The following is a 40,538-nucleotide window of genomic DNA, read 5'->3' on the forward strand; positions in this document are numbered from 1 at the left end:
CGAAATCATGGCTGTCAGTATATGTGGCAATTGCTTGAGAAAGTGAAAACGTTTTTAAATTCATGTCCCTACAGGAATAGCAGAGAATAAAAAGAGTGAGTGTATTATAATTATGAAAAGTTATTTAGCATTTGGACAAAAATATCTAAGCGGCAATGTTCAGGAATATCATAGGATTCCCCATATTTGTAGAAGACTCGCTTATTGTTATTGTCGATACACTTAAGTTGCCAGTTCTCTGAAAACGTATCGCTAAATGAAAGTGATGACAAGGGAAGATTTCAATAATATGATGGATCTGCCGGGTTAACGCGGTTATCGACAAAGTAGAGCCAGAGTGAACAATGAATATTAAACCCATTAGAACAAAACAAGATTATCAAGAAGCATTAAAAACTGTCGCCTCTCTATTTGATAATCAACCTGAAATCGGCACACCTGAATTCAATTATATGGAAGTTATGGTTCTATTGATTGAAGCCTACGAAGCAGAACATTATCCCATCGACCCACCAGACCCAATCGAAGCTATCAAATTCAGAATGGAACAATCTGGATTGACGGCCAAAGATTTAAAACCTGCAATTGGTAAAGCCCCCAGAACATGAGACAGGCATAGAGTGTTTGTGATCCACCGATTGCAAACCAATTCAATGAGATCTCCTCTATGCCTGTTTGTAACGTATGTCAGAACTTTTCCCAGGGAGGACTCAGATTAAAAGAAAGAATTACTCTTCGATCCAACCTCCACTTCAATTTCCGCGTTTAAATAACTGGCGAGATTAGTGGCTGTAACTTTATAGTAGTAAATAAGGTTAGGAGGTGGCACAAGTATTTCACTTCTGCCGGGGTAGATCTCTATAGAACTATACAGAGTATAATCTCCGACTAAGGATGCCCAGAAGCCACTCACTTTAACTAGCGCCAAACTAACGTTTTTTATAGTTATATGAGGTTGATGAGCAGGAACTAATATACTGCCATTCTTATAAATATCAAGAGTCTGATTGGGGTTTATATATACTCGTGCCATTTTATTGTTTCCTTATTATTACGGTTATTTGACTGCTTATATAGCATGTGACCTTAGCGGCGAAATTTAAATTAGCATTTACTCCGAGTAGTTAAATATTGAACTTTATCAGTGACGTAAAAATAATAAGATAACCTCATGGTCATATCAGTATTAAATGATTAGTAAGCAGAATGTTTTCTGGAGCATATTAAATATCAGTATTAAAATCAGCCAGGTTAATTATGAGCTATACATTGGTATACTTCTAGAAATGAAATAATGATGAATGTCGTTTAGACGTTTAATTTTAAAGTAATAGATATGTTTTTAATTTCAAAATTTTGGGTTATTTATTACTATTAATTACATGTAATGGTTAATCATTTGAGATGTAAGAATATTTCATTGTTATTTATCAAAATTAGACTATGTTTTTAATGAATTGTCAGAGGTTTTCTACAGTAATAAATATATTACTTATAGAATAATATGATAGTTTCGAATAGTAAGTGCAACATAATTACCCTGCAAGTAAATAAGTTCGTATTCTTTTAAGGAATTTATTGAAGACTTTACGATTACTCGCTGTTGTCTCGCTTCGCTCGGCTCGAGCCTGCGACCCATTGATTAAAAGTCAACTGCTCTACCGACCGAGCTAACGACTCATCTAGGGAATTTGTTTTGAATGAAGCTTTAAGATGGTGGGTCGTGCAGGATGACTCGGCCTGTGGCCTCGCCCTTCGGGTCAGCGCTCTCGCGCTGTTGTCTCGCTTCGCTCGGCTCGAGCCTGCGACCCATTGATTAAAAGTCAACTGCTCTACCGACCGAGCTAACGACTCATCTAGGGAATTTGTTTTGAATGAAGCTTTAAGGTGGTGGGTCGTGCAGGATGACTCGGCCTGGGGCCTCGCCCTTCGGGTCAGCGCTCTCGCGCTGTTGTCTCGCTTCGCTCGGCTCGAGCCTGCGACCCATTGGTTAAAAGTCAACTGCTCTACCGACCGAGCTAACGACCCATCTAGGGAATTTGTTTTGAATGAAGCTTTAAGATGGTGGGTCGTGCAGGATGACTCGGCCTGTGGCCTCGCCCTTCGGGTCAGCGCTCTCGCGCTGTTGTCTCGCTTCGCTCGGCTCGAGCCTGCGATCAATTGATTAAAAGTCAACTGCTCTACCGATTGCACTAACGATCTATCCAGGGGAATTAATTTTGAATGAAACTTCAAGATGGTGGGTCGTACAGGATGACTCGGCCTGTGGCCTCGCCCTTCGGGCCAGCGCTTACGCGCTGTTGTCTCGCTTCGCTCGGCTCGAACCTGCGACCCATTGATTAAAAGCCAACTGTTCTACCGACTGAGCTAACGACTTATCTGAAGGATTTGTTTTTGAATAAAGTTTCAAGATGGTGGGTCGTGCAGGATGACTCGGCCTGTGGCCTCGCCCTTCGGGTCAGCGCTCTCGCGCTGTTGTCTCGCTTCGCTCGGCTCGAGCCTGCGATCAATTGATTAAAAGTCAACTGCTCTACCGATTGCACTAACGATCTATCCAGGGGAATTAATTTTGAATGAAACTTCAAGATGGTGGGTCGTACAGGATGACTCGGCCTGTGGCCTCGCCCTTCGGGTCAGCGCTTACGCGCTGTTGTCTCGCTTCGCTCGGCTCGAGCCTGCGACCCATTGATTAAAAGCCAACTGTTCTACCGACTGAGCTAACGACTTATCTGAAGGATTTGTTTTTGAATAAAGTTTCAAGATGGTGGGTCGTGCAGGATGACTCGGCCTGTGGCCTCGCCCTTCGGGTCAGCGCTCTCGCGCTGTTGTCTCGCTTCGCTCGGCTCGAGCCTGCGATCAATTGATTAAAAGTCAACTGCTCTACCGACCGAGCTAACGACTCATCTAGGGAATTTGTTTTGAATGAAGCTTTAAGATGGTGGGTCGTGCAGGATGACTCGGCCTGGGGCCTCGCCCTTCGGGTCAGCGCTTACGCGCTGTTGTCTCGCTTCGCTCGGCTCGAGCCTGCGACCCATTGGTTAAAAGTCAATTGCTCTACCGACCGAGCTAACGACTCATCTAGGGAATTTGTTTTGAATGAAGCTTTAAGATGGTGGGTCGTGCAGGATGACTCGGCCTGGGGCCTCGCCCTTCGGGTCAGCGCTCTCGCGCTGTTGTCTCGCTTCGCTCGGCTCGAGCCTGCGACCCATTGATTAAAAGCCAACTGTTCTACCGACTGAGCTAACGACTTATCTAGGGAATTTGTTTTGAATGAAGCTTTAAGATGGTGGGTCGTGCAGGATGACTCGGCCTGGGGCCTCGCCCTTCGGGTCAGCGCTCTCGCGCTGTTGTCTCGCTTCGCTCGGCTCGAGCCTGCGACCCATTGATTAAAAGCCAACTGTTCTACCGACTGAGCTAACGACTTATCTAGGGAATTTGTTTTGAATGAAGCTTTAAGATGGTGGGTCGTGCAGGATGACTCGGCCTGGGGCCTCGCCCTTCGGGTCAGCGCTCTCGCGCTGTTGTCTCGCTTCGCTCGGCTCGAGCCTGCGACCCATTGATTAAAAGTCAACTGCTCTACCGACCGAGCTAACGACTCATCTAGGGAATTTGTTTTTGAATGAAGTTTCAAGATGGTGGGTCGTGCAGGATTCGAACCTGCGACCAATTGATTAAAAGTCAACTGCTCTACCGACTGAGCTAACGACCCATCTAGGGAAATTTGTTTTCGAATGAAGCTTTAATATGGTGGGTCGTGCAGGATTCGAACCTGCGACCAATTGATTAAAAGTCAACTGCTCTACCGACTGAGCTAACGACCCATCTTGTGACTTCTCTCGGCAACGGCGGCATATATTACTGATTTCTCCGCGCTACGCAATGATTATTTTTTCAAACTACGTTTAAATGCTTATTAAATACTCAATTAACCCCGAAAATGTATTACTACACCCTTCCGGGGTCAATAATTACAGAGTAGAAAGCTTTTTCTCCGCCAGTTTAGCTGCATTCGAACCAGGGTATTGTTTCATGACCTGCTGGTAAACCGATCTCGCTTTGTCCTTCTGACCCTTGTCCTGCATGATTAAACCAACTTTATAAAGCGATTCGCCACTCTTCTGCGATTTCGGATACTCTTTGACTACCGTAGCAAAGTAATACGCAGCTTCGTCTTTTTTACCCTTGTTGTAATTAAGCTGCCCCAACCAGTAATTGGCATTAGGCATATAACTCGACTTTGGATAACTCTTCACAAAACTCTGAAAGGCCACAATCGCTTTATCATATTCTTTGGTATTCACCGCCAAATGAACAGCTGCGTCATAATCACCTTTCTCACTGCCCGTGCCGACAGATGATGATGCCTGATTGCCACTATGACTTGTCGTTGAAGAAGCTGTGTTTGCAGCAGGTTTGCTCCCCTCAGAACTGGTAGCCCCTTCCAGTTGCTGATAAATGTCCTTCTGCCGCTCTATAATCTGATTGAGCTGATACTGATTCTCCTGAATCTGCCCTCGAAGCATGTCAATATCACGTTGAGAATCAGCAAGTTGTTGCTGGAGTTGCGTTAATAGCTGACTGTGAGCGTTGGAAATCCGCTCTAATTGGGTAAGGCGCTCATCGGTAGAACCCGAGCCGACATTACTGATTGGCGCTTGGGCAATAGCGGCCCAAGGAACCGCTACGCCAACCAGTAACGACAGACCCAAAACATGATGTCTGAAGTTACTGTTCATGAACTACTCTTAGTATGCCAGTACTGCGCGACGGTTCTTAGCATAAGCTGATTCGTCGTGACCCAGTACAGCAGGTTTCTCTTTACCGTAAGAGACGATAGAGATTTGCTCACCGGAAACACCTTTGCCTTGCAGGTACATTTTCACTGCATTAGCACGGCGTTCACCTAATGCGATGTTGTACTCAGGAGTACCACGTTCGTCAGCATGACCTTCTACAACAACTTTATAAGATGGGTTGCTGCGCAGGAATGCCGCGTGAGCGTCTAACAGCTGAGTAAAATCTGAGCCAACGTCGTATTTGTCAAAACCAAAATATACGATGTTGTTGTTTTGTAGCTCTTGCATTTGCTGACGAGCTAATTCCTCTGCTGACAGACCCGCATTAGTTTCGTTAACAGTGCCGACACCAGTCTGATCGTTATCAGCATTCTTGTTAGAACTACACGCTGCTACGGCCATAACTGGTAAAGCTAACATCAGCCCTTTTAGCACTTTGTTCAGTTGCATCTCTTTGATCCTTTTAAAATTTGCCATACATATTATTATGCATCACAGATACGGCGACCAGGCAGGGAATTTTACCTGTCCATCGGTTGCCGGAAGACGCGCTTTGAAACGCCCGTCAGTCGAAACTAGCTGCAATACAGTCCCCAACCCTTGGGTGGAGCTATAAATCACCATAGTGCCGTTAGGTGCGATACTCGGCGTTTCATCCAGGAACGTATCCGTCAAAATTTGAACGGCTCCCGTTGCCAGATCTTGTTTAGCTATGTGCTGCTTACCACTCTCTGAGCTGACCATCACCACAAAACTACCATCTGCGCTTACATCAGCATCCTGGTTTTGTGTGCCTTCCCAAGTGAGGCGTTGCGGAGCACCGCCATTAATATCGGTTTTATATAACTGTGGACGACCACCCTGATCAGAGGTGTAAACCAAAGTCTGGTTATCCGGCATCCAACTTGGCTCAGTGTTGTTACTGCGGCCATCTGTAACCTGACGAATCTGAGCTGAACCCAAATCCATCACGTAAAGATTCAAACTACCCGATTTAGATAGAGCAAATGCCAATTTACTGCCATCAGGGGAAAATGCAGGCGCACCGTTATGACGCGGGAAAGAGGCAACCTGACGCACCTCACCACTCGCCAAGGTCTGGATAACCAAGGCAGAACGGCCGCTTTCAAATGTCACATAAGCCAGTTTAGCGCCATCAGGAGACCATGCCGGCGACATCAATGGTTCCGGCGAACGGTGAACAGTGAACTGGTTGTAACCATCGTAATCAGATACACGCAGTTCATACGGATATTTACCGCCATTAGTCTTTACAATGTAAGCCAGACGAGTACGGAATGCGCCTTTGATGCCCGTCAGTTTTTCAAATACTTGATCACTGGCTGTATGCGCAGCATAACGCAACCACTGTTTGGTCACTTTGAATTGATCCTGAGCAAGCACCGTGCCCGGAGCGCTCGCAGTATCAACCAATTGATAAGAGATTAAAAAACCACCATCCGCACTTGGTTGGATCTGCCCAACAACAACAGCATCAATCCCCAACGCCGACCACGCGGCAGGCGTCACCTCAGATGCCGTCGTTGGCTGCTGCGGCATACGGCTGACATCAATAGGGTTAAATTTACCGCTGTTACGAAGATCGGCCCCAACGATCGCCCCAATCTCTTCCGGCGCATTGCCCGCTCCAGTCCATTTAAATGGCACGACACCAATAGGACGCGCAGAATCGACACCTTGGGTGATCTCGATACGAACTTCTGCGTAAGCAACCGTGGCCCACAATATTAAAATGCCTAGTACTACTTTAAAAGCCTGCCTCATTAATCTCTCCCTTATCACGATGGAATAGTCGCAATAATTCGCAGAATATTAACAAACGTCAACAAACAAAACCAGATATACCCGTTATCTTTCAAGTTGCCTCTTTGTTGGCCGCACTCACTCACCCCGGTCACATAGTTATCTATGCTCCCGGGGATTCGCTCCCTTGCCGTCGCGATCCATCTTGAAATCCATTGGGTATAGCTTAATAACATTGAATGGTTCTGTTTGTTATTAATAACTTTTAAATAACAACTTTATTGAGGGTTGAAATCAAGCGGCGCGTTTTTAAACACTTCGTAAACCTCCTTACTTGGCGGTTTAGGAATTTTCGCTTGTTTAGCCGCCGCTACCGCTGCCTGGCACAACGCCGGGTCTCCCCCCTCTGACCTTACATCAATTAACAATCCATCAGGAGCAAGTTTAATCCGTAATGTACAGGTACGCCCACGATACATACTTGGATCGTAAAACTTATTCTGTATCGCTATCTGGATCTGCCCCAGATAGTTATTAATGTCGGCATTTGAAGCTCCACTTTTCTTGCCGCCACCTTTACCGGCGGCAGAAGCCCCTCCCTGCTGTTTCGGCGCATTGGAAGTTAAGCCACCCAGTAAGTCATCAACTTCACTTTCCTGTTTAGCGGCTTGCGCCGCAGCTTTCTTCTTGGCGTCAGCTTCGGCCTTAGCTTTAGCCTTTGCATCCGCCTCAGCTTTGGCTTTAGCATCCGCTTCAGCCTTGGCTTTTGCTTTAGCCTCAGCGTCTGCTTTGGCTTTCGCTTCTTCCGCGGCTTTTTGTTTAGCAGCAGCGGCTTCCGCCTCTTTCTTAGCTTCAGCTTCGGCTTTCTTCTGCGCCTCAGCCTGCTCTTTAATCAGTTTTTCTTTTTCAGCCTTAGCTTTCGCCGCCGCTTCTTCTGCCTGTTTTTGCTCTTCACGGGCTTTGTTTGCAGCTTCTACAGCCTGCTTCTTCTGTTCTTCCGCTGCTTGTTGCGCCTTAATTCGTTCTTCTTCCACCGCTTTTAAACGCTCCTGCTCTTCAGCCTGCTTTTCCCTTAATTCAGCGGCCTGCTGTTCGGCTTTCTTCTTTCGTAACTGCTCTGCACGTTTAGCATCAGCCTGTTGTTGTTGCTGTTGGTTGTACTGTTGTACTACCGCATTCGGATCGACCATCACAGCATCAATAACAGAACCATCCTGACCACCGCCGCCCATTTCAGTTTTTCGTGTCAGGGAACCCCAAATAAGTAACCCAATCAAAATAATATGCAACACAACCGAAACGATAACAGCGCGATTTAATTTATTGTTTTGCCCGTTTGTCTTTCCCACGCTCGATATCCAAGATCTTCAAATAACAGCAACTGCCGGCTAAACTCAGATAGGCTGAGTCATTAAACCAACGGATTTCACACCTGCCCGATGCAGCATGTTGAGCGCCTTAATAATCTCATCGTAAGGCACTTCCTTCGAACCACCGATTAAGAAAACGGTTTTTGGATTCTCTTTTATTCTCGCCTGCGCTTCCGCAATAATCTGCGGCTCAGGCAATAATTCCAATCGTTCATGGTTAACTATCATGGTGTACTGACCAACACCAGAAACCTCCACGATTACCGGTGGGTTATCGGAGTTGGAAACCGTTTTAGAATCTACCGCATCCGGCAGATCAACTTCTACGCTTTGAGTGATAATCGGCGCTGTCGCCATAAAGATAAGCAACAGAACCAGCAACACGTCCAGTAAGGGAACGATATTGATTTCGGATTTCAGCTCACGCTTGCGACTACGGGTGCGTGCCATAGCTTCTCCCCTTACTATTTGTTCTCTGCTTTATTTTCAGCAGCGAAAGCCTGACGATGCAAAATAGCCAGAAACTCTTCCATAAAGTTATCGTAATTTTGCTCCAGCTTATTAACACGCTGATTCAGGCGGTTGTATGCCATAACAGCCGGAATCGCCGCAAACAGACCAATCGCCGTTGCAATCAACGCTTCCGCAATACCCGGCGCCACCATCTGGAGAGTGGCCTGTTTTACCGCACCTAACGCGATAAATGCATGCATAATCCCCCAAACCGTACCAAACAAACCGATATACGGGCTAATTGAGCCAACGGTACCCAAGAATGGAATATGGCTTTCTAACGATTCCAATTCACGATTCATTGAGATACGCATTGCACGCGAAGCCCCTGTTACTACCGCTTCTGGAGCATGATTATTTGCATGACACAGACGGGCAAATTCTTTGAACCCAGAATAAAAAATTTGTTCTGTTCCACCTAAAGAGTCTCGACGCGACTGACTTTCCTTATATAAGCGTGATAATTCAATACCCGACCAGAATTTATCTTCAAATGCTTCCGCTTCACGGGTTGCTGCATTGAGAATTTTGGTCCTTTGAATAATGATCGCCCATGAAGCAACGGAAAAGCAGATCAAAATAAGCATGATCAGTTGCACCAAAAGGCCCGCTTTCAGGAATAAATCTAGAATGTTCATGTCAGTCACTGCTTAAACTCCGCGACAATAGACTTTGGAAGCGCAATCGGCTTCATTTGAGATGTATTCACGCAGGCGATTAAAACTTCTGCGCTGTTAAGAATTGTCCCATTACCATCAACAATGCGTTGAATAAATGTCAAAGACGCTCTACGAATATCCGTAATTTCGCTCTGCACCTCTAACATATCATCAAGCCGGGCCGGGGCACGATAATCAACCACTATACGCCGAACAACAAATGCAATTTGTTCATCAAGTAAACGCTGTTGATGAATTCCATGCTGACGTAACATCTCAGTACGTGCTCTTTCATAAAAGACCACATAACGGCCATTATAAACTATCCCACTCACATCTGTATCTTCGTAATAAATACGAATGGGCCACCGGAACAACGTATTACTCACTTTCAATCCTACATAAGGCGAATTAACGCTGCCACTATACTCAAGACAATGCGGCTTTGGAATAATGTGCAAATAAAAAATTTATGGGTCAGAAGCCCCATAACATACAGAATTAACTCATAAAGAAACGATACAAACCCCAAATTAAAATCAAGAATGCCGGCAAAGGAGAGAAAAAGATACGCCAGACGATATTTCTTGGCTGAAAACCCACCCCGAAAATCACACCTGTACATACAGACCATATTAGCAAAATACCTTGCCATATCCGCAATGAACTGGTGTTAGCCGCAAAACGAGCCGGGTCCCAGAATACACAAGCGGCAAACATTAATGCCGCAATAAGGATAAGGCCCCGAACGGGGGCTTTATCCATTAGCCGATAGTATTTATCTATCAACACGATTTCTCGCTATTTTTAGCGGCTTTTTCTTCTTCATTATGCTCAAAAGCTAAGGCAGCGATTATAGCGAAACTACAAGCCAAGAGCGTTCCGAGAATCCAAGCAAAATACCACATGCTTTATGTTCCTTAGTATAGTGAATGTTTGTTATCTTCAATAAAGCTTTTATCCAAACGCCCAAACATTTTGTAATAACACCAAATGGTATATCCCAGAACAATTGGGACAAAAATCAATGCAACCACAAACATGACGCGCAGCGTCATCAAGCTTGAAGTCGCATCCCACATCGTCAAGCTGACATTAGGATTAGTGATTGAAGGCATCACAAATGGGAACATCGTTACACCGCAGGCCAGAATGATGCCAGCAATTGTCAGTGAAGAGAACAGGAATGCCCATCCAGCTTTATTCATATGCGTCATCAGCATCGTCAGCAAAGGCGAAACCACGCCCAGTGCCGGTAGCGCCCACAACCACGGATAGTTGTTAAAGTTAGTCAGCCAAGCGCCCGCCTGATGAACGACTTCTTTATGTAATGGGTTAGACTGAGCCATCGTATCCAAGCCGCCGGTCACAACATAACCATCAATACCATAAATCAGCCATACGCCTGCCAGCAGGAAAGCCGCCATTGTCACCAGAGCACAGAGGTAAGTCGCAGTACGAGAACGCAGACGCAGCTCACCCGTAGTACGCATTTGCAGATAAGTCGCTCCCTGAGTCACAATCATCATCAAGCTGATCACTCCCGCCAGTAAACCGTATGGGTTGAGCAATCCAAAGAAGGAGCCGGTGTAGAACAGGCGGAGTTGAGAGTCAACGTTAAACGGCACTCCCTGTAATAGATTACCGAATGCCACGCCGATAACTAATGGCGGAACGAAACTACCGATAACTATTCCCCAATCCCACATGTTACGCCACTTACGGTCTTCCAGTTTGGAGCGGTAATCAAAACCAACCGGACGGAAGAACAATGCAGATAACACCAAGATCATAGCAACATAGAAGCCAGAGAACGCCGCGGCATAGACCATCGGCCATGCGGCGAACAGCGCTCCACCGGCGGTAATCAGCCAAACCTGATTACCATCCCAATGCGGCGCCACTGAGTTAATCATGATGCGACGCTCAGTATCGTTTTTGCCGATGATACGTAATAGGATACCGACTCCCATATCAAAACCATCAGTTACCGCGAAACCGATTAGCAGCACACCAATCAGTAGCCACCAGATAAATCGTAGTACTTCATAATCAAACATAAGTGGACTCCTGTTTACTGAGCATCGGGTGCTGAAGTTGTTTTCTGTTCAAAATGGTAACGCCCGGTTTTTAGGCTACTTGGGCCAAGGCGGGCAAATTTGAACATCAAAAACATTTCCGCAATCAGGAATAAGGTATAAAGGCCGCAAATTAGCGCCATAGAAAACAAGATATCGCCGGCTGTTAAATTGGAACTCGCCACCGCAGTTGGCAGAACTTCACCGATTGCCCACGGTTGACGACCATATTCCGCCACAAACCAGCCTGATTCTATGGCAATCCACGGCAATGGAATGCTGTACAGTGCGGCGCGAAGTAACCATTTTTGTTTACCAATACGGCCACGGATAACACTCCAAAACGCCAAACCAATCAACAATAACATCAGGAAGCCGGCTGCAACCATGATACGGAATGCAAAATAGAGCGGCGCAACACGAGGAATGGAATCTTTCGCGGCTGCTTTGATCTGTTCTTCACTGGCATCAGTCACTTTGCTGGTATAACGTTTCAGCAACATGCCATAACCCAGATCTTGTTTATTCTCATTGAATGCGGTACGAACAGTCGGGTCTGTGTTACCGGCACGCAATTCTTCCAACAGGTGATAAGCCTTTATACCATTACGAATACGCTGCTCATGCTGGTCCATCAGATCACGCAGACCAATGACCGGAGTATCAACAGAACGGGTAGCAATCAGCCCCATAAGATAAGGAATCTGAATTGCATATTTGTTCTCCATTTTATCCTGATCCGGGATACCTATCAGTGTAAAAGCGGCCGGCGGTGGCTGGGTTTCCCATTCAGCTTCGATGGCGGCCAGCTTAGTCTTCTGTACGTCGCCCATTTCGTAGCCAGATTCATCACCCAACACAATAACAGACAACACAGCCGCGATACCAAAGCTTGAAGCAATCGCAAATGAACGCTTAGCAAATGGAATATCACGGCCTTTAAGCAGGTAGTAAGAGCTGATACCGAGAACAAAGATCGCTCCTGTCACATAACCCGCTGCAACGGTATGAACAAATTTCACCTGAGCAACCGGGTTTAGTACCAGTTCAGCAAAACTGACCATCTCCATACGCATGGTTTCAAAGTTGAAATCAGAAGCAATCGGGTTTTGCATCCAACCGTTAGCAATCAGAATCCAAAGCGCAGAGAAGTTAGAGCCTAGTGCGACCAACCAAGTTACCGCCAGATGTTGCGTCTTACTGAGACGATCCCAACCGAAGAAGAACAAGCCTACGAATGTAGACTCCAGGAAGAACGCCATCAGACCTTCAATCGCCAGAGGCGCACCGAAAATGTCACCGACATAGTGAGAAAAGTATGACCAGTTAGTCCCAAACTGGAACTCCATAGTCAACCCTGTTGCAACCCCCAGAGCGAAGTTAATACCAAATAACTTGCCCCAGAACTTTGTCATATCTTTATAAATTTGTTTACCGGAAAGCACATATACCGTTTCCATGATCGCCAGCAAAAACGCCATACCAAGCGTTAGCGGAACGAATAAGAAGTGATACATCGCAGTTAAGGCAAACTGTAATCGTGACAGTTCGACAATATCAAACATCTTGACTCCTTGCTCCTAGCAGGAAGACACCGACTTGCGGCAACCTGACTTCATATAAGCCCTTTTCTCAAAGTACTCATGCGGAAGCCTCGTAACTACCAGCAATAAATGCCTTTAAAATAACAACTCATTACTAAGTAAATTAAAAACTAATTAGACTAATAGTATAGTACGCTTATATTCCCATACAATAAATAGGTTTTACGTGATTCAGATTAGAATTCTGAATATAGGTCAAGAATTGCAGCCATGTTTAATAGGAATTAATTTGATCAGAGTCAATTTAAGCAAATTAAAGTAATAATGCTATAGTAATAACTTGATTTTATGGATTTTTTTCAGACCAGTGTTAATTAATTTGTTTATTATTTCATTTTGGTTGACATATTGTTAATTATTTGTTTGTTTAGATAAATATTGATTTCTATATTTCTGTTAAATGATTTTTAAAATTAACTTCTTATTTTCATTCTTAAGAAAATATTATTATTAACTTCATCTTTATTAAATTTCATTTTAATAAATAGCATTAATGAAATTCAGTTTAATTTAATTGGAGAATAACAAAGTGAAAATAAAGATTGAATGAACTTAGTGGCAGTGAATACTGCCCATACAAATAAAAAGGCCACTTTGCAGCGGCCTAATAGATAAGAGTTTTTTATCAGAATTTACTTACTAGCGAGTAAATCTTTCACAGCATCACCAATGTCAGCCAAGCTACGAACAGTCTTCACGCCAGCCGTTTCCAGAGCAGCAAATTTTTCGTCCGCCGTTCCTTTGCCACCCGCGATAATGGCGCCGGCATGGCCCATACGCTTACCTTTTGGCGCAGTCACACCCGCGATGTAGGCGACAACCGGCTTAGTGACGTGCTCTTTAATATAAGCCGCCGCTTCTTCTTCCGCTGTTCCACCAATTTCACCAATCATTACGATGGCTTCTGTTTGCGGATCTTGCTGGAATAATTTCAGAATATCGATGAAGTTAGAACCTGGAATTGGGTCCCCGCCGATACCAACGCAGGTAGATTGCCCTAAACCTGCATCAGTGGTCTGTTTTACTGCTTCATAAGTCAGCGTACCTGAACGGGAAACGATACCGACTTTACCCGCCTGATGAATGTGGCCCGGCATAATACCGATCTTACATTCATCTGGTGTAATGACTCCCGGACAGTTAGGGCCGATCATACGCACACCCGCTTCATCCAGTTTCATTTTAACCACCAGCATATCCAGCGTCGGAATACCTTCGGTAATGGTGATGATCAGTTTAATACCTGCGTCGATCGCTTCCAGAATAGAATCTTTACAGAATGGAGCGGGAACATAGATAACAGAAGCCGTTGCCCCTGTTGCTTCCACCGCTTCACGAACGGTATTGAAAACCGGTAATCCCAGATGCTCAGTACCACCCTTACCCGGCGTTACCCCGCCAACCATTTGGGTGCCGTAAGCAATCGCTTGTTCTGAATGGAAAGTTCCTTGGCTGCCAGTAAAACCTTGACAGATAACTTTGGTGTTTTTATCAATTAAAATAGACATTGTTTATTTTGCCCCCACTGCTGCTACTGCTTGCTTAGCCGCATCTGTCAAGCTGGTTGCGGCAATGATATTTAAACCGCTGTCAGCCAGTTTTTTCGCGCCCAGATCAGCATTGTTCCCTTCCAAACGAACAACAACCGGTACGTGAACTCCTACTTCTTCCACCGCGCCAATAATACCGTCAGCAATCAGGTCACAACGAACAATACCACCAAAAATATTAACCAATACCGCTTTTACATTTTCATCTGACAGGATGATCTTAAACGCTTCTGTAACACGTTCTTTGGTTGCGCCGCCACCGACATCAAGGAAGTTAGCTGGCGCACCGCCATGCAATTTAACGATATCCATCGTTCCCATCGCCAAGCCCGCACCGTTTACCATGCAACCAATATTGCCATCCAGCGCGACATAGTTCAGTTCCCACTGTGCCGCCTGAGCTTCACGGGGATCTTCCTGAGATGGGTCATGCATTTCACGCAATTCAGCCTGACGAAACAGTGCGTTGCCGTCAGCGCCCAGTTTGCCATCCAGACAAATCAAATCACCTTGAGTGGTAATAACCAATGGGTTAATTTCAACCAGAGCCAGATCGCGCTCCAGGAACAGGTTTGCCAACCCTAAGAAAATTTTAGTGAACTGGCTGACTTGTTTACCGGTTAAACCCAATTTAAATGCCAGTTCACGCCCCTGATAAGGCATAGGACCAATCAGCGGGTCGATAATCGCTTTATGAATCAGTTCCGGGGTCTCTTCCGCAACTTTTTCAATTTCAACGCCACCTTCAGTAGAAGCCATGAACACTACACGACGTGTACCACGATCAACCACAGCACCGAGATACAGCTCCTTCGCAATATCAGTCGCCCCTTCCACCAAAATCTGGCGAACAGGCTGACCTTGCGCATCTGTCTGGTAAGTAACCAAACGTTTGCCTAGCCACTGCTCAGCGAAAGCGCGAATTTCTTCTTTACTGTTAACCACTTTCACGCCGCCCGCTTTACCGCGGCCGCCAGCGTGAACCTGACACTTCACCACCCAAGGGCCAGAGCCGATTTTAGATGCAGCCTCTTCTGCTTCACGCGGTGTCGTGCAGGCGTAACCAGCCGGAGCGGGTAAACCATACCGTGCAAAAAGCTGTTTTGCCTGATACTCGTGTAAATTCATGATGTTCTATCCATAATTAAGTCTGAGGAGAGCAAAAATAAGTAGGTTGCTCTCTGATTTTTTTGTTGCCCTGGATATAGCCAGTCCAAAGAAAAGACTGGCTGTACATATACATTTGTTTACTTCAGACTGGGCAGATATTAGCGCGTATCCGCCCTGATTATGTTGCTATACGTCCAGCAGCAAACGTGCAGGATCTTCCAGCATTTCTTTGATGGTCACCAGGAAGCCTACAGACTCACGTCCATCGATCAGACGGTGGTCATAAGACAATGCCAAGTACATCATTGGAAGGATCTCCACCTGACCATTAACCGCCATTGGGCGATCTTTGATGGCATGCATGCCAAGAATCGCACTCTGTGGCGGGTTAATGATTGGCGTAGACATTAAGGAGCCGAATACACCGCCATTAGTAATGGTAAAGTTACCACCCGTCAGCTCTTCAACGGTCAATTTGCCGTCGCGGCCTTTGATAGCCAGCTCTTTAATGCGTTTTTCGAGATCAGCCATGCTCAGTGCATCGGCATCACGCAGTACTGGCGTTACCAGACCACGCGGTGTCGACACCGCAATACTGATATCGAAATAGTTGTGGTAAACCACATCAGCGCCATCAATAGAAGCATTCACTTCTGGATAGCGTTTCAGTGCTTCAACCACGGCTTTCACATAGAAAGACATAAAACCCAGACGCACGCCGTGACGTTTTTCAAACGCCTCGCCGTACTGTTTACGCATGTCTTGAATGGGCTTCATGTTAACTTCGTTAAATGTTGTCAACATCGCGGTGTTGTTTTTCGCTTCCAGCAGGCGTTCAGCCACGCGCTTACGCAGGCGAGTCATTGGAACACGTTTTTCACTACGGTGCGGCAACAGAGAATCCTGGGCAGAAACAGGGGCTTCTGCGGACTTGCTAGCCACTTTTTCGTTATCAGCCATGTATTTTTCCACGTCTTCACGGACAATGCGTCCACCAACACCACTGCCTTTAATCGCTTTAGCATCAAGATCATGCTCTGCAATCAAACGGCGAACCGCCGGGCTGAGCGCATCATTGCTCTCTTCTTCTAAACCCGCCGTCTGGCGTTTCGCCAAAGTCGCTTCTGTTTTCTCTTTTATTTCCGCCGGCTTGCCGGTGCTATCGCCCAAACGGATACGACCAAGAAGCTGACGGGACAGAACAGTGGCGTCTTTCTGTTCTAAAATGGCTTCTAAAATACCCGCCTCGCTGGCGGGCACTTCCAGCACAACTTTATCTGTTTCGATTTCAACCAGCACTTCATCACGTTCAACACGGTCACCCTCTTTTTTGTGCCAAACTGCCACAGTGGCATCAGCAACAGACTCAGGCAGATCCGGAACCAGAATATCTACGCTACTCATTTTATATCCTTTATTTATTCAACGTTCAGTGCGTCATTAACCAGCTCTTGTTGTTGTTGCTGGTGAACTGACGTATATCCAACTGCCGGGGAAGCAGACGCAGGACGACCTGCATAACGTAAAGAAGCCCCGAACGGGATCACTTCACGGAAGTTGTGCTGACTGCAATACCAGGCCCCCTGATTTAATGGCTCTTCCTGGCACCAGACAAAATCATGTACATGAGCATACTGTTCCAGTGTCGACTGAACATCCTGATGAGGGAATGGATATAGTTGCTCAATACGCACGATAGCGACATCAGTTTGTTCATTTTTACGACGTTGTTCCAACAGGTCGTAGTAGACTTTACCTGAACAAAGTACAACTCGTTTAACGCCTTTCGAATCGAGAGCGTCAGTTTCACCAATAACTGTCTGGAATTTACCGTTAGCCAGTTCATCCAAGCTAGAAACAGCCAATGGATGGCGCAACAGTGATTTTGGCGACATCACGACCAATGGACGGCGCATACCGCGCAAAGCCTGACGGCGAAGCATATGATAGACCTGAGCTGGCGTTGATGGTACGCAAACCTGCATGTTCTGTTCTGCGCACAGTTGCAGATAACGCTCCAAACGGGCGGAGGAGTGTTCAGGCCCCTGCCCTTCATAACCATGAGGCAGCAGCATAACCAAGCCGCACATACGGCCCCATTTCTGCTCGCCAGAGCTGATGAATTGGTCAATAACAACCTGTGCGCCGTTGGCAAAATCACCGAACTGAGCTTCCCAGATTGTCAGAGCACGAGGTTCTGTTGTTGCATAACCATACTCAAATGCCAACACCGCTTCTTCGGACAGGACTGAATCCCAAACATTGAATGCTCCCTGACCGTTATGAACGTTCGCCAAAGGAACATAAACAGAGCCGTTAGACTGATTGTGGATAACAGCATGACGATGGAAGAAGGTACCACGACCAGCATCTTCACCAGACAAACGCACCGAAATCCCTTCATCCACTAAAGTCGCGTAGGCTAAATTTTCCGCCCCACCCCAATCGAACAATTTATCGCCGCTCGCCATCTCTGCGCGGTCATTATAAATTTTCGCTACGCGGGAGTGCATTGTCACTTCTTCCGGGACAGAACTGATGCGCCTACCCAGATCTTGCAAACGCTTAATATCAACTTTATGTGGGTACTCTTCATCCCATTCGTGATTCAGATAAGGCTCCCAAGTAAATGAGTGCAGCCCCATTGAGCGCCACTCATCAACGACACAATCACCGCGGTCAAGGGCATCACGATACAGGTTAACCATCTCGGTCACATCATCGACTGATATCAAGTTCTCAGCCGCCAGCTTGTCACCATAGATTTTACGTGGCGTTGGATGTTTCTTAATTTTCTGATACATCATTGGCTGAGTCGCACTTGGCTCATCAGCTTCGTTGTGACCATGACGGCGGTAACAGACCAGATCGATCATCACATCACGTTTGAAGGTATTACGGAAATCCAGTGCTAAACGGGTGACAAATGCCACCGCTTCTGGATCGTCTGCATTAACGTGGAAAATCGGCGCCTGTACCATTTTGATAATATCGGTACAGTATTGTGTTGAACGGGCATCTTTCGGGTTAGAGGTTGTGAAACCGATCTGGTTATTGATGACAATACGAATTGTACCGCCTACCTCATAACCACGAGCCTGAGACATGTTCAGAGTCTCTTGCACCACTCCCTGACCGGTAACAGCGGCGTCACCGTGGATAGTGATTGGCAACACCATATTACTGAGACCTTCATCCAGACGATCACGGCGGGCACGTACTGAACCAATAACGACAGGACTGACAATCTCAAGGTGAGATGGGTTAAAGGCTAATGCCAAATGAACCTGAGCGCCCTCGGTGGCAAAATCAGACGAGAAACCTTGATGATATTTCACGTCACCGGTACCAAGGTGCTCTTTATGCTTACCGGCAAATTCATCAAACAGATCAGCCGGTTTTTTACCTAAAATATTAACCAAGACGTTGAGGCGACCACGGTGAGCCATTCCCAGCACAACTTCTCGTGTGTCATGTTTACCCGCATGACGGATAAGATCCTTCAACATTGGGATCAGCGCATCACCACCTTCAAGAGAGAAACGTTTCGCTCCCGGAAACTTAGCTCCCAGATAACGTTCCAAACCCTCCGCTGCCGTCAGTTCCGCCAGAAAACGCCGCTTTTCTTCTACACTAAACTGAGAACTGACAGTAACAGATTCCAGACGCTGCTGAATCCAACGTTTTTCTTCCGTATTGGTGATGTGCATGTATTCAGCGCCAATAGAACCGCAATAAGTGCGTTTCAGCGCTTCATACAAATCAGCCAATTTCATCGTCTCTTTGCCGACTGCAAAAGAACCTACGTTAAATGTTTCTTCAAAATCAGCTTCCGTCAGATTATGGAAAGCAGGATCTAAATCAGGAACACTATCCTGTTTCCATAATCCCAACGGGTCAAGGTTCGCATTTTGATGACCGCGGAAGCGGAATGCGTTGATGAGCTGCAAAACTTTAACTTGTTTTGCATCCATTGCTGGATCGCTGACAGAGGAGTGATAACGCGTAGTATCTTTCGCAAGACGGCGGAAGTAATCACGCGTCTGCGAGTGGAGTTGTTCACCGTTGAGTCCCGCATTCGGCAATTGTTGGAAAATCTCTCTCCAACTTGCATCAACGGAGTTTGGATCGGTTATATAGTCTTCATAGATCTGCTCTATGTAAGACTGGTTTGAACCAGCCAGGAAGCTTGAATCCAGCCAGTCCTTCATTGCGCCGTTCTGCATTGTGATCCCTTAAGCTTTAAAAGCTTTAGTTTTCGCCGTGGTTAACTATTACCGTTTAAATACGGTATCGATAAAAGGTTCATTTGGACGTGCTTTATGCATGTTCTCTTTTGGGTTTCGGAACCCTTCAAGGAACCTTTAAAAAACGCCCAACCGTTTTTAAAGGTTCCTCTCCTCAAGCTTTTGTCATCATTAGCAGTTGGCAACTCATACTCTTCAATTCTTTGTGCCCTCCACAAAAAAATTTCGCGGAGGGCGGACCTATTATGCACTATGTTTCAGTAACATAGACTTAATATGGCCAATAGCTTTTGTTGGATTCAACCCCTTAGGGCACACACTGACACAATTCATGATGCTATGGCAACGGAAAACACTAAAAGCATCATTCAGCTTGTCTAATCGTGAAGCCGTTTCAGTATCACGGCTGTCAATCAGGAAGCGATATGCGGCCAGTAAACCCGCAGGCCCGATAAATTTATCAGGGTTCCACCAGAATGACGGACAGGAAGTTGAACAACATGCACACAGGATACATTCGTACAGACCATCGAGTTTTTCCCTTTGTGCCGGTGATTGTAAATGTTCACGCGCCGGTGGATTTTTACCGTCATTCAGCAAATATGGGCGAATCTTCTCATATTGCGCATAGAATTGCCCCATATCTACAACCAGGTCACGGACGACCGGCAAACCTGGCAACGGACGGATAACAATTTTCTTGCCGCCACGCCGCAAAGCCGAAACAGGCGTAATGCAGGCCAGGCCATTTTTACCATTCATGTTGAGGCCATCAGAACCACAAACACCTTCACGGCAAGAACGACGGAAAGAGAGTGTTGGGTCCTGCTCTTTAAGCTGGATTAACGCATCCAGCAACATCATGTCACGCCCTTCTTCTGCTTCCAGCGTGTAATCCTGCATACGAGGAGCGCTGTCAACATCCGGGTTGTAACGATAAATCGAAAATTCAAGTTTCATAATCTATTCCTCCGCAACTGGATCATCAGCAACTCATTAGTAAGTACGCGCTTTCGGCGGGAATGCTTCACGCAGTTTTGGCTGCATGTTGACATTACGACGAGTCATGGTCTCAGTTTGCGGTAGATAGAGGGTATGGCATAGCCAGTTCGCATCATCACGATCCGGATAGTCGAAACGACTATGAGCACCACGACTCTCAGTACGGAAATTAGCAGCGACAGCCGTGGAAAATGCCGTTTCCATCAGGTTATCAAGCTCCAGACATTCAATACGTTGGGTATTAAACTCTGAGGAAGTATCATCCAAACGGGCGCTTTTCAGGCGTTCACGAATAACTTTAAGTTCTTCCAGCCCTTTCGCCATTGCATCGCCTTCACGGAATACCGAGAAGTTATTCTGCATACACGCTTGCAAATCTTTACGAATTTTAACCGGGTCTTCACCAGTACGGGTACTATTCCAACGATTCAGACGTTGCAGGGATACTTCGATGTCAGATTCGCTGGCTTCGCGGCTAGCGCCTTGCTCCATCAGCGACTCTTTCAGGTGCAAACCGGCAGAACGGCCAAACACCACCAAATCCAGCAGAGAGTTACCTCCCAGACGGTTTGCGCCGTGAACCGATACACAGGCAATTTCACCGACAGCAAACAGGCCCGGAATAACGACATCTTCACCTTTTTCATTAACCGCCAGTGCCTGACCGGTCACTTTAGTTGGGATACCTCCCATCATATAGTGGCAAGTTGGAATAACCGGGATCGGTTCTTTTACCGGATCAACGTGGGCGAAAGTACGGGATAATTCAAGAATACCCGGCAGACGAGACTCCAGCACTTCTTTACCCAAATGATCCAGTTTCAGCTTAGCATGAGGCCCCCAAGGACCATCACAACCACGGCCTTCGCGGATTTCGATCATGATGGAACGCGCCACGACATCACGACCAGCCAAATCTTTAGCATTTGGCGCATAACGCTCCATAAAGCGCTCACCATCTTTATTCAACAAATAACCACCTTCGCCACGACAGCCTTCCGTTACCAGAACACCTGCCCCCGCGATACCGGTTGGGTGGAATTGCCACATTTCCATATCCTGTACAGGTACACCCGCACGCAGCGCCATACCTACACCATCACCGGTGTTAATGTGAGCGTTAGTGGTTGATTGATAAATACGACCGGCGCCACCCGTTGCCAGAATAGTCGCTTTCGCTTTGAAATAAACCACTTCACCGGTTTCAATACAGATAGCCGTGCAACCAACAATGCTGCCATCCTGATTTTTAACCAGATCCAACGAATACCATTCAGAAAAAATAGTGGTGTGATTTTTTAAGTTCTGCTGATACAGCGTATGCAACAGGGCATGACCGGTACGGTCTGCCGCCGCGGCTGTACGTGCCGCCTGTTCACCACCAAAGTTTTTTGACTGGCCGCCGAATGGACGTTGATAAATGCGACCGTCATCCAAACGCGAAAATGGCAACCCCATGTGCTCCAGCTCCAGAATCGCCTCCGGCCCGGTCTTACACATGTACTCAATCGCATCCTGATCACCGATATAGTCGGAGCCTTTCACCGTGTCATACATATGCCACTCCCAGTTATCGTCATGGGAGTTACCCAACGCAACGGTGATCCCCCCCTGCGCGGATACAGTATGAGAACGGGTTGGGAATACTTTGGAAATCAAAGCACAGGATAATCCCATTTGTGAAATTTGTAGCGCGGCGCGCATGCCAGCGCCACCCGCGCCAATAACGACTGCATCAAACTCTCTTACTGGCAGTTTCATCTATACACCCCACACCACAATTGTTCCGTAAATCAAGTAAGACATCAGCGCGACGATAATCGCCAATTGCAGCATTAAACGCAGCGCCAGCGACTTTACATAGTCAGTTAGTACTTGCCACATACCAATCCAAGCGTGAGCCAGAATGGAAAACAGGGCCAGCACAGTGAAGACTTTAGTGATGGATGAGGCGAAGAAACCCCGCCAGACTTCATAAGTGATATCCGACGTTGTAACGACAAAGCCCAGCATATAAAGAACATATAAAACAATAATCATTGCGGACGCGCGCAATAATAGCCAATCATGGATACCCGTGCGACCCAATGCAGATGCGTTACTTACCATACCAATACTCCAGCCAGAATCGACAGAATAACAGCAATCCCGATCGCCGCTTTGGCAGAGAGACTACCGACCGCTAAGTTTTCTTCCAAGTAGCCGAAATCCATCAGCATATGACGGATACCACCACAGATATGGTAAGCCAGTGCGGTCAGAATGCCCCACACAATAAACTTGGCGAAAAATCCCGTCATAATATCGGCGGCTTGCTGAAACCCTTCTTGCGAGGAGAGAGACATTCCTAACAACCAGAGGAGAATTCCTACTGCTACGAAAGTAATGACGCCAGAGACACGGTGCAAGATCGAGGCTATTGCAGAGACTGGAAAGTGTATCGTCTGCAAATCAAGGTTGACAGGTCTTTGTTTTTTCACAATTTTGCCCACACAGCTCTTTTATTATTTTCCTTCCTCCGGACCTGGGCGGAAATCAGACAGCGATAAGAGGATACAAAGACACAACATTTAACCAAACGATAAATCCTTCATGTTAAAGAGTGTTGTGATTTAGTTACGCTGGGTGCTCCTACAGCAGGGTAATCCGGAGACCTGGCGGCAGTATATGTGCTTCACATTATTATTACAATTCCAACACAATATGATTAGCTACATTTCCACTGAACAGTGATTAAGATCACGATTCAAACATATTGCACAAAATTAATTATCTTGTTTGACAAACTTTAAACATTTATCTTACATATATGGTTGAAAACACTTTTGAGATTGATTTTTGGTAAGAGGAAAGACCTCAAGAAAAGCTAAAGTTATGTAACTGTGTAGTCCGCACGAATCATAATCATTTTTGTAGTCAATGCATAAAACATAACTCTCAAAAATTCGCTAACAACCCGAAAACCATTGTCGTCCGGGGTGAGATTTCAGCCTTAAATGTGATATTGGCCTGATTTCAGCTTTTCCCCGGTAGTACAGTGTCAGGGGACGCAGTATAAGAACCTATTCCACCAGGCATCATGAGTGTAGGCCATCTTGTCAATAAATTGGGAACACAGATTGCACCGCAACCGGAGTATGCGCACAGTCTGTAAGAGGCGATTCAATCACAAATCGCTCACCGGCGCGGGCCACGCCAAAGTGCATTCAAAAGTGATCGCTTTTGTCAGAGCACCGTCCAAGCCCGTTCTTGATGACAAAGAATGGTCGATAAAATAGCCTGATAAGATAGACTCCATACGGTGTCTTTCCGCCGTGGTTGTTAAGAGTTATAAAAATGAAAGCGCTAAGGAGACTGTAATGGCAGATAACAAAGCAACTCTAACCCCAAACGGTTCAGTTGCTATTGAATTGGACGTGCTAACACCGACCCTTGGGTCTAAAGTCATCGACGTTCGTACTCTCGGCTCCCAAGGTTTCTATACCTACGACCCTGGTTTTACTTCTACAGCATCTTGCGAATCCAAGATCACCTACATTGATGGCAACGAAGGTGTATTGCTGCACCGTGGTTTCCCTATCGATCAGCTAGCGACAAAATCTACTTATTTGGAAGTCTGCTATATCCTGCTGTATGGTGAAACGCCAACACAAGAGCAGTTTGATAAATTCAAACAAACTATTACCCGTCACACCATGATCCATGAACAGATCCATCGTCTGTTCAACGGCTTCCGCCGTGATTCGCACCCGATGGCGGTGCTGTGCGGCGTTACCGGCGCTCTGGCTGCTTTCTATCATGACGCTCTGGATGTGAACAATCCACGTCACCGTGACATTACCGCATACCGTCTGCTGTCAAAAATGCCGACAGTGGCCGCCATGTGCTACAAATACTCTATTGGTCAGCCATTCGTTTATCCACGCAATGACCTCTCCTACGCAGGCAACTTCCTACACATGATGTTCTCTACGCCATGCGAAGAATATAAAGTGAACCCTGTACTGGAGCGTGCTATGGATCGCATTTTAATCCTGCATGCGGACCATGAACAAAATGCGTCTACCTCAACAGTACGTACCGCGGGTTCTTCCGGCGCCAACCCATTTGCCTGTATTGCCGCAGGTATCGCTTCTCTCTGGGGACCTGCTCATGGAGGCGCAAACGAAGCTTGTCTACGTATGCTGGAAGAAATCCAGTCAGTTGAACATATTCCTGAATTTATTAACCGGGCCAAAGATAAGAATGATGCTTTCCGTCTGATGGGATTTGGTCATCGTGTTTACAAAAACTATGATCCTCGCGCAACCGTCATGCGTGAAACCTGCCATGAAGTGCTAGATGAACTTGGCCTGAATGACAGCCTGCTGGAAGTTGCTATGGAGCTTGAACGTATTGCTCTACACGACCCCTATTTTATTGAGAAGAAACTGTATCCGAACGTAGATTTCTACTCAGGCATTATCCTGAAAGCAATGGGGATTCCATCCACCATGTTCACTGTTATTTTCGCCATTGCCCGTACTATCGGCTGGATCGCTCACTGGAATGAAATGCATGATGATGGCGTGAAAATTGCTCGTCCACGTCAACTCTATACCGGCTACACAAAACGTGATTTCGAAAGCCAGCTTGAAAAATAATAAAAAAATCAGATTACGATAAGGGCCAAGCTGTGACTGCTCCACGCCGCAAACGGCGAGGCTTCCCACTTCTCAGGCCGCCACCGTCGATATAACGGATTTACGCGGGCCTCCGTGGGCAGAAACGACGAGTCCCGCCGCCTGTAATTCTGTTGTGCCCTTGCACCGGATGTTGAGCGCCGCATTGATATCGCGGTCATGTTCGACACCACAGCAAGGGCATAGCCAGATCCGCTTATGCAGCGGCATTTCCGGCACTTTGTGGCCGCAGCAATGGCAGGTTTTCGAGCTGGCGAACCACTGATCCAGTTTGACCAGATGAACGCCCGCCGCCGCGGCTTTGTATTCCAGTTTCTTGATGAAGCCATGCCAGCCAGCATCCCCGATAGCCCGAGCAAGGTGGTGATTCTTCATCATATTGGCCGATTTCAGCGTCTCGACAATGACCGCTTGGTTTTCGTCAACCATTGTCCGGGAGAGTTTGTGTTGAAAATCGGCACGGGCATTGGCTACCCGTTCGTGTACCGCGGCGACCTGTAAACGTGCCTTTCGACGGTTGGCGCTGCCTTTCTGTTTTCGGGACAGGGCTTTCTGCTTGCGACGCAGGTTACGGGCGGCGTTGATAAGGTGACGAGGGTTATTCACCTTCTCCCCGTCCGACTGGATAAGATAGTGGGACAAACCCATATCACACCCTGTCACGCGGGTGATAACGCCCGGCTTTTCCGGTACATTCCAACCATCGTCACACAGGATAGCGGCGAAATATTTTCCCATAGCTGTTCGGGAGAGCGTAATGCTCTTCACTTGCCCTTCAATTTCTCGGTGTATGCGCGCCTTTATCGGTGGCAATTTCGGGATCTTCACGGCGCCATCCAGCACTTTCACCCCAATACAGTGATAGCTGGATTGCCGGCCGTGTTTGCGTTTGAACGTGGGAAATTTGGCTTGCAACTTCGGATTGAAAAAATTATCAAACGCGGTATTCAGATTGATCACCGCCTGCTGTAACGCGATGGCGTCATATGCCTTGAGCCAGGCGTACTTGCGTGATTTCTTCGCGACCGCCAGTAGCGGTTTAAGATCTTTGCGCGGATTTAAACTCACACCGTGACGTCTATAAGCATGCTTTTTGATGTGCAGCGCCTTATTGTACGCAAAACGGACCGCACCGAACTGGCCGTTAAGATACGCGGCCTGTTCGGGTGTGGGGTAGAGGCGGACTTTGGTCGCTCTTAACATATTCAGCGCTCATTGAGAAAGTGCCTTCATTTTAGCCTGTGACAGGAAGATATCAACGGGTTGTGCATTTGATATTCACGACAAAATCCCGTCGAAAGCGCTTTGATGGACGGATGATACACCCGTTACGTGAGGCATTCAGTTCAGCGGTGGCAAAGCTGGGATGTGAAAGGGTTTATCGGTCTGCACACACCGTGCCAAATCTAATCATGTTGACGTTGTAATCAATTTTCAAGATACAAGGGTTTACCGCAGTTTTTGCTAGCTTACTAGCTTAATAGCTAGGGCTTTATTCAATTGGAAAGATTATTCAGTGAAATTTGATGCCATACCAGTACGGCTTAAAGCACCGTAAAAATTGATCTCATCACCTTCCTTGTGTATGCTCGTTATCCAAGAGTGGGTACAAGCGACTTACTCTCTAAATTATCAAACGTAGCCTCTACTTGCGTGTGTAGCGAGATCACCAGGATCAAAATTCACAGTTCTATGAATCGGATAGAATAACGTTATTGATAAAAAAACGTTAGTTATGAAAAGCTTATCAAAAGCTTTGAAGCCCACCAGCGGTGGGCTTCGCTTATTTCAATGTCAGCATTAGAAAAACGTGATCACGCCGGGTTTGGAATATCGATAAACGTGACATCCAACCCATGATTATCAGCTAACCACTCCCCCAACGCCTTAATACCATAACGTTCAGTGGCATGGTGGCCCGCAGCATAAAAATGCAGCCCCATTTCACGGGCGATATGAATCGTCTGCTCTGACACTTCACCGGTAATGAAAGCATCAACACCAAATTCAGCCGCCTGTTGAATAAAACTCTGACCACCGCCGGTGCACCAGGCAAGCGTGCGAATCTCCTTAGGCGCGTTATCGCTCACATGCAACACTTTGCGACCAAGCGCCTGTTCAATACGTGAAGCTAACTCCACCGGTGATATCGGCTGATCAAATTCCCCATGCGGTACGAATGGCTCAATCAACCCAACAACTTTCGCATTAATCAGACGGGCCAATTGCGCGTTATTTCCCAGTGATGGATGAGCATCAAGCGGCAGATGATAGCCGTATAAATTGATATCATTACCGAGTAGAGTTTTCAGACGATTACGTTTCATACCACGAATCACCGTTGGCTCATTTTTCCAAAAATAGCCATGATGAACGATAATAGCATCAGCCTGATGACGAACCGCTTCATCTAATAAAGCCTGACAAGCGGTCACACCGGTAACGACTCGCTGAATATGAGTACGCCCTTCAACTTGTAAACCATTGGGGGCGTAATCCTGAAACTCACCAACATTCAGCTCTTGGTTAATCACATTTTCCAGCTCAATATTACGCATCATATTCGTCCTGTGTATTAGTTGTATGACAGTAATATACCGTTACCTGCTGCTAATTGTCAGTTGTTAGCCGTTTCTGACGGTCATAACCTGCTCTGACTGTTTTAACCATACGGGTTTATCGCTGGTTTTTATCCATATACGATACAAATAACTGTAAAAACGGACGCGATCACGACGAAACAACATCACCGGCAACGCCAAGATACCAAAAGTGACAGCGCCGATACGACGTAAAAGAACCTGATACCAAGGATATTCACGATATGAAGACATATTAGTCCTCCTTAAAATGATCCCACTTTTCCGCAGAATCTTAAAAATAATCAATATGTAAATTGTTTAAAATTTTATCGTAAAAAATGAAAATTTACCACTTATCAGACCGCTTTTAAGCCGTTATTATCGCTACATTTTCTATTTTATGTAATTTTATTACATAAAATATGATAAAAATGTAATATTACAAACATTTTATTAACAGTCAGTGAAAATCAGATTAACGATACAAGCATTTGAAAATATCCGTTTGACGCTAGCGATAAAAGCAAGGATTGCCAATATGAAGACTTTCATTGATAATCATTTTAATAAGCACAGAAAAACGATATTATTCTTTGCGCCATACTATTTTCCAAAATGTTCGTGGATTAACTATGACAGATAATAGGAGGAAAGATGAAGGTATTAACTGTTATATTATTAACATTAGTAATAAATGTTTCAGGTTGTGTCTCCAAAAAACACGCTTTTTCTATTGACTATAAAGCAAATGGCAAAACTTTTCATTTAACTCCATTATGTATAGAGGAAATTACCCCGGAAAAAGGGAATAATTACCATTCCATTTTCATCAAAGTAAAAAACAACTCTCATTGTAGTGAACCATTTAATATTTTTATAAAACAAAACGTAGGGAAAAAACTATCTGTTTTCTTTAACAATAAACCAATATTGGAAAATACCAATATCATTACGCCAATGCATGTTGAAAATGGTTTCTATCAAGCAATAAATTCAAATATAAAATTTGAAGAAATAGAAAAGCATTTAATTAATTGAAAAATAATAGCTTTTTGAAACAAAAAGCCATTATTTAAATATTTTTCAAACAATTCACATATGGAGTATTTCTTGTCAATCCTAACAATCACATTAATACTAAACGGTGGATTAGTATAATAAGTAAAAATGATTTTTTCTATATTGTAAAGTCGTAATAAATTTAACTTACAATACGAGTCGTTATAATTATTAAAATATGCATATTATACACAAAATTTTAATAATCCAATTACTTTATCAACATCATCAATAATATATGAATAATCAGAACATTTATATTCAGGATTATTCATTAATTTAAAATAACTTAAACTCCCTAACTATTCACTTTCCTATAAAGGTATCTTCTGCTGAAAAAGAGAATTATTTTTATAGTTCTAAACAAGATAGGTTTCTATTTAAGTCTTCTTTGTATTAGTCGTTTTTACACTTTTTTTACACATCCACTCACTCTTTTATCAGCATCTTTGCATCCCCTTCCCTAATCTTTATCCATCCAAGTTTTCGGGAGATAAGCAGTGAATATATTCTTCATTTCCGGCGCGTTATTAGTAGCTCTATTACTGGTTTATCTGATTTATGCGTTACTCCATGCGGAGGATTTTTAAATGGCCGCAGCCGCTTTTTTATTGATTACCAGTTTCTTACTGATTTTGATGGTACTGGCAAAACCACTCGGACATGTTATCGCCAATATGATCGACGGTAATATTCCGCGCGGGTTGACTAAAGCAGAATCAAGCCTTTGGCGTTGCTGTGGCTTACAAAAACCTGGCGGCACAGTCAAAGAGATGAACTGGCGGCAATACGCATTAGCTATCATTATCTTTAATCTGACCGGACTACTGCTGCTATTCACGCTTTTAGTCACACAGCACGCCCTCCCCCTTAATCCTGAACATTTCCCCGGACTCAAATGGGATCTGGCGCTGAATACAGCCGTCAGCTTTATCACCAATACCGATTGGCAGTCATACAGTGGAGAAAACACCCTCAGCTACTTTAGCCAGATGACAGGTCTAACAGTGCAGAACTTTCTTTCTGCGGCGACCGGTATTGCCGTGGCATTTGCGCTGATACGCGCATTTTCCCGTCATGGCGTCAAAACCGTAGGCAACGCCTGGGTTGATATCACACGTATCACACTTTATCTGCTATTACCGCTGTCTATAATTATCACGCTCGTTTTTGTCAGTCAGGGAGTGATTCAGAATTTCGAGCCGTATCAATTAGTTCACACCATTGAAGGCCAACAGCAATCAATTCCGATGGGTCCCGTCGCCTCGCAAGAAGCTATCAAATTATTGGGAACCAATGGTGGTGGATTCTTTGATGCTAATTCATCACACCCCTTTGAAAATCCAACCGCCATCAGCAATTTCGTTCAGATACTCTCTATCTTCTTGATCCCTTGCGCACTCTGTTTTGCTTTTGGGCAAGTGGTTGGCGATAACCGTCAAGGGCACGCTCTATTGTGGGCAATGAGTATCATCTTTGTCATTGCCACCGTAGGAGTCATGTATGCCGAACTGAAAGGGAATCCCCATTTCAGCCTGTTAGGCGCCAACAGTAATATCAATATGGAAGGTAAAGAGAATCGCTTTGGCATCCTCGCAACCTCAATTTATGCCGTAGTCACAACCGCCGCTTCCTGTGGGGCAGTCAATGCTATGCATGACTCTTTCACTGCGCTTGGCGGCATGATCCCAATGTGGTTGATACAAATTGGCGAAGTCGTGTTTGGCGGCGTCGGTTCTGGTTTATACGGTATGTTACTGTTCGTTCTGCTGACCGTTTTTATCGCTGGTTTAATGATAGGTCGCGCCCCTGAATATCTCGGTAAAAAAATCGAAGTATTCGAGATAAAAATGGTGGCGCTGGCGATTTTGGTTACTCCTACACTGGCTCTTTTAGGTACAGCGCTTGCCATCTCCACCGCCAGTGGACGTGCCGGTATTTTGAACCCTGGCGCTCATGGTTTCAGTGAAGCGCTCTATGCCCTCTCCTCCGCTGCCAACAATAATGGCAGTGCTTTCGCCGGCCTCAATGCCAACAGTATGTTTTACAACCTGTTGCTAACCATCATCCTGTTTTTGGGCCGCTTTGGCATGATCCTGCCAGTACTTGCTATTGCCGGTTCTTTGGTCGTAAAAAAACGCCAGCCTGCCAGCAACGGTACACTTCCCACCTACAGCACACTGTTTATCAGTCTATTGATTTTGACCATCATGCTAATCGGTGCCTTGACTTTTATTCCGGCTCTGATCCTTGGCCCGGTAATTGAACATTTACAAATCTGGCTAATGGCCCGATAAGAGCCAAAGAGAGGAATACCATGACCAACAAGCAACAGACATTATTCGAGCCTGCTTTGATTCGTAATGCCCTGATTGATTCAGTCAAAAAATGTCATCCGGCGGCACAATGGCGTAACCCAGTGATGTTTGTCGTCTATCTAGGCAGTGGGTTAACCACCATTTTATGGATTGCCATGTTAGCAGGTCAATTCAAGGGAAATACGTTGTTCACCGGTAGCATCTCGTTATGGCTGTGGTTTACTGTGCTATTCGCCAACTTTGCCGAAGCGCTGGCAGAAGGGAGAAGCAAAGCTCAAGCCGCCAGTCTCAAAGGAGTAAGAAAAACCAGTTGGGCAACCAAACTCACCTCATCCAATCATCATGCAGCCAGAGAGAAAGTCCCTTCTGACAGCCTTCGTAAAGGGGATATCGTCATTATTGAAGCCGGTGAAACCATCCCTTGCGATGGTGAAGTTATCGAAGGCGGCGCTTCTGTTGACGAAAGCGCAATCACCGGAGAATCTGCCCCAGTTATCCGCGAATCTGGCGGTGATTTTTCCTCTGTGACCGGCGGCACGCATGTGCTATCTGACTGGCTGGTGGTCGAATGTTCAGTTAATCCCGGAGAAACTTTTCTTGACCGCATGATTTCAATGGTGGAAGGGGCTAAACGTCGTAAAACCCCAAACGAGATCGCACTGAATATCTTGTTGACGGCTCTGACAATCATCTTTCTATTGGTATGCGTCACCCTGCTACCCTTTTCAATATTCAGCGTGGAAGCTAACCAATCTGGTCAACCTATCACTGTCACGGTGTTGATAGCGTTATTAGTCTGTCTTATTCCTACCACCATTGGCGGATTACTTTCTGCAATTGGCGTCGCAGGCATGAGCCGCATGTTAGGCGCCAATGTTATCGCCACCAGCGGACGAGCCGTTGAAGCCGCGGGTGATGTGGATGTGTTGCTACTGGATAAAACCGGTACCATCACCTTGGGAAATCGCCAAGCCTCTCAGTTTCTGCCCGTGCCCGGCATAACAGAACAGCAGTTGGCGGATGCCGCCCAACTCTCTTCTTTAGCCGATGAAACACCAGAAGGCCGCAGCATTGTCATTCTGGCAAAACAGCGATTCAATCTGCGTGAACGTGATCTGCGCTCACTGAACGCAACTTTTGTGCCTTTCTCCGCCATGACTCGAATGAGTGGCGTTAATGTGGAAAACCGCATGATCCGCAAAGGCGCTGTCGATGCGATCCGCCGCCATATCGAAGTCAATCACGGAAAATTCCCAGAAGCTGTGGAAATTTTGGTACAGACAGTGGCACGTAAAGGAGGTACGCCGCTGGTTGTCGCAGAAAATCAACAGGTACTGGGCGTTGTCGCGCTAAAAGATATCGTAAAAGGCGGAATTAAAGAGCGATTCAGTGAAATGCGCCGTATGGGAATCAAGACCGTTATGATTACCGGCGATAACCGTCTGACCGCGGCTGCGATTGCCGCAGAAGCCGGAGTAGATGATTTTCTGGCGGAAGCCACCCCCGAAGCCAAACTAGCCCTGATCCGCCAATATCAATCCGAAGGCCGTCTGGTCGCTATGACAGGCGATGGCACTAATGATGCCCCGGCACTTGCTCAGGCCGATGTCGCCGTTGCCATGAATTCAGGCACTCAGGCAGCTAAAGAAGCCGGCAATATGGTGGATTTGGATTCCAACCCAACCAAACTGATCGAAGTTGTCCATATTGGTAAACAGATGTTGATGACACGCGGCTCTTTGACCACATTCAGTATCGCCAATGATATCGCAAAATATTTCGCCATTATCCCGGCGGCGTTTGCCGTCACTTATCCACAATTAAATGTCTTGAATATCATGCGTCTGCATTCGCCCACTTCGGCGGTTTTATCGACCGTTATCTTTAACGCACTGATTATTGTTTTCTTGATCCCATTGGCTCTCAAAGGCGTGAGCTACCGACCAATGAATGCCTTGTCGCTTCTACGCCGCAACCTGTGGATTTATGGTCTGGGTGGTCTGATAGCGCCTTTCATCGGCATCAAACTAATAGATATGTTGCTCACTTTGCTGATACTTAAATAAAGGTGATGAAAATGATTTGGTTACGTTCTTCTATTGTGTTGTTGATATTTCTGACACTGATTACCGGCGTAGCTTATCCATTGCTGGCAACAGGTTTGTCAGAACTGATGTTCCCTTATCAAGCACAAGGCTCTATGGTAAAACAAGAGGGCCAAACCGTTGGCTCTGAACTAATTGGTCAACCCTTTGCTAAAGCAATCTACTTTCAGGGTCGCCCTTCTGCTACCGTAGATTATCCCTATAACGCTCTGGCCTCTGGCGGCAGCAATTTAGCGCCCTCCAACCCGATATTAGATAATGAAATTAAACGCAGAGTTAAGCAACTGCGTCAATTTAACCGCCAACCAGACATGCCTGTGCCGGTTGATCTGGTCACCGCATCTAGTAGCGGCCTCGATCCTCACATTTCACCCGCCGCCGCTGACTTCCAAGCACAGAGAGTCGCTGATGCCCGCCATTTACCGGTTAAAGTAGTAAAACAATTAATCAGGGATAATATTGAGCCGCCTCCATCGGAATTCCTCGGTGAGCCAGTGATTAATGTGTTAAAACTTAATCTTGCCCTTGATAATTTGCACAAGAAAAAACAGTAAGGTTGAACATGGATCAACACGAACCACAGCGCCCTGACCCGGATGAATTACTGACACTGCTTAACGAGAAACAGCGCGGTAAATTAAAAATATTTTTCGGCGCCTGCGCCGGCGTGGGAAAAACCTACGCCATGTTGCAGGAAGCGCAAAGATTGCGTTCTCAGGGGCTGGATGTGGTTATCGGCGTAGTCGAAACCCATGAGCGGCAAGGAACCGCCGCTTTACTTAATGGTCTGCCACAACTGCCGCTTAAACAGATCCACTACCGACGGCGCAGAACCACCGCCTTTGATCTCGATGGCGCCATTGCCCGCCACCCGGCCATCATTTTGATGGATGAGTTGGCATTCAGTAATCCCCACACCAGCCGCCATCCCAAACGCTGGCAGGACGTTGAAGAGTTGCTTGAGTCTGGCATAGATGTCCTGACCACCATCAATGTTCAGCATCTGGAAAGCCTCAATGATGTTGTAGGCGATATTACGGGTATCCGGGTCAGGGAAACTATCCCTGATCATATCTTTGATCAGGCGAATGAAATTGTCTTAGTTGATCTGCCCCCAGATGATCTGCGCCAGCGGCTCCATGAAGGTAAGGTCTATATTCCTAGCCAGGCAGAACGCGCCATCGAAAACTTTTTCCGCAAAGGTAACTTAATTGCATTACGGGAACTCGCTTTACGCCGGACGGCTGATCGCGTTGATGATCAAATGCGTGCTTTCCGCGACACACAAGGGCCTGAACCGGTCTGGCATACCCGTGATAATCTTCTACTATGCATCGGTAATAGCTCAGGTAATGAGAAGCTCATCCGCACTGCCGCTCGCCTTGCGGCCCGATTAGGTTGCATCTGGCATGCCATCTATGTTGAAACCCCAAAACTGTACCAATTACCCGAAGGTAAACGGCGCACTATTTTAAAAGCTCTCAGATTAGCGCATGAATTGGGGGCTGAAACCGCAACCCTTTCCGATTCAAACAAAGAAAAAGCGGTATTACGTTACGCCAGAGAACATAACCTCGGCAAAATTCTGATAGGCCGTCACTGTACCTCCAAACAGAAGTTGTTTGGCTGGCAATGGCGTCCTGGTTTTGCTGACCGATTGGGAAAACTAGGGCCAGATTTGGATCTGGTCATTGTCGCATTAGAAGAGCGCAGCCAATGGGATAAAGAGCATGACAACCGCCCTGTGAGTGAAAAATGGCGAGTACAAATTCAAGGCTGCCTGATCGCTATTGCGCTCTGTACACTTATCACCTTGTTCTCCCGAACATTCTTGCTGACCCTTGATAAAGCCAATCTTGTCACGCTTTATCTGCTTGGCGTCGTCATCATTGCGCTATTTTACGGACGCCGACCCTCAATCTTTGCCGCTTTTATTAATGTCATTAGTTTCGATATCTTCTTTGTACAGCCTCATTGGTCCCTTGCTGTTACCGATATGCAGTACCTGCTGACTTTTAGTGTCATGCTGATCGTGGGCGTCGTCGTTGGAAACCTCACAGCGGGAATGAGATATCAGGCGCGAATTGCCCGTTACCGCGAACAACGAACCCGCAATCTCTATGAAATGACCCGTGAACTGAGCCGAGCGCTGAATGAAGGAGATATTGCCCGCACCAGCTACCATTTTCTTACCAATAGTTTTCAGGCTAAAACCGGCCTCTTTTTACCCAACGACGATGGCGACTTATATCAATTGACGACAAATAATGGCGGTCATATGTTGATTGATGATGCTATTGCAAAATGGAGTTTTGATAAAAACCTGCCCGCCGGAGCGGGAACCGATACGCTACCTAGCGTACCTTATCAACTACAGCCTATTGCTACACCTTCTCAGACACTGGCTGTATTGGCTATTGAGCCATCCTATCTGCGCCAGTTACTGATCCCAGAACAACAGCGATTGCTGCAAACATTTACCGGCCTCATCGCCAATGCCTTGGAAAGATTGCAACTCTCACGCCGGGCAGAATCCGCGAAGCTGGATACAGAGCGGGAACAGTTACGTAACTCGCTTCTGGCGGCCCTGTCTCATGATTTACGCACGCCACTGACAGTCCTGTTCGGACAAGCGGAAATCCTGATGTTAGATTTATCTGCCGAAGGCTCTCCGCATACCAAACAGGTAAATCAGATCCGCCAACAAATTCTCAGCACTTCCCGTCTGGTTAATAACTTACTGGACATGGCGCGTATCCAATCGGGAGGAATTCAGCTCAATCTGGAATGGCAATCGCTGGAAGAGATCGTCGGCAGTACCTTACGTTCTCTGGAATATGCGCTCAACCGTCACCCAGTCGCGGTTTCCCTGCCATCCGATTTGCTGTTGCATTGTGATGCCAGTTTACTGGAGCGGGTATTTATCAACCTGTTGGAAAACGCAATCAAATATACCGATGATCAAACACCACTGGGCATCAAAGCGACAACCGAGAAAAATCAGATTCATATTGAAGTTTGGGATGCGGGTAAAGGCATTCCCCCGGAACAAGAACAGTTAATTTTCGATAAATTCTCCCGCGCTCGTAAAGAGTCTGCTATTCCCGGAGTGGGCCTTGGATTGGCAATTTGCCGGGCAATTATTGAAATCCACCAAGGAAAGATTTGGGCGACCAATAACGAAAAAGGTGGAGCAAGTTTTCACTTTGTTCTACCGTTAGAAAAACCGCCAGAAATTATTACTGAGGAGATGTGATTATTACCAACAATAACACCATTTTGATTATTGAAGATGAAAAAGAGATCCGACGCTTTGTCCGGTTAGCGTTGGAAGGTGAAGGCTATCGCGTATTTGACAGTGATACGCTGAAATGGGGCCTGATTGAAGCGGGAACCCGTAAGCCTGACTTAATTATTCTTGATTTGGGCTTGCCGGATGGCGACGGTATTAATTTGATCCGTGATCTGCGCCAGTGGAGCTCAACTCCCGTTATTGTTCTCTCTGCCCGTGATAAAGAAGCGGATAAAGTTGCGGCATTAGATGCCGGCGCTGATGATTATCTGAGTAAACCCTTTGGCATCAGTGAACTATTGGCAAGAGTCCGGGTTGCTTTACGTCGTTTTGCCAGAACTAATAAAGAAGAATCGATCGTTCATTTTTCTGATGTCGTTGTCGATTTGGTTAACCGCCGAATTACCAAAAACGATGAAGAACTGCATCTCACCCCGATTGAATTCCGATTATTAGGTGAATTATTGGCGAATAGCGGCAAAGTACTCACCCAACGCCAATTACTCAACCAAGTTTGGGGCCCTAATTATGTTGAACACAACCATTATTTACGGATTTATATGGGGCATTTACGACAAAAATTAGAAACCGACCCAACCAGACCAAAACATTTACTGACTGAAACCGGCATTGGCTATCGGTTTATGCCTTAATGCCTGAAACACAAATCGAATCTCTTCATGTCTCAGGCAATTAACATCTCTCAGCCAAACTTAGCTTATTTCACCTGACACACATGTTCAGATAAATAATAAGCGACAGACTCTTCGCAACAAGAACCAATAATATCGGCACCCGGAAGCGCTTGTTTAACCCTATCCTGTGCCGTGCCCATGATGACCCCTTTAGCGGCGGTTGAAAGCATTTCTACATCATTCATACCATCGCCAAACGCAATAGTTTGATTGATTGGGACGTCAAGAAACTCAGCTAACTGAATTAAAGCCTGCCCCTTCGAAACACCACTACCCATTACCTCTAGACACCAAGGAAATGAGAAAGCGACACTGACATTATCAGAAAATAGATCAATTAAATGACGTTCTAATTTAACCAACGCATCATGATCTCTCATCTTGTGAATGAAAAAGATTTTCTCAACCGCATCACAAGGCATTTCACCAGCCTGTCTAACCGCGGGATTAAAATTATCATTCTGATTAAAATCATTGAAACTATGGTGTAGCTCACTGGTTAACCATTGGGAACCACAATACATATTAATCACTAAATCCTGATCCGCCTGCGTTTCCTCAATCACTCTTTTTACGACGTGACTTGGCAAATGTTGTCTAATATCCAAGTTATTACAAGCACTGGTTAATCTAGCGCCATTCGAAGTAATCAAATGCACAGGTATATCAAAATCACCAATAATGGAATTTACATCAGCATGATGCCTGCCGGTTGCAAATACAATTTGCTTTCCCATACTTGATAAATCAGTAAGCACTTTACGGGTAAACTTACCAATTGTATCTCCTTGAAGAAGAAGCGTTCCATCAAGATCTGTGGCAATGAGATTGTACATAGAGTGTTCCAGTATTAAGGGCAGTTATCATCTAAGCTTTATTAAGCAATTCGAGCGATGCCTGCTTGGTAAATGTCATCCTTTCTTCCAGACTATGATTATCCTTTTCATAATAAATTGTTGCCTCTGAATCAATCTGAGGTCTTGGAGTTATTTTTTCCAATATTGGCATTGTGTCAAGGAATAATTGTCTGGAATAGTTAATAGCCCTTGTATAAGTATCAATAACCTCTTCAAATTCAGGGTAAATAGAAAATGAGATCTGATTGACAATTGGCCCCGCGTCAATACCTTCATTAATTTCATGGATCGTCACACCGTGGGACTGTTCTCCATTTTTCAAAGCCCAGTTTACCGGCCTTACGCCGCGATATTTAGGCAAATAGGACAAATGGATATTCAAGATTCTCTTACAAGAATTAATGAATTTTAACGGTAATATCCGCTTATGAAACACGACAAAGCATAAATCACAAGTGAAATCACCGCTGTCATAGCCGGGTAGATTCTCAACCTTATTATCTTCAATAACAGAAATATTATTTTGATAACAGAATTCGATTAATGTCTGATCAGTGCTTACAGGTTCGAATTTATCTGCCACCACGTGCGATATTTTATACTCTTTATGATTTAAGAAATACTGACAAATGAAAATTGCCAATTCTCCTTTACCACAAATTACCACTGTTTTTGGATGGCTCATTCGCAAACCTCGTTAATTTCCTTAACCACACTAATATCACTAATATTAATTAGCCCCTGCATCACCATACGCAATGAACGTATTAAAATTTCATTATCGCTTGGTGTTCGGCAAGAAATACGCAAATACTTATCAGAGTCTATATTTCCTTTGCCAGAACACTCTTTTACATATAACCCATGAATATCTAAAAGTAACTGTGATATCGTTTTTGCATCAGAAACATGCAATTTACAGTAAACAAAATTAGAATCCGTTTCATAGGCAGTAATACCTTCGATTGAATTTAATTCTTGCTGTAATTTTAACGTATCAATAATTACTTGTTCACAACTTAATTTATAACTCTCTCTATATTGAGGTAATCTCAATAAAAACTCTTCAGCAAAACCATTAATATTCCAAATGGGTAATACCGCTCTTATTTTACCAAGTAATTCCTGATTTGCAGTGGCAATATACCCGATACGAATACCACCAATGCCAAAGGTTTTACTCATGCTTCGAATAACAGATAAATTCTTATAGTTATCTAAATGCTTTAACATTGTGTCATCACGCATTTTAGAGAAATCTAAGAAAGATTCATCAACAATTAAGTGGATATTTAATGTCAATAATTCACCAGCCAAATATAACAGACTATCAATAGGTGTCAGTTTACCTGTCGGATTATTTGGTGATTCAATCACTACCACATTTGGCTGTTCTTCTTTCGCCAACGTTAATAGTTCATCAATATCTATCTCAAAATCTCTGCTCTCTTTACTATAGCTAAATATTGTTCTGTCTTTACCAAAGCAATTAGCATATTCATTAAATGAAGGTACCGTGACTAATACTTTACCTGTATAAACATCAGGAAGCCGTTTAATTATCTCAGCAGCGCCATTCGAAATACATAATTGCGTTCTCTCTATCCCAATAAATTCAGATAAAGCATGTTCGACTAAACGATTCCCGCCAGGATAATTTAAAAATATTTCATCAAAATTATTCTTTATTTCATCTTTCAATTTCTTAGGTGGAAAGTTGAAATTATAAATTAAGCCAAAGTCAATAATAGGATAACGCCAGTAACCACCGTGCCTATTTTGAATAAGATCTAATTTATTATTACTTGAGATAAAGTCACAAATAGTAAGATCATAAGTATTATCTACCTCATACCATTGAGAATGATCAACAATACTTGCTTTAAATTCAGCCATATTATTCAGCAAAGACTGTTTAAATATATCCTCATAATATAACCCAGTTGATCCGCTATTAACGTAACTTTCTAGCTCTTTAGTAACATATTCAGCAAAATTAGCGGTGCAAATATTATAAATATTTACCGTCTTATATTGACCTTCTTCAACCTGATAATGACTATCCTTAGTAGAATTTAATGCAATAATATTATCTTTATCTATTTTTGCATAAGTCCCTTCCATATTAGAGGGTGTCGCAAAAGGCCGGCATTGACAATAAACCCACAGAGATTTATTGCCTGTTATTGGGACTGACAACCCATGATAGGCTAAAAATAGCCCATAATATCAGGGCAACGGCCCTTGATAAGTTA

Annotated in this window: 35 protein-coding genes, 7 tRNA genes, 6 other RNA genes and 2 pseudogenes; 10 read left to right on the forward strand and 40 right to left on the reverse strand. The window is 45.2% G+C overall.

Translation table 11 applies throughout. The features are described from left to right. Positions 1–344: 344 nt before the first annotated feature. A pseudogene (locus tag EAE92_RS20405) lies at positions 345–602 on the forward strand (helix-turn-helix domain-containing protein); the annotation flags it as partial. Between the two features lie 113 nt (positions 603–715). On the opposite strand, the gene EAE92_RS20410 reads toward EAE92_RS20405, so the two are convergent. The 34 genes from EAE92_RS20410 to sdhC all read right to left on the reverse strand — a co-directional run bounded on the left by EAE92_RS20410 (position 716) and on the right by sdhC (position 23,185). Next, entirely contained in the window at positions 716–1,033 is a 318-nt protein-coding gene (locus tag EAE92_RS20410) for a hypothetical protein (RefSeq protein WP_065390538.1), read from the reverse strand. Between the two features lie 681 nt (positions 1,034–1,714). Then, positions 1,715–1,854 (reverse strand) — tRNA-Lys (locus EAE92_RS20415). Positions 1,855–1,888: 34 nt separating this feature from the next. Further along, positions 1,889–2,028, reverse strand: a tRNA-Lys gene (locus EAE92_RS20420). A gap of 34 nt (positions 2,029–2,062) precedes the next feature. Further along, positions 2,063–2,195: non-coding RNA, RtT sRNA (locus EAE92_RS20425), on the reverse strand. A gap of 42 nt (positions 2,196–2,237) precedes the next feature. Further along, positions 2,238–2,370: non-coding RNA, RtT sRNA (locus EAE92_RS20430), on the reverse strand. A 42-nt stretch (positions 2,371–2,412) separates the two neighbouring features. Then, positions 2,413–2,545: non-coding RNA, RtT sRNA (locus tag EAE92_RS20435), on the reverse strand. Positions 2,546–2,587: 42 nt separating this feature from the next. Next, a non-coding RNA gene (locus tag EAE92_RS20440) (RtT sRNA) lies at positions 2,588–2,720 on the reverse strand. A gap of 42 nt (positions 2,721–2,762) precedes the next feature. Continuing rightward, positions 2,763–2,902, reverse strand: a tRNA-Lys gene (locus tag EAE92_RS20445). Positions 2,903–2,936: 34 nt separating this feature from the next. Next, positions 2,937–3,076: transfer RNA gene (locus EAE92_RS20450), tRNA-Lys, on the reverse strand. Between the two features lie 34 nt (positions 3,077–3,110). Beyond that, positions 3,111–3,240: non-coding RNA, RtT sRNA (locus EAE92_RS20455), on the reverse strand. A 44-nt stretch (positions 3,241–3,284) separates the two neighbouring features. Then, a non-coding RNA gene (locus tag EAE92_RS20460) (RtT sRNA) lies at positions 3,285–3,414 on the reverse strand. Positions 3,415–3,458: 44 nt separating this feature from the next. Continuing rightward, positions 3,459–3,598: transfer RNA gene (locus EAE92_RS20465), tRNA-Lys, on the reverse strand. Between the two features lie 35 nt (positions 3,599–3,633). Further along, positions 3,634–3,709 (reverse strand) — tRNA-Lys (locus EAE92_RS20470). A gap of 36 nt (positions 3,710–3,745) precedes the next feature. After that, positions 3,746–3,821 (reverse strand) — tRNA-Lys (locus tag EAE92_RS20475). A 147-nt stretch (positions 3,822–3,968) separates the two neighbouring features. Next, positions 3,969–4,736, reverse strand: coding sequence for a cell division protein CpoB (cpoB, locus tag EAE92_RS20480; RefSeq protein WP_214069405.1), 768 nt, complete (start codon positions 4,734–4,736; stop codon positions 3,969–3,971). Positions 4,737–4,745: 9 nt separating this feature from the next. Further along, entirely contained in the window at positions 4,746–5,246 is a 501-nt protein-coding gene (gene pal / locus EAE92_RS20485; protein WP_046397131.1) for a peptidoglycan-associated lipoprotein Pal, read from the reverse strand. A gap of 42 nt (positions 5,247–5,288) precedes the next feature. Next, the gene (gene tolB, locus EAE92_RS20490; RefSeq protein ID WP_214069406.1) at positions 5,289–6,581 is read right to left on the reverse strand and encodes a Tol-Pal system beta propeller repeat protein TolB; all 1,293 of its coding nucleotides are present in this window, start codon (positions 6,579–6,581) and stop codon (positions 5,289–5,291) included. A 14-nt stretch (positions 6,582–6,595) separates the two neighbouring features. Further along, positions 6,596–6,796, reverse strand: coding sequence for a hypothetical protein (locus EAE92_RS20495; protein ID WP_146747448.1), 201 nt, complete (start codon positions 6,794–6,796; stop codon positions 6,596–6,598). A 42-nt stretch (positions 6,797–6,838) separates the two neighbouring features. Then, entirely contained in the window at positions 6,839–7,909 is a 1,071-nt protein-coding gene (gene tolA, locus EAE92_RS20500) for a cell envelope integrity protein TolA (protein WP_046395041.1), read from the reverse strand. A gap of 45 nt (positions 7,910–7,954) precedes the next feature. Then, complete coding sequence (gene tolR, locus EAE92_RS20505; protein ID WP_036780822.1) at positions 7,955–8,380, reverse strand: colicin uptake protein TolR; 426 nt, start codon at positions 8,378–8,380, stop codon at positions 7,955–7,957. Between the two features lie 14 nt (positions 8,381–8,394). Next, the gene (gene tolQ / locus EAE92_RS20510; protein WP_214069407.1) at positions 8,395–9,090 is read right to left on the reverse strand and encodes a Tol-Pal system protein TolQ; all 696 of its coding nucleotides are present in this window, start codon (positions 9,088–9,090) and stop codon (positions 8,395–8,397) included. Further along, entirely contained in the window at positions 9,087–9,491 is a 405-nt protein-coding gene (ybgC, locus tag EAE92_RS20515; RefSeq protein WP_214069408.1) for a tol-pal system-associated acyl-CoA thioesterase, read from the reverse strand. The genes tolQ and ybgC overlap by 4 nt, the downstream gene beginning before the upstream one ends. Before the next feature lie 112 nt (positions 9,492–9,603). Beyond that, the gene (gene ybgE, locus EAE92_RS20520; RefSeq protein ID WP_422616070.1) at positions 9,604–9,894 is read right to left on the reverse strand and encodes a cyd operon protein YbgE; all 291 of its coding nucleotides are present in this window, start codon (positions 9,892–9,894) and stop codon (positions 9,604–9,606) included. Next, positions 9,888–10,010: a cytochrome bd-I oxidase subunit CydX gene (cydX, locus tag EAE92_RS20525; protein WP_071647116.1), complete on the reverse strand. Its 123-nt coding sequence runs from the start codon at positions 10,008–10,010 to the stop codon at positions 9,888–9,890. The genes ybgE and cydX overlap by 7 nt, the downstream gene beginning before the upstream one ends. A 12-nt stretch (positions 10,011–10,022) precedes the next feature. Next, positions 10,023–11,162: a cytochrome d ubiquinol oxidase subunit II gene (gene cydB / locus EAE92_RS20530; RefSeq protein WP_214069409.1), complete on the reverse strand. Its 1,140-nt coding sequence runs from the start codon at positions 11,160–11,162 to the stop codon at positions 10,023–10,025. 14 nt (positions 11,163–11,176) lie between these two features. Beyond that, positions 11,177–12,745 carry a cytochrome ubiquinol oxidase subunit I gene (gene cydA / locus EAE92_RS20535; RefSeq protein WP_214069410.1) on the reverse strand — a complete coding sequence of 523 codons (1,569 nt, stop codon included), beginning with the start codon at positions 12,743–12,745 and terminating at the stop codon, positions 11,177–11,179. Positions 12,746–13,416: 671 nt separating this feature from the next. Then, positions 13,417–14,292, reverse strand: a complete 876-nt coding sequence (gene sucD, locus EAE92_RS20540; RefSeq protein ID WP_214069411.1) for a succinate--CoA ligase subunit alpha — start codon at positions 14,290–14,292, stop codon at positions 13,417–13,419. Positions 14,293–14,295: 3 nt separating this feature from the next. Beyond that, the gene (sucC, locus tag EAE92_RS20545) at positions 14,296–15,462 is read right to left on the reverse strand and encodes an ADP-forming succinate--CoA ligase subunit beta (protein ID WP_036812840.1); all 1,167 of its coding nucleotides are present in this window, start codon (positions 15,460–15,462) and stop codon (positions 14,296–14,298) included. A gap of 168 nt (positions 15,463–15,630) precedes the next feature. Next, on the reverse strand, positions 15,631–16,848 hold the full coding sequence (gene odhB / locus EAE92_RS20550) for a 2-oxoglutarate dehydrogenase complex dihydrolipoyllysine-residue succinyltransferase (protein WP_214069412.1): 1,218 nt from the start codon (positions 16,846–16,848) through the stop codon (positions 15,631–15,633). Positions 16,849–16,862: 14 nt separating this feature from the next. After that, positions 16,863–19,670 carry a 2-oxoglutarate dehydrogenase E1 component gene (sucA, locus tag EAE92_RS20555; protein WP_214069413.1) on the reverse strand — a complete coding sequence of 936 codons (2,808 nt, stop codon included), beginning with the start codon at positions 19,668–19,670 and terminating at the stop codon, positions 16,863–16,865. Positions 19,671–19,934: 264 nt separating this feature from the next. Beyond that, positions 19,935–20,651: a succinate dehydrogenase iron-sulfur subunit gene (locus tag EAE92_RS20560; RefSeq protein WP_065390554.1), complete on the reverse strand. Its 717-nt coding sequence runs from the start codon at positions 20,649–20,651 to the stop codon at positions 19,935–19,937. A 36-nt stretch (positions 20,652–20,687) separates the two neighbouring features. Next, positions 20,688–22,454 (reverse strand): succinate dehydrogenase flavoprotein subunit, encoded by a 1,767-nt coding sequence (gene sdhA, locus EAE92_RS20565; protein WP_214069414.1) that lies wholly within the window; start codon positions 22,452–22,454, stop codon positions 20,688–20,690. After that, positions 22,455–22,802: a succinate dehydrogenase membrane anchor subunit gene (sdhD, locus tag EAE92_RS20570; RefSeq protein ID WP_214069415.1), complete on the reverse strand. Its 348-nt coding sequence runs from the start codon at positions 22,800–22,802 to the stop codon at positions 22,455–22,457. Further along, entirely contained in the window at positions 22,796–23,185 is a 390-nt protein-coding gene (gene sdhC, locus EAE92_RS20575; protein WP_214069416.1) for a succinate dehydrogenase cytochrome b556 subunit, read from the reverse strand. The genes sdhD and sdhC overlap by 7 nt, the downstream gene beginning before the upstream one ends. A gap of 867 nt (positions 23,186–24,052) precedes the next feature. Here sdhC and EAE92_RS20580 point away from each other — a divergent pair. Further along, entirely contained in the window at positions 24,053–25,336 is a 1,284-nt protein-coding gene (locus EAE92_RS20580) for a citrate synthase (protein ID WP_214069417.1), read from the forward strand. Between the two features lie 72 nt (positions 25,337–25,408). Here EAE92_RS20580 and EAE92_RS20585 read toward each other — a convergent pair whose 3' ends face one another. Continuing rightward, a complete protein-coding gene (locus EAE92_RS20585; protein WP_214069418.1) occupies positions 25,409–26,578 on the reverse strand; it encodes an RNA-guided endonuclease InsQ/TnpB family protein in 1,170 nt (389 codons plus the stop codon). A gap of 59 nt (positions 26,579–26,637) precedes the next feature. Here EAE92_RS20585 and EAE92_RS25475 point away from each other — a divergent pair. Further along, positions 26,638–26,748 (forward strand): annotated as a pseudogene (locus EAE92_RS25475) (IS200/IS605 family transposase); the annotation flags it as partial. Between the two features lie 441 nt (positions 26,749–27,189). Here the strand turns inward: EAE92_RS25475 and EAE92_RS20590 are convergent. Continuing rightward, complete coding sequence (locus EAE92_RS20590) at positions 27,190–27,933, reverse strand: type 2 GTP cyclohydrolase I (protein WP_214069428.1); 744 nt, start codon at positions 27,931–27,933, stop codon at positions 27,190–27,192. Positions 27,934–27,999: 66 nt separating this feature from the next. Then, the gene (locus tag EAE92_RS20595; RefSeq protein ID WP_065390558.1) at positions 28,000–28,209 is read right to left on the reverse strand and encodes a YbfA family protein; all 210 of its coding nucleotides are present in this window, start codon (positions 28,207–28,209) and stop codon (positions 28,000–28,002) included. 402 nt (positions 28,210–28,611) lie between these two features. On the opposite strand from EAE92_RS20595, the gene EAE92_RS20600 reads away from it, so the two are divergent. The 7 genes from EAE92_RS20600 (at position 28,612) to kdpE (ending at position 37,384) form a co-directional block, all read left to right on the forward strand. After that, the gene (locus tag EAE92_RS20600) at positions 28,612–28,995 is read left to right on the forward strand and encodes a hypothetical protein (protein WP_214069419.1); all 384 of its coding nucleotides are present in this window, start codon (positions 28,612–28,614) and stop codon (positions 28,993–28,995) included. A 521-nt stretch (positions 28,996–29,516) separates the two neighbouring features. Next, positions 29,517–29,606 (forward strand): K(+)-transporting ATPase subunit F, encoded by a 90-nt coding sequence (kdpF, locus tag EAE92_RS24785; RefSeq protein ID WP_113043623.1) that lies wholly within the window; start codon positions 29,517–29,519, stop codon positions 29,604–29,606. Beyond that, a complete protein-coding gene (kdpA, locus tag EAE92_RS20610) occupies positions 29,607–31,313 on the forward strand; it encodes a potassium-transporting ATPase subunit KdpA (RefSeq protein ID WP_214069420.1) in 1,707 nt (568 codons plus the stop codon). 20 nt (positions 31,314–31,333) lie between these two features. Continuing rightward, positions 31,334–33,400: a potassium-transporting ATPase subunit KdpB gene (kdpB, locus tag EAE92_RS20615; RefSeq protein ID WP_214069421.1), complete on the forward strand. Its 2,067-nt coding sequence runs from the start codon at positions 31,334–31,336 to the stop codon at positions 33,398–33,400. Between the two features lie 11 nt (positions 33,401–33,411). After that, entirely contained in the window at positions 33,412–33,993 is a 582-nt protein-coding gene (gene kdpC / locus EAE92_RS20620; RefSeq protein ID WP_214069422.1) for a potassium-transporting ATPase subunit KdpC, read from the forward strand. Positions 33,994–34,001: 8 nt separating this feature from the next. Then, positions 34,002–36,695, forward strand: coding sequence for a two-component system sensor histidine kinase KdpD (gene kdpD, locus EAE92_RS20625; RefSeq protein WP_214069423.1), 2,694 nt, complete (start codon positions 34,002–34,004; stop codon positions 36,693–36,695). Continuing rightward, positions 36,692–37,384, forward strand: a complete 693-nt coding sequence (gene kdpE / locus EAE92_RS20630; protein WP_214069424.1) for a two-component system response regulator KdpE — start codon at positions 36,692–36,694, stop codon at positions 37,382–37,384. Before kdpD ends, kdpE begins: the two co-directional genes overlap by 4 nt. Before the next feature lie 65 nt (positions 37,385–37,449). Here the strand turns inward: kdpE and EAE92_RS20635 are convergent, their stop codons facing one another. The 3 genes from EAE92_RS20635 to EAE92_RS20645 are packed head-to-tail and all read right to left on the reverse strand — an operon-like array spanning position 37,450 to position 40,407. Beyond that, positions 37,450–38,262 (reverse strand): Cof-type HAD-IIB family hydrolase, encoded by an 813-nt coding sequence (locus EAE92_RS20635; RefSeq protein ID WP_105394993.1) that lies wholly within the window; start codon positions 38,260–38,262, stop codon positions 37,450–37,452. A gap of 31 nt (positions 38,263–38,293) precedes the next feature. Continuing rightward, a complete protein-coding gene (locus tag EAE92_RS20640) occupies positions 38,294–38,926 on the reverse strand; it encodes a formyl transferase (protein ID WP_214069425.1) in 633 nt (210 codons plus the stop codon). Positions 38,927–38,964: 38 nt separating this feature from the next. Continuing rightward, positions 38,965–40,407: an aminotransferase class I/II-fold pyridoxal phosphate-dependent enzyme gene (locus EAE92_RS20645; RefSeq protein ID WP_214069426.1), complete on the reverse strand. Its 1,443-nt coding sequence runs from the start codon at positions 40,405–40,407 to the stop codon at positions 38,965–38,967. Positions 40,408–40,538: the final 131 nt, after the last annotated feature.

The organism is Photorhabdus hainanensis, from assembly GCF_018448965.1.
GTDB classification, from domain to species: domain Bacteria; phylum Pseudomonadota; class Gammaproteobacteria; order Enterobacterales; family Enterobacteriaceae; genus Photorhabdus; species Photorhabdus akhurstii.

What these genes read in the sequence shown, in the direction of transcription:
- odhB (WP_214069412.1), bottom strand. Translation starts at nt 16,848, where the DNA reads ATGAGTAGCGTAGATATTCTGGTTCCGGATCTGCCTGAGTCTGTTGCT.
- EAE92_RS20600 (WP_214069419.1), top strand. Translation starts at nt 28,612, where the DNA reads ATGAAGGTATTAACTGTTATATTATTAACATTAGTAATAAATGTTTCA.
- EAE92_RS20560 (WP_065390554.1), bottom strand. Translation starts at nt 20,651, where the DNA reads ATGAAACTTGAATTTTCGATTTATCGTTACAACCCGGATGTTGACAGC.
- sucD (WP_214069411.1), bottom strand. Translation starts at nt 14,292, where the DNA reads ATGTCTATTTTAATTGATAAAAACACCAAAGTTATCTGTCAAGGTTTT.
- EAE92_RS20585 (WP_214069418.1), bottom strand. Translation starts at nt 26,578, where the DNA reads ATGTTAAGAGCGACCAAAGTCCGCCTCTACCCCACACCCGAACAGGCC.
- kdpD (WP_214069423.1), top strand. Translation starts at nt 34,002, where the DNA reads ATGGATCAACACGAACCACAGCGCCCTGACCCGGATGAATTACTGACA.
- EAE92_RS20645 (WP_214069426.1), bottom strand. Translation starts at nt 40,407, where the DNA reads ATGGAAGGGACTTATGCAAAAATAGATAAAGATAATATTATTGCATTA.
- EAE92_RS20595 (WP_065390558.1), bottom strand. Translation starts at nt 28,209, where the DNA reads ATGTCTTCATATCGTGAATATCCTTGGTATCAGGTTCTTTTACGTCGT.
- sucA (WP_214069413.1), bottom strand. Translation starts at nt 19,670, where the DNA reads ATGCAGAACGGCGCAATGAAGGACTGGCTGGATTCAAGCTTCCTGGCT.
- cydA (WP_214069410.1), bottom strand. Translation starts at nt 12,745, where the DNA reads ATGTTTGATATTGTCGAACTGTCACGATTACAGTTTGCCTTAACTGCG.
- kdpB (WP_214069421.1), top strand. Translation starts at nt 31,334, where the DNA reads ATGACCAACAAGCAACAGACATTATTCGAGCCTGCTTTGATTCGTAAT.
- sucC (WP_036812840.1), bottom strand. Translation starts at nt 15,462, where the DNA reads ATGAATTTACACGAGTATCAGGCAAAACAGCTTTTTGCACGGTATGGT.
- pal (WP_046397131.1), bottom strand. Translation starts at nt 5,246, where the DNA reads ATGCAACTGAACAAAGTGCTAAAAGGGCTGATGTTAGCTTTACCAGTT.
- kdpC (WP_214069422.1), top strand. Translation starts at nt 33,412, where the DNA reads ATGATTTGGTTACGTTCTTCTATTGTGTTGTTGATATTTCTGACACTG.
- EAE92_RS20580 (WP_214069417.1), top strand. Translation starts at nt 24,053, where the DNA reads ATGGCAGATAACAAAGCAACTCTAACCCCAAACGGTTCAGTTGCTATT.
- EAE92_RS20590 (WP_214069428.1), bottom strand. Translation starts at nt 27,933, where the DNA reads ATGCGTAATATTGAGCTGGAAAATGTGATTAACCAAGAGCTGAATGTT.
- EAE92_RS20635 (WP_105394993.1), bottom strand. Translation starts at nt 38,262, where the DNA reads ATGTACAATCTCATTGCCACAGATCTTGATGGAACGCTTCTTCTTCAA.
- sdhA (WP_214069414.1), bottom strand. Translation starts at nt 22,454, where the DNA reads ATGAAACTGCCAGTAAGAGAGTTTGATGCAGTCGTTATTGGCGCGGGT.
- cpoB (WP_214069405.1), bottom strand. Translation starts at nt 4,736, where the DNA reads ATGAACAGTAACTTCAGACATCATGTTTTGGGTCTGTCGTTACTGGTT.
- sdhD (WP_214069415.1), bottom strand. Translation starts at nt 22,802, where the DNA reads ATGGTAAGTAACGCATCTGCATTGGGTCGCACGGGTATCCATGATTGG.
- EAE92_RS20410 (WP_065390538.1), bottom strand. Translation starts at nt 1,033, where the DNA reads ATGGCACGAGTATATATAAACCCCAATCAGACTCTTGATATTTATAAG.
- cydB (WP_214069409.1), bottom strand. Translation starts at nt 11,162, where the DNA reads ATGTTTGATTATGAAGTACTACGATTTATCTGGTGGCTACTGATTGGT.
- kdpA (WP_214069420.1), top strand. Translation starts at nt 29,607, where the DNA reads ATGGCCGCAGCCGCTTTTTTATTGATTACCAGTTTCTTACTGATTTTG.
- tolB (WP_214069406.1), bottom strand. Translation starts at nt 6,581, where the DNA reads ATGAGGCAGGCTTTTAAAGTAGTACTAGGCATTTTAATATTGTGGGCC.
- EAE92_RS20495 (WP_146747448.1), bottom strand. Translation starts at nt 6,796, where the DNA reads ATGTTATTAAGCTATACCCAATGGATTTCAAGATGGATCGCGACGGCA.
- tolR (WP_036780822.1), bottom strand. Translation starts at nt 8,380, where the DNA reads ATGGCACGCACCCGTAGTCGCAAGCGTGAGCTGAAATCCGAAATCAAT.
- cydX (WP_071647116.1), bottom strand. Translation starts at nt 10,010, where the DNA reads ATGTGGTATTTTGCTTGGATTCTCGGAACGCTCTTGGCTTGTAGTTTC.